General features: G+C 67.0%; 54 protein-coding genes, 1 rRNA gene and 3 pseudogenes (1 of these 58 only partly in view). 30 read left to right on the forward strand and 28 right to left on the reverse strand.

Annotated elements, in window-relative coordinates; translation table 11 throughout:
- The 3 genes from rrf (at position 1) to VD964_RS20205 (ending at position 2,629) form a co-directional block, all read left to right on the forward strand.
- Positions 1-115, forward strand: a 5S ribosomal RNA gene (gene rrf, locus VD964_RS20195).
- A 216-nt stretch (positions 116-331) separates the two neighbouring features.
- On the forward strand, positions 332-2,098 hold the full coding sequence (locus VD964_RS20200) for an SLC13 family permease (RefSeq protein ID WP_324870302.1): 1,767 nt from the start codon (positions 332-334) through the stop codon (positions 2,096-2,098).
- An 84-nt stretch (positions 2,099-2,182) separates the two neighbouring features.
- Complete coding sequence (locus VD964_RS20205; protein WP_324870303.1) at positions 2,183-2,629, forward strand: CBS domain-containing protein; 447 nt, start codon at positions 2,183-2,185, stop codon at positions 2,627-2,629.
- A 24-nt stretch (positions 2,630-2,653) separates the two neighbouring features.
- On the opposite strand, the gene VD964_RS20210 is transcribed toward VD964_RS20205, so the two are convergent.
- The 3 genes from VD964_RS20210 to VD964_RS20220 are packed head-to-tail and all read right to left on the reverse strand — an operon-like array spanning position 2,654 to position 7,423.
- Positions 2,654-3,250: a DUF533 domain-containing protein gene (locus tag VD964_RS20210; protein ID WP_324870304.1), complete on the reverse strand. Its 597-nt coding sequence runs from the start codon at positions 3,248-3,250 to the stop codon at positions 2,654-2,656.
- Positions 3,250-3,642: a response regulator gene (locus VD964_RS20215; RefSeq protein WP_324870305.1), complete on the reverse strand. Its 393-nt coding sequence runs from the start codon at positions 3,640-3,642 to the stop codon at positions 3,250-3,252. The genes VD964_RS20210 and VD964_RS20215 overlap by 1 nt, the downstream gene beginning before the upstream one ends.
- Positions 3,635-7,423: a PAS domain-containing protein gene (locus VD964_RS20220; protein ID WP_324870306.1), complete on the reverse strand. Its 3,789-nt coding sequence runs from the start codon at positions 7,421-7,423 to the stop codon at positions 3,635-3,637. The genes VD964_RS20215 and VD964_RS20220 overlap by 8 nt, the downstream gene beginning before the upstream one ends.
- Positions 7,424-7,707: 284 nt before the next feature.
- Between VD964_RS20220 and rpoZ the strand changes: the two genes are divergently transcribed.
- Both rpoZ and VD964_RS20230 read left to right on the forward strand, forming a co-directional pair.
- Positions 7,708-8,163 (forward strand): DNA-directed RNA polymerase subunit omega, encoded by a 456-nt coding sequence (gene rpoZ / locus VD964_RS20225; RefSeq protein ID WP_324870307.1) that lies wholly within the window; start codon positions 7,708-7,710, stop codon positions 8,161-8,163.
- Positions 8,164-8,211: 48 nt separating this feature from the next.
- Positions 8,212-8,949 (forward strand): hypothetical protein, encoded by a 738-nt coding sequence (locus VD964_RS20230; RefSeq protein ID WP_324870308.1) that lies wholly within the window; start codon positions 8,212-8,214, stop codon positions 8,947-8,949.
- A gap of 41 nt (positions 8,950-8,990) precedes the next feature.
- Here VD964_RS20230 and VD964_RS20235 read toward each other — a convergent pair whose 3' ends face one another.
- Genes VD964_RS20235 through hypA form a run of 3 tightly spaced genes read right to left on the reverse strand, consistent with a single transcriptional unit; the run spans position 8,991 to position 10,244 of the window.
- The gene (locus VD964_RS20235) at positions 8,991-9,536 is read right to left on the reverse strand and encodes a HupE/UreJ family protein (RefSeq protein WP_324870309.1); all 546 of its coding nucleotides are present in this window, start codon (positions 9,534-9,536) and stop codon (positions 8,991-8,993) included.
- A 60-nt stretch (positions 9,537-9,596) separates the two neighbouring features.
- Positions 9,597-9,878 (reverse strand): HypC/HybG/HupF family hydrogenase formation chaperone, encoded by a 282-nt coding sequence (locus VD964_RS20240; RefSeq protein ID WP_324870310.1) that lies wholly within the window; start codon positions 9,876-9,878, stop codon positions 9,597-9,599.
- Between the two features lie 24 nt (positions 9,879-9,902).
- Positions 9,903-10,244: a hydrogenase maturation nickel metallochaperone HypA gene (gene hypA, locus VD964_RS20245; RefSeq protein ID WP_324870311.1), complete on the reverse strand. Its 342-nt coding sequence runs from the start codon at positions 10,242-10,244 to the stop codon at positions 9,903-9,905.
- A 347-nt stretch (positions 10,245-10,591) separates the two neighbouring features.
- Between hypA and fdhD the strand changes: the two genes are divergently transcribed.
- Complete coding sequence (gene fdhD, locus VD964_RS20250; RefSeq protein ID WP_324870312.1) at positions 10,592-11,458, forward strand: formate dehydrogenase accessory sulfurtransferase FdhD; 867 nt, start codon at positions 10,592-10,594, stop codon at positions 11,456-11,458.
- A gap of 50 nt (positions 11,459-11,508) precedes the next feature.
- Here fdhD and VD964_RS20255 read toward each other — a convergent pair whose 3' ends face one another.
- From VD964_RS20255 to VD964_RS20310, 12 genes are all read right to left on the reverse strand, one after another.
- A complete protein-coding gene (locus VD964_RS20255) occupies positions 11,509-12,420 on the reverse strand; it encodes a formate/nitrite transporter family protein (RefSeq protein ID WP_324870313.1) in 912 nt (303 codons plus the stop codon).
- Positions 12,421-12,615: 195 nt separating this feature from the next.
- Complete coding sequence (gene hycI, locus VD964_RS20260) at positions 12,616-13,074, reverse strand: hydrogenase maturation peptidase HycI (RefSeq protein ID WP_324870314.1); 459 nt, start codon at positions 13,072-13,074, stop codon at positions 12,616-12,618.
- Positions 13,071-13,538 carry a formate hydrogenlyase maturation HycH family protein gene (locus VD964_RS20265; RefSeq protein WP_324870315.1) on the reverse strand — a complete coding sequence of 156 codons (468 nt, stop codon included), beginning with the start codon at positions 13,536-13,538 and terminating at the stop codon, positions 13,071-13,073. The genes hycI and VD964_RS20265 overlap by 4 nt, the downstream gene beginning before the upstream one ends.
- Positions 13,535-14,338: an NADH-quinone oxidoreductase subunit B family protein gene (locus VD964_RS20270; protein ID WP_324870316.1), complete on the reverse strand. Its 804-nt coding sequence runs from the start codon at positions 14,336-14,338 to the stop codon at positions 13,535-13,537. Before VD964_RS20270 ends, VD964_RS20265 begins: the two co-directional genes overlap by 4 nt.
- A complete protein-coding gene (locus VD964_RS20275) occupies positions 14,335-14,895 on the reverse strand; it encodes a formate hydrogenlyase complex iron-sulfur subunit (RefSeq protein WP_324870317.1) in 561 nt (186 codons plus the stop codon). Before VD964_RS20275 ends, VD964_RS20270 begins: the two co-directional genes overlap by 4 nt.
- Positions 14,896-14,907: 12 nt before the next feature.
- Positions 14,908-16,623 (reverse strand): hydrogenase large subunit, encoded by a 1,716-nt coding sequence (locus VD964_RS20280; RefSeq protein WP_324870318.1) that lies wholly within the window; start codon positions 16,621-16,623, stop codon positions 14,908-14,910.
- Entirely contained in the window at positions 16,620-18,245 is a 1,626-nt protein-coding gene (locus VD964_RS20285) for a hydrogenase 4 subunit F (protein WP_324870319.1), read from the reverse strand. The genes VD964_RS20280 and VD964_RS20285 overlap by 4 nt, the downstream gene beginning before the upstream one ends.
- A gap of 5 nt (positions 18,246-18,250) precedes the next feature.
- Complete coding sequence (gene hyfE / locus VD964_RS20290) at positions 18,251-18,904, reverse strand: hydrogenase 4 membrane subunit (protein WP_324870320.1); 654 nt, start codon at positions 18,902-18,904, stop codon at positions 18,251-18,253.
- 14 nt (positions 18,905-18,918) lie between these two features.
- Positions 18,919-20,382, reverse strand: coding sequence for a hydrogenase 4 subunit D (locus VD964_RS20295; RefSeq protein WP_324870321.1), 1,464 nt, complete (start codon positions 20,380-20,382; stop codon positions 18,919-18,921).
- A gap of 19 nt (positions 20,383-20,401) precedes the next feature.
- Positions 20,402-21,340, reverse strand: coding sequence for a respiratory chain complex I subunit 1 family protein (locus tag VD964_RS20300; protein WP_324870322.1), 939 nt, complete (start codon positions 21,338-21,340; stop codon positions 20,402-20,404).
- Positions 21,341-21,352: 12 nt separating this feature from the next.
- Positions 21,353-23,380: a hydrogenase 4 subunit B gene (hyfB, locus tag VD964_RS20305; protein WP_324870323.1), complete on the reverse strand. Its 2,028-nt coding sequence runs from the start codon at positions 23,378-23,380 to the stop codon at positions 21,353-21,355.
- Positions 23,377-23,970, reverse strand: coding sequence for a 4Fe-4S dicluster domain-containing protein (locus VD964_RS20310; RefSeq protein WP_108547630.1), 594 nt, complete (start codon positions 23,968-23,970; stop codon positions 23,377-23,379). The genes hyfB and VD964_RS20310 overlap by 4 nt, the downstream gene beginning before the upstream one ends.
- A gap of 546 nt (positions 23,971-24,516) precedes the next feature.
- Between VD964_RS20310 and VD964_RS20315 the strand changes: the two genes are divergently transcribed.
- The 6 genes from VD964_RS20315 to VD964_RS20340 all read left to right on the forward strand — a co-directional run bounded on the left by VD964_RS20315 (position 24,517) and on the right by VD964_RS20340 (position 30,138).
- Positions 24,517-25,059, forward strand: a complete 543-nt coding sequence (locus tag VD964_RS20315; RefSeq protein ID WP_324870324.1) for a 4Fe-4S dicluster domain-containing protein — start codon at positions 24,517-24,519, stop codon at positions 25,057-25,059.
- A gap of 59 nt (positions 25,060-25,118) precedes the next feature.
- Complete coding sequence (gene fdhF / locus VD964_RS20320) at positions 25,119-27,290, forward strand: formate dehydrogenase subunit alpha (protein WP_324870325.1); 2,172 nt, start codon at positions 25,119-25,121, stop codon at positions 27,288-27,290.
- Between the two features lie 225 nt (positions 27,291-27,515).
- The gene (locus VD964_RS20325) at positions 27,516-27,758 is read left to right on the forward strand and encodes a hydrogenase maturation nickel metallochaperone HypA (RefSeq protein ID WP_324870326.1); all 243 of its coding nucleotides are present in this window, start codon (positions 27,516-27,518) and stop codon (positions 27,756-27,758) included.
- Between the two features lie 183 nt (positions 27,759-27,941).
- Entirely contained in the window at positions 27,942-28,841 is a 900-nt protein-coding gene (locus VD964_RS20330; protein WP_324870327.1) for a LysR family transcriptional regulator, read from the forward strand.
- A gap of 142 nt (positions 28,842-28,983) precedes the next feature.
- A complete protein-coding gene (locus VD964_RS20335) occupies positions 28,984-29,418 on the forward strand; it encodes a hypothetical protein (RefSeq protein ID WP_324870328.1) in 435 nt (144 codons plus the stop codon).
- 183 nt (positions 29,419-29,601) lie between these two features.
- Positions 29,602-30,138, forward strand: coding sequence for an HD domain-containing protein (locus VD964_RS20340; RefSeq protein WP_324870329.1), 537 nt, complete (start codon positions 29,602-29,604; stop codon positions 30,136-30,138).
- A 15-nt stretch (positions 30,139-30,153) separates the two neighbouring features.
- On the opposite strand, the gene VD964_RS20345 is transcribed toward VD964_RS20340, so the two are convergent.
- The 8 genes from VD964_RS20345 to VD964_RS20380 form a co-directional block, all read right to left on the reverse strand.
- On the reverse strand, positions 30,154-31,509 hold the full coding sequence (locus VD964_RS20345; protein WP_324870330.1) for a sigma-54 dependent transcriptional regulator: 1,356 nt from the start codon (positions 31,507-31,509) through the stop codon (positions 30,154-30,156).
- Positions 31,482-33,335, reverse strand: coding sequence for a sensor histidine kinase (locus VD964_RS20350; RefSeq protein WP_324870331.1), 1,854 nt, complete (start codon positions 33,333-33,335; stop codon positions 31,482-31,484). Before VD964_RS20350 ends, VD964_RS20345 begins: the two co-directional genes overlap by 28 nt.
- Before the next feature lie 131 nt (positions 33,336-33,466).
- Positions 33,467-34,741, reverse strand: coding sequence for a dicarboxylate/amino acid:cation symporter (locus VD964_RS20355; RefSeq protein ID WP_324870332.1), 1,275 nt, complete (start codon positions 34,739-34,741; stop codon positions 33,467-33,469).
- Between the two features lie 631 nt (positions 34,742-35,372).
- Complete coding sequence (locus VD964_RS20360; RefSeq protein ID WP_324870333.1) at positions 35,373-35,498, reverse strand: hypothetical protein; 126 nt, start codon at positions 35,496-35,498, stop codon at positions 35,373-35,375.
- A 41-nt stretch (positions 35,499-35,539) separates the two neighbouring features.
- The gene (locus tag VD964_RS20365; RefSeq protein WP_324870334.1) at positions 35,540-35,779 is read right to left on the reverse strand and encodes a hypothetical protein; all 240 of its coding nucleotides are present in this window, start codon (positions 35,777-35,779) and stop codon (positions 35,540-35,542) included.
- Positions 35,780-35,876: 97 nt separating this feature from the next.
- Entirely contained in the window at positions 35,877-38,213 is a 2,337-nt protein-coding gene (locus VD964_RS20370) for an Orn/Lys/Arg decarboxylase N-terminal domain-containing protein (RefSeq protein WP_324870335.1), read from the reverse strand.
- A gap of 68 nt (positions 38,214-38,281) precedes the next feature.
- On the reverse strand, positions 38,282-38,902 hold the full coding sequence (locus VD964_RS20375; RefSeq protein WP_324870378.1) for a GNAT family N-acetyltransferase: 621 nt from the start codon (positions 38,900-38,902) through the stop codon (positions 38,282-38,284).
- Positions 38,903-39,011: 109 nt separating this feature from the next.
- Positions 39,012-39,701: an MOSC domain-containing protein gene (locus tag VD964_RS20380; protein ID WP_324870336.1), complete on the reverse strand. Its 690-nt coding sequence runs from the start codon at positions 39,699-39,701 to the stop codon at positions 39,012-39,014.
- Between the two features lie 487 nt (positions 39,702-40,188).
- Here VD964_RS20380 and VD964_RS20385 point away from each other — a divergent pair, with 487 nt between their 5' ends.
- The 9 genes from VD964_RS20385 to VD964_RS20425 all read left to right on the forward strand — a co-directional run bounded on the left by VD964_RS20385 (position 40,189) and on the right by VD964_RS20425 (position 48,320).
- A complete protein-coding gene (locus VD964_RS20385) occupies positions 40,189-40,548 on the forward strand; it encodes a MarR family winged helix-turn-helix transcriptional regulator (RefSeq protein ID WP_324870337.1) in 360 nt (119 codons plus the stop codon).
- Positions 40,549-40,635: 87 nt separating this feature from the next.
- Positions 40,636-41,553 (forward strand): HlyD family secretion protein, encoded by a 918-nt coding sequence (locus VD964_RS20390; RefSeq protein WP_324870338.1) that lies wholly within the window; start codon positions 40,636-40,638, stop codon positions 41,551-41,553.
- A gap of 10 nt (positions 41,554-41,563) precedes the next feature.
- The gene (locus VD964_RS20395; protein WP_324870339.1) at positions 41,564-43,663 is read left to right on the forward strand and encodes an FUSC family protein; all 2,100 of its coding nucleotides are present in this window, start codon (positions 41,564-41,566) and stop codon (positions 43,661-43,663) included.
- Positions 43,660-43,869 (forward strand): DUF1656 domain-containing protein, encoded by a 210-nt coding sequence (locus tag VD964_RS20400; protein ID WP_324870340.1) that lies wholly within the window; start codon positions 43,660-43,662, stop codon positions 43,867-43,869. The genes VD964_RS20395 and VD964_RS20400 overlap by 4 nt, the downstream gene beginning before the upstream one ends.
- A 55-nt stretch (positions 43,870-43,924) precedes the next feature.
- On the forward strand, positions 43,925-45,280 hold the full coding sequence (locus tag VD964_RS20405; protein ID WP_324870341.1) for a sensor histidine kinase: 1,356 nt from the start codon (positions 43,925-43,927) through the stop codon (positions 45,278-45,280).
- On the forward strand, positions 45,277-46,302 hold the full coding sequence (locus tag VD964_RS20410; protein ID WP_324870342.1) for a HupU protein: 1,026 nt from the start codon (positions 45,277-45,279) through the stop codon (positions 46,300-46,302). The genes VD964_RS20405 and VD964_RS20410 overlap by 4 nt, the downstream gene beginning before the upstream one ends.
- A gap of 34 nt (positions 46,303-46,336) precedes the next feature.
- Positions 46,337-47,770: a nickel-dependent hydrogenase large subunit gene (locus tag VD964_RS20415; protein WP_324870343.1), complete on the forward strand. Its 1,434-nt coding sequence runs from the start codon at positions 46,337-46,339 to the stop codon at positions 47,768-47,770.
- Positions 47,771-47,895: 125 nt separating this feature from the next.
- Positions 47,896-48,183 (forward strand): hypothetical protein, encoded by a 288-nt coding sequence (locus VD964_RS20420; RefSeq protein WP_324870344.1) that lies wholly within the window; start codon positions 47,896-47,898, stop codon positions 48,181-48,183.
- Positions 48,156-48,320 carry a hypothetical protein gene (locus VD964_RS20425; protein ID WP_324870345.1) on the forward strand — a complete coding sequence of 55 codons (165 nt, stop codon included), beginning with the start codon at positions 48,156-48,158 and terminating at the stop codon, positions 48,318-48,320. Before VD964_RS20420 ends, VD964_RS20425 begins: the two co-directional genes overlap by 28 nt.
- A 115-nt stretch (positions 48,321-48,435) precedes the next feature.
- Here the strand turns inward: VD964_RS20425 and VD964_RS20430 are convergent, their stop codons facing one another.
- Positions 48,436-48,900 (reverse strand): hypothetical protein, encoded by a 465-nt coding sequence (locus VD964_RS20430; protein WP_324870346.1) that lies wholly within the window; start codon positions 48,898-48,900, stop codon positions 48,436-48,438.
- A gap of 82 nt (positions 48,901-48,982) precedes the next feature.
- Here VD964_RS20430 and VD964_RS20435 point away from each other — a divergent pair.
- Positions 48,983-49,863: pseudogene (locus VD964_RS20435) on the forward strand (IS5 family transposase).
- Between the two features lie 258 nt (positions 49,864-50,121).
- On the opposite strand, the pseudogene VD964_RS20440 reads toward VD964_RS20435, so the two are convergent.
- Positions 50,122-51,225 (reverse strand): annotated as a pseudogene (locus tag VD964_RS20440) (recombinase family protein); the annotation flags it as partial.
- Positions 51,226-51,533: 308 nt separating this feature from the next.
- Between VD964_RS20440 and VD964_RS20445 the strand changes: the two are divergent.
- The 8 genes and pseudogenes from VD964_RS20445 to VD964_RS20480 all read left to right on the forward strand — a co-directional run.
- Positions 51,534-51,653, forward strand: a pseudogene (locus VD964_RS20445) (IS5/IS1182 family transposase); the annotation flags it as partial.
- A gap of 291 nt (positions 51,654-51,944) precedes the next feature.
- On the forward strand, positions 51,945-52,193 hold the full coding sequence (locus VD964_RS20450; protein ID WP_324870347.1) for an acyl carrier protein: 249 nt from the start codon (positions 51,945-51,947) through the stop codon (positions 52,191-52,193).
- Between the two features lie 115 nt (positions 52,194-52,308).
- Positions 52,309-52,536, forward strand: a complete 228-nt coding sequence (locus tag VD964_RS20455; RefSeq protein ID WP_324870348.1) for a hypothetical protein — start codon at positions 52,309-52,311, stop codon at positions 52,534-52,536.
- A 183-nt stretch (positions 52,537-52,719) separates the two neighbouring features.
- On the forward strand, positions 52,720-52,899 hold the full coding sequence (locus VD964_RS20460) for a hypothetical protein (RefSeq protein ID WP_324870349.1): 180 nt from the start codon (positions 52,720-52,722) through the stop codon (positions 52,897-52,899).
- 532 nt (positions 52,900-53,431) lie between these two features.
- Positions 53,432-54,082, forward strand: a complete 651-nt coding sequence (locus tag VD964_RS20465) for a HyaD/HybD family hydrogenase maturation endopeptidase (protein WP_324870350.1) — start codon at positions 53,432-53,434, stop codon at positions 54,080-54,082.
- A 16-nt stretch (positions 54,083-54,098) separates the two neighbouring features.
- Positions 54,099-54,422: a HypC/HybG/HupF family hydrogenase formation chaperone gene (locus VD964_RS20470; RefSeq protein ID WP_324870351.1), complete on the forward strand. Its 324-nt coding sequence runs from the start codon at positions 54,099-54,101 to the stop codon at positions 54,420-54,422.
- A gap of 4 nt (positions 54,423-54,426) precedes the next feature.
- A complete protein-coding gene (locus VD964_RS20475) occupies positions 54,427-54,855 on the forward strand; it encodes a hydrogenase (protein ID WP_324870352.1) in 429 nt (142 codons plus the stop codon).
- Positions 54,852-55,260, forward strand: partial view of a hydrogenase expression/formation protein gene (locus VD964_RS20480; RefSeq protein WP_324870353.1) — the 5' end (the start) only. The gene runs 461 nt beyond the window's last position; 409 of the gene's 870 nt are visible here — the first part of the coding sequence; the start codon lies at positions 54,852-54,854; the stop codon falls past the right edge of the window. Before VD964_RS20475 ends, VD964_RS20480 begins: the two co-directional genes overlap by 4 nt.

Raw genomic sequence — 55,260 nt, forward strand, 5'->3', positions numbered from 1 at the left:
CTGGTGGTCATGGCGAGGTGTCAAACACCCGATCCCATCCCGAACTCGGCCGTGAAAAGCCTCCGCGCCAATGGTACTGCGTCTTAAGACGTGGGAGAGTAGGTCGCCGCCAGGTCACTCAGGCTCAAGAGACGTCAAACCGAAGCATAAACGCTGGCATCTTCGCACACATCGGAAACGCCCCGGCTCACATCAGCCGGGGCGTTTTGCTGTTGGCGCTTTTTGCTGTTGGCTTACCGGCGTTGGCGCAACTGCCGTACCGCCAGCGCTTCGGGAACGCTGCCGGGTGTCGCTGGGTTACCTCGTGGCGACACCAACAGACGGACCTTCGATGACCCTGCAGCAGTTCATGGCCTTTGCGTTGGTGGGCATCGTGGTGGCGATGCTGGTCTGGAACAAGCTGCGCTTCGACGTGGTGGCGGTGCTGGCCCTGCTGGCCGGCGTATTCCTGGGACTGATCCCGGCGAAGGACGCCTTTTCCGGCTTTGCCGACGACATCGTCATCATCATCGCCTCCGCCCTCATCGTCAGCGCCGGGATCGCCCGGTCGGGCGTGATCGACGCGCTGGTCCGCCCGGTGGCAGCAAAGCTGAACACACCGACGCGCCAGATCGCCTTCCTGTCCGGATCGGTGGCCTTCATGTCGGCCCTGATGAAGAACATCGGCGCGCTTGCCATTTTCCTGCCGATCACCATGCAGTTGGCGCGGCGGCACCGCACCGGGGCGCATCGCGTGCTGATGCCGATGGCGTTCGCCTCTCTGATGGGTGGGCTGATGACGCTGGTCGGCACCTCGCCCAACATCATCGTGTCCCGCGTGCGCGAGGAAATCCTCGGCAAGCCCTTCGCCATGTTCGATTACCTGCCGGTCGGGCTTGGGATCACGTTGGCCGGTCTGGCCTTCCTGATGTTCGGCTGGCGCTTGCTGCCTCAGGACCGTAGCGGTGCGCGCTCCGCCGAAGAAACCTTCGCCATCGAGAATTACGCCAGCGAGATGAGGCTGCCGGCGGCGTCGGCCTTCGTCGGCCGCACCGTCCGCGACATCGAGGCCCTGGCGGAGGGTGAGGCGCAGGTGATCGGCCTGATCCGCGAACGCTTTCGCCGTTACGTGCCGGACAAGCACTGGGTCCTGCTGGCCGACGACATCCTGGTGCTGGAGGGCGACGCGCCGGCCCTGCAGCGTCTGGTCCAGGCCGCCTCGCTGGAACCGCTGGGCGTGCTGGAGGGAGTGGATGGCGAACTGCTGGCGGTCGAGGCGGTGGTGACGCCGGACTCGCCGCTTGCCGGCCATTCCGACCGCCGTCTCGACCTGCGGCGGCGTTTCGGCCTCAGCCTGCTGGCGGTGAGCCGCGCCGGCGAGCGGATTGCCCAGCGCCTGCACCATGTGGTGTTCCGGGAGGGTGACCTGCTGCTGCTCCAGGTGCCGGCGGAGCGCTATCCCGATGCGCTTGCCGACGCCAACCTGATTCCGCTTGCCGAGCGTCGCCTGCAGTTGGGTCGGCGCCGGCCGATGTGGGTGCCAGTCGGGATCGTCATCATCACCATGCTGGTCGTCGGCTTCCATCTGGCCCCGTTGGCGGTCACCTTCCTGGCGGCGGCAACGGCGATGATCGTCACCGGGGTGCTCAGCGTCGAGGATGCCTATCACGCGGTGGAGTGGCCCATTATCATCCTGCTGGCCGCGCTGATCCCGGTCAGCGGCACGCTGGAGAGCACAGGGGCGACCCAGGTGATCTCCACCCTGCTGGCCGATGCCGCGCGCGGCCTGCCGGCGGTGGCCTGCGTCACGCTGGTCATGGCGGCGGCGATGGCGGTCACGCCTTTCCTCAACAATGCGGCGACCGTGCTGGTCATGGCGCCGATCGGCGCCGGGGTGGCTCAGCAGCTGGGCCTCAGCCCCGATCCGTTCCTGATGGCGGTTGCCGTCGGTGCCGGCAGCGATTTCCTGACTCCCATCGGCCATCAGTGCAACACGCTGGTGATGGGCCCCGGCGGTTACCGGTTCAGCGACTATCCCCGGCTGGGGTTGCCCCTGTCACTGCTCATCCTGACGCTGGGCACCTGGCTGATCGTGATGGTCTGGCCGCTTGGGGGATGAGGGAGGAACAACGGTCCCCGGCCGGATGTTGCCCATCGCCGCCTCCCATCGCCGGCCCCCGACGCCAAGGGGCAGGCCCGACCAATGAGGAACACGACCGTGCTGGTTTCCGAGATCATGGCGAAAGCGCTGGAGTTCATCGCCCCCGACGCCACCGTACAGGAGGCTGCGACCCTGATGGGCGAGCTGGATGTCGGCGCGCTGCCGGTCGGGTCGGCCGAAGACCTGCTGGGCATCCTGACCGATCGCGACATCCTGTTCCGGGTGGTGGCGGAGGGCGGCGACAGCACGCGGGTGCGGGTGCGCGAGGTGATGTCCAGTTCCGTCTTCAGCTGCCGCGACACCGACACGCTGGCGACGGCGATGGACATCATGGGCGCCTACCATGTGCGGCGCCTGCCGGTGCTGGACGAGGCGAAGCAGGTCGTCGGCTGGCTGACGCTGAGCGACGTGTCGCGCCGGCTGCTGCTGGAAACCAACACGATCCGGAACGCACTGGGCGAACTCAGCGCCAGCGGCCAGGACGTTTGATGGCAGGACGTCTGATGGGGGCGGCTACAGCCGCAGCCCCATCTGCCGGTTCAGCCGCACCACCAGATCGGCGGGAAGGCCGAGGCGTTGGGCGAGGTAGCGCAGGTAGGAGCGGTTGATCGGCGCGTTCTTGTCGACCGCGGCCAGGGAGACCGCGTAGAAGCGGGCGGCCAGGCGCGGACTGTCGACCTGCCGGACCAGCTCTTCAAGGCACTGCGGTTCTTCCAACGAACTCTCAAGCGCGCGCTGGTCCTCCTCGTCGAGGGCACTGCTGCGCAGCTTGCCCCTGATCCGACCGAGTTCCATGCCGTCCAACTTGCCATTCGCGTGGGCCGCGGCGGCCATGGCGCGGACCAGCAGGCGCGCCTCATCCGGACTGGCGGATCCAAGATCCGCAGGCGCGCGGTCGTGCAGCTGGTGGCGGTTGCGCAGATGGGCGTCCAAGATCTGCCGGGCCAGCATCTCGTGCAGCACCGGTTGGTGGCCCAGGCGCGACCCCAGCGGGCTGGCGTCCGCTTCCGGCTCGCCGGTGGGAATGGCGGTGGGAATGGGGGCAGGTGGGGACTCCGGCGAGCCGCCGAACAGGCGCTTCAGCAGGCTGGGTTTCTGAAGTTCCGTCATCAGGGGGTTCCCCCGTTGGCCCCGGCCGGCCGCTGCATCGCACTGTCGATCTGCGTCAGCAGGCGGGAGAAGTCGACGGGCTTGGGATGGTAATCGTCGCAGCCCGCCTGCAGAGTCTTTTCGCGGTCGCCGGACATCGCGTGGGCGGTCAGGGCGATGATCGGGATCGCGGCCGTCTCTTCGCCCGCCTTCAGTTCCCGGGCGGCGGTCCAGCCGTCGATGACTGGCAGGTTCATGTCGAGCAGGATAACGTCCGGCCGCTCGCTGCGCGCCATCTCCACCCCCTGGCGCCCGTCGAAGGCGAGCACCACGTCGAACCCCCGCCGTTTCAGGCGACGTGACAGGAAATCCCAGATTTCCTCATGGTCCTCGACCAGCAACAGCTTAGCCATCGGTTCCTCCCATTCCTCCCGGCGCGTCGGCGGCATCCTCCACGTTTCCGGAGGCCGGCCGTAGGCGCGCGATCGCGTCCTTCAGCTCTTCGATCATTTCCGCCGATCCGTCCTCCGTCACCGGGATGATGTCGCGGACACGGCCGCGCAACTCCTCGGCCTCGTCGCGGCCGATCGCCTGGGGGGCGGCCATGACGATGACGGGGATGCCGCTCCAATCCGGATCGCGGCTCAGCGCCTTGAGGAAGGCGAGCCCGTCCATGCCGTCCATGAAGGGGTCCAGCAGGATCACGGTCGGCCGGACGGCGGCAAGCTGGCGGAACGCCTCCTCCTCCGTCTCGGCTTCCCGGACGTCCCAGCCGTCGCGGCCGAGCTCCGCCCCCAAAAGGGCGCGGGTCTCGTCCGCCTCCATCAGAACAAGCGCGGTGCCCGGAGCCTGTCCGCAGAGGCCGCTCAGCACGCGGTGCAGGCGCTGCCAGTCCACCGGCTTGGTGAAGTAGTCGGCGGCGCCCAACGACAGCGCCAGCCCCTTTTCCCGGCGGGAAGAGATGATGATGACGGGGATGTCGGCCAGATCGGGCTCCGCCTTCAGCAGCGACAGCACCGACCAGCCGTCGGTCCGCGGCATCATCACGTCGAGCAGGATGGCACGCGGCCGGATTTGCCGGGCGATCGACAGGCCGGTCTGGCCGTCCGCCGCCAGCGCCACGCCGAAGCCTTCGCGGTGCAGGAAGCGGGCGAGCAGCTCGCGCATCGCCTGTTCGTCGTCGATGATCAGGATCGTCTCGCGGGCGGAAGGCGCGGGTGTGGTCTGGTCAACCGTTACCGGTGAAGGATCGGAATGGCGGTGTGCCTGGCCGTGCCGCAGGTCGGCGGGCAGCCGCAGGATGAAGCTGGTGCCCTTGCCGGATGCGGTTTCGACCGCGATCTCTCCGCCCAGCATCTCCGCGAAGGCCTTGGTGATCGCCAGCCCCAGCCCGGTCCCGCCGAAGCGGCGCGTGGTGGAGCTGTCGGCCTGCATGAAGCGTTCGAACAGCCGGCGGACCTGCTCCGGCGACATGCCGATGCCGGTATCGGTGACGCGGAAGACCACCATGTCTCCCGCTGCCATGTCCCCCGCTGCCGCGCCGGCGTCTGCCGCGGTGTGCTCGACCGACAGGGTGACGGTGCCGTTCTCGGTGAATTTGGCGGCATTGCTCAGCAGGTTGAACAGGCACTGCCGAACCTTCACCACGTCGGTGTGCATGCGGCCCAGCCCGTCCGTCACCTGCACCTCCAGACGGTTACCCTTCTTCGACACCAGGGCCTCGACCGTTGCGGCGACCTCGCGGGTCAGTTCGGCGATGTCGGCGTCCTCGCCATGCACCTCCATCTTGCCGGCTTCGATCTTCGAGATGTCGAGGACGCCGTTGATCAGGTTCAGCAGGTGACGGGCGTTGGCCTCGATCTTCTCCAGGTCGGGCAGCATGCTGTCGACGCCGAGATCGGCCAACTCCTCCTCCAGCATCTCGGTGTAGCCGATGACGGCGCTCAAGGGTGTGCGCAGCTCGTGGCTCATGTTGGCGATGAACAGGCTCTTGGCCCGGTTGGCCTCCTCCGCGGCGAGGCGGGCGGCCTCCAGCTCCTCCTCCGCCCGCTTGCGGGTGCTGATGTCCTGCATCGCGCCGATCATGCGCAGCGGCTGTCCGATGGCGTTGCGCAGGACGAAGCCGCGGTCGAGGATGCTGGCATAGCTGCCGTCGGCACGGCGGAATCGGTATTCGTCGTTCCAGCGGGTGCCGCCGCCGTCGATCACAGCATGGATGCCGGTCACCACATGGTCCTGGTCGTCGGGGTGGATGTGGTCCATCCACCAGGCGGCGGCGGTCTCCGTGGCATCCTCGCCATAGCCGAAGAGGGTGCGCACCGCCTCGTTCCAGTGGATGCGGTCCGATGACAGGTTCCAGTCCCAGATGGCGTCGTTGGTCGCCCGCGCCGCAAGCCGGTAACGCTCCTCCGTCTCGCGCAACGCCTCCTCGGCGCGGCGGCGGGTGGTGATGTCGGTGTGGACGCCGACCCATTCCTGCACGGCGCCGTTGCCGTCCAGAAGCGGGACAGCGCGGACCAGCATGTCGCGGTAGACGCCGTCGTGACGGCGCAGCCGGTGTTCGGCCTTGTAGATCGTCCGTCCCGTCCGCGCCGCGCGCCAGGCCTCCGCCGTGTGGGGGCGGTCGTCAGGGTGGATGGCGTCGGTCCAGCCGGTGCCCTTCAACTCTTCGAAATTTTGGCCGGTGAAGGCGCTCCAGCTCGGCTGCGGAGCGGTGAAGCGCCCGGTTTCCGACGTGCTCCAGACGATGGCGGCGGTCGCCTCCACCAGCGAGCGGAACCTCTCCTCGCTGACGCGCAGCCGGTCTTCAGCCCGCTTGCGGTCGGTGGTGTCCCAGGTGACGCCGATCAGGCTCAGGCTGCGTTCGGGTGTGCTGTCGGTCACGATGCCGCGCGCCACCGCCCAGCGGACCTCGCCCGACGGCAGGAGGATGCGGAACTCGGCGTCATATTCGCCGCGTTCCCGCCGGGCGGTCTCGATGATCTGCCGGATGTGGGGCTGGTCGTCGGGGTGCACGCGTCCGGTCACGTCCGATCCGCAGAGCGGGCGGTCGGGCGGGAACTCCGCCGTGAAGTCGAAGATCTCGCGCAGGCGGGCGTCGGCCTCGATGCGGTCCTCGTCCAGGTTCCACGACCATGCGCCGATCCGTGCGGCGTTGAGCGCCAGTTGCAGCCGCCGCTCCGCCTCCACCACGCGGGCTTCGGCCCGGCGCTGCTCGGTCACGTCGGTGTTGGTGCCAAGCCAGCGAAGGATTCGCCCATCGGGACCGCGGACCGGCACGGCACGGGACAGGAACCAGCGGTATTCGCCGTCGTGCCTGCGCAGGGGGAAGGTGTCTTCCCACGGCTCCTCCGCCCGGATGGCACGGAAGAAGCCGTCGGAGGCGCGGTCGACATGGTCGGGATGGTGGACGATGCGCCAGTTCCAGCCCTCCGTCTCCCCCGGCTTGGTGCCGGTGAAGTCGTACCAGCGCCGGTTGTACCAGTAGATCGCGCCACCGGCGTCGGCCATCCAGGTCAGCTGCGGGATCAGGTCGGCGAGGCTGCGGAACTGCTCCTCGTTCTCGCGCAGCAGAGCTTCCGTCCGGTGGCGCTCCGCCGCGTCGCGGGCGCGGTCGATGGCTCCGCCGAGCAGGTTGGCGAAGCCCTGGAGGAAGGCGGCGTCGGCGGCGTCGAAGCGCCCCACCTGCCGGCTGTCGACCTCCAGCACGCCGAAGGGTTCGCCTTCGCCGCGGATGATCACGTTGATGGCGCTCTTCACCCCATGCTCGGACAGGAGAGCCGGGCGTCGGAAGCGAGGTTCGGTGCCGAGATCGTTGGATATGACGGGCTCGCCGGTCTTCAGGGCGTATCCGGCGGGGGATGCAAGGTCGGCACCGACCGTCCGGCTTCCGACGACGCCGGGGTTCCAGCCGACGCCCGCGCGGACGAGCAGGCGGTCTTCGACCGTCCCGTCGCCGTCACTGTCCCGCACCCATTCCAGGGCCTTGCACAGCTCCGTTCCCAGCCCTTCGGCACACAGGCGCGTTGCCTCCTGCAGCAGCGTGCCGATGTCCGTGCTCTTCAGGGCGGCCATGCCGAAGCGGGCCAGCAGATCGTGCTGCCTTTCCCTGCGGGTCAGATCTTCGGCGAGCCGGCCGGCATCGGATGTGTGGTGCAGGGAGGTGTCGGTGAGGGAGATCGGAGCGGAGGGCATGAACCGTGGCGGCCGGGGAAGGGTACGCAGACAAGAACAGTGCTCGGCACCATTCGTTCGCAACGGCGTGATGGGTACCGCTCCCGCCCCGGGATGGGGACGGCGGCCGATGTCCCGATGGAACGGACCGGTACTCTCCCTTTGCGATACGACCAGTGAACGGATGCGCAATCGGCGAAAGAGACTGTTGAGGAATGGGGCCGGCCTCTCTTGGCCCCGTCATCACCGATCTTCCAAGCCCGTCACCTGTTCTGGCCCGTCACCTGCTCCGGAGTGTTCATCGAATGGCCCGTGTCACCGTCGAGGATTGCGTCCTTCTGGTCCCCAACCGTTTCGATCTGGTCATGGTGGCGGCTCAGCGGGCCCGTCAGCTCGCCAGCGGAGCGCCGCTGGCGATCGACCGGGACAACGACAAGAACCCGGTGGTCGCCCTGCGCGAAATCGCGGAGGAGAGGCTGTCGCTGCCCGAGTTGCGCGAGACCCTGATCCGCGGCCACCAGAAGTCGGTCGAGGCCGACGAACCGGAAGAGGAGATCGCCGAACTGATGGCGGATGAGAACAACTGGATGCACACCACCGACAACTCGCTCGCCGACGAGGATTCCATGAGCGACGCGGAGGAGGACATCACCGAGGACGACGACATCGCCTCCGAAATGGACCGCAATCCGGGCGCCGCCTTCGACATGACCGAGGATGACGCGGTCGGCAACGATGCCGACGGCGATGTCGGGCCATAAGCGCGGGGCGCGAGCCATGACGGTGTCCATTCAGGGAGAGGTGACCGGATGAGGAGGATTTTCACCACCGGCCTGTCCGCGATGGCCCTGTCCGCCGTCGCATTGTCAGCTGTGGCGGTCGGCGCCGGAGTCGTGGGGAAGCGGAGAAGGCATCAGGCGGCGAGCCGGGCATATCCCGCATCGCCCGCTCCCCCCGCCGAGTCGCTGGACCGGGCGATGCGGGATGTCGTCGCTTATGGTCTCCTGCCGGCGGGGGCGCTTGCCGGGCTCGCGGACTGGCTGGTCCACCGCAGGATGGACATCCAGCATACGGCCGGGGCCAAGGAATCGCTGATGCACATCGTGATGTCCGGACAGGCGGCGATGCCCGGCCTGGCGCTGCTTCTGCTGGAGACCAACCCGCGCAGCCTGGCACTGATGGCCGCCGGCCTGCTGTCGCACGAGGCGACCATGATGGCGGATCTGCGCTACGCCATCGCGCGCCGGCCGGTCCCCCCGGTCGAGCAGAAGATGCACGGCATTCAGAACATGGTCCCCGCCGTTCCGCTCGCCATGGCCGCCGCCAGCTACCTCGCGCGACGCCGCGAGGGGATGGAGCCGGAGCCGGCGCTCCGCTTCCGCCGCGACATTCCTCCCGCCCATCTTGCCGTCATCGCCGCCGCCATGCTGGTGGACGGCGCTGCCTATGCGGTGGAACTCGCCGAAGGGCTGCGGGAGAATGGCGGACGGCTGGTGCCGGACCGGCGGGGGAAGCCGGTCAGGGTGGCTGCGGCTCAGGATTTGTGAGCCCTCTCCCCGGCTTTCCATGCCGTTTCATCCGGGCCGTCTTACCGGCTGGCACGCACCGCCGACAGCAGGCGCGGAATGTGGCGGGAGAGCCCGATGGCGATGCCGGCACCGTGGAGCATTGCCGTCGACAGCAGGAAGCCCAGGCTGTAGAGGACCGGATCGGCCGCCTGAGGCATCTCGGCGCCGTGGGCATGGCCGTGCAGGACGGCGAAGGCACCGACCAGCAGCATTCCGGCCACCACCGGCACCCGCTTGTTCAGCAGCACGAGCAGGCCCAACACCGTGACGGAGGCGGCGATCCCGGCCTCCACCGCCGGCAATCCGATACCGGACATGCCGAGAAGGGCTCCCCCCGCCAGCATGGCGATGAAGGACGCCGGCAGCAGCCAGATCGCCCGGCCGCCATTCTGCGCCGCCCAGATGCCGACGGCGACCATCGCCAGCAGATGGTCGATGCCGTTCAGCGGGTGGAGCAGCCCTTCCTGGAACATCGCGTGTCCGGCGTGGCCGGTGTGGGCAAGTGCCGGAAGGGCGAGCGCCACCGCAAGAAGGCCGGCGAGGCCGGCGGAAAGCAACCTGTTCATTGCTAACGATCTCCTGTGAATGCCAGCTGTGCTCTTTGCCGACTGTGCTCATTGCCGGGATCAGCCGATCAGGGAGGCCTTCAGATGGCCCCGTCCGTCCTCCGCCTCGTCCAACTGGCGAAGCATGTCGAGGGTTGTCAGCGCGTCGGCCTCCGTGATCCGGGACAGGGCGAAGCCGAGATGGACGAGCACCCAGTCGCCGATCCAGGCGGCCGGCGGCTCATCCGGGCCGGCGAGGCAGGAGAGGTTCACCTCCCGCTCCTCGCCCAGCATCTCGGCCAGGACGGTCATTCGTCCGGCATCGGCGACGGCGAGGATGCGGGCCGGGACACCAAGGCACATGGCGGGGCTCCTTCGTCGCGGCGGTCAGGCCACTTCCAGTTCGACAAGGGTCAGGTCGTCACCGCCGCGCGGGCTGAGGCGCTGACCGCCGCAGGTCGGACAGGGGGCGAGCCGTGACGGCACCTCCCGCTCGCAAGCGCAGTCGTCGCACCAGACGAGACCCGGCGGCTGGACGATGTCGACCGCCGCCCCATCGGCCAGCGTGTCGCGACGGACTACATCGAAGGCGAAGCGCAGAGCCTCCGGATCGACGCAGGCGAATTGACCGACCGCCAGCCGGATGCGGGTTACGCGCCGGAAGGCGTGCCGACAGGATTCCTCCTGCAGCAAGTCAAGCAGCCGTTCGCACAATGATAGCTCATGCATCTTCCGTCTCCGCCTCGTGGAAGATATCACCACAGGCGAAGTGTGGCAAATCGTAAAACAGAAGATATACAGGAAAATCCGTAATCACTTCTGAATGATAAGTATATTCGATCACCCGATAAGCCGATTTTATTTTGAGATAGTTCGGTAAATATTGGCAGTGAGCCGTAATGCCGCATGTCGTTCCGCCGCGCGCCGGTGCAAGATCGTGGGGCGAGCGCCGGTCTGATCATGGCGCCGGGACCAATGCTCCAGCTTCGGCGTTATAACGGTACGCTGTGGCGGACCGTTCGGCCGGCGCTCGTCCTCACCCCGCCTTTCATCGCAGCCAGGGGCTCTGCCACATCATGGATCACGCCACCGCCTGCGCGGCCCCGACCTCCGCGCCGCTTTCCCTGGCGCAGCCGCTGTCGCGTCATGGCATCCGGATGGTGCCGGCGACCGTCTGCACCGGATCGGACACCGACGACCGCGAAGAGAAGATCATCGACGAGGTGCCGGTCGGCCTGGTCTATGCCGGCGACCTCTTCGCCGTCATGCTGGCGACCCCGACCGACCTGGAGGATTTCGCCACCGGCTTCTCGCTCAGCGAGGGGATCGTCGGCAGTGCCGACGAACTGGCGATCACCGCAATCGACGAGCTGACGGACGGCGTGCGCCTCCGCATGGAACTGCCGGTGGAAAGGCTTGCGGCACTGCTGCGGCGCAAGCGCAACCTGATGGGCGGGTCCGGCTGCGGCCGTTGTGGCACCGACAGCTTTGCGGAGACGCTGCGGCCTCTCGATCCCGTCCGCTCCACCGCTCGCATCGCGCCCGACGCCATCCGCCGTGCCGTGGCGGCCCTGCCGTCGGGGCAGACCCTGAACCGGCAGACCGGGGCCGTCCATGCCGCCGGCTTCGCCCTTCCCGACGGGCAGCTGGTCGCCGTTCGCGAGGATGTCGGCCGGCACAATGCGCTCGACAAGCTGATCGGCGCGCTGGCCCGCGCCGGCATCGACCCGACCGGCGGTTTCGTCGTGGTGTCGAGCCGCTGTTCCTTCGAGATGGTCCACAAGACCGCCGCCGCCGGCATCCCGCTGATCGCGGCCATTTCCGCCCCGACATCGCTCTGCGTCGGTTTTGCCGAGACGGTCGGAGTGGGGGTGGTCGCCTATGTGCGCGACGGCCGATTCACCGTCTACGCCGTGCCCTCCCGCGTCGCTATGCTCGCATGAGCGCAAAATCCCATGGGCCGGTTCATCGCCGGCCCGCGGGATTCCATTGCTCAGTGCGTCGCGGCAGGCCGCCCCATCACCGGCATCGCCTTGCGCGACGGCAGCGGGGTCAGGCCGCCCAGACCCTTGCGGTAGATCAGCCAATACACGCCGCCGACGAACACCGACCCGCCGACGATGTTGCCCAGCGTGGCGAACAGCAGGTTGTGCAGGATGCCGCCCGCCGTGATCATCGACACGTCCATTCCGGCCGGCACATGGCCGGTGATCTTCAGGACATAGGCCAGCGGCAGGAAATACAGGTTGGCGATGCAGTGCTCGAACCCGGCGGCGACGAAGGCGGCGACGGGCAGCGTCAGCGCCACGATCTTGTCGGTCACCGTGCGGCCGGCATAGGCGAGCCACACCGCCAGACAGACCAGCAGGTTGCACATGATGCCCTTGAAGAAGATCGTCACCGCGTCGGGCGCGATCTTGCCGATGGCGAGCTTCAGGACGGCCCCGCCGACCGCGCCGTTGTTCATCTCGGCGTGGTGCGACATGAAGATTAGGAAGACAAGGCCCAGCGCGCCGACCGCGTTGCCGATCCAGATCGTCGCCCAATTGCGCAATACCTGCGCCGTGCTGATCTGGCCGTTCGCCCGCGCCATCACGATCAGGCAGTTGCCGGTGAACAGCTCCGCCCCGCCCACCATGACGAGAGACAGGCCGAGCGAGAAGACCAGCCCGCCCAGCAGCCGCTGGATCGCGAAGCTGAGGGCGGGATCGGCCAGCACGATGACGAAGAACATGCCGCCCAGCCCGATGCCGCCGCCGGCGACCACCGCCAGCATGAAGCTGGGCAGAAAGGGCATCGTCGCCTTCTTCACGCCGAGCTTTTCCACCTTGTCCTGAATCTCGGCAGGCGAATAGGCGTCCATGCCGAGCACCATCGAGTCTTTAGATGCAGGATCCGTTGCCATGACGGGGTCCTCCGCTTGTGTGGAGTTGTTCCGGACACGGTCTGTCCCGGCACCCGCCGACGGATGTGCAACGGTTCGTCGGCCAGGGGGAGGGGCGACCGGCAATTCAGCGCCGATCGGTGACGCCGTCGGCGTCTTCGTTGATGCCCGGAGCGCTGCGAAAAAGGACGCGGCAGACGCTCCGGGGTACTGGTTTCAGCCCACCGTCTCGTAGGCTTGGAAACCCTCGCCGCGGACGAGCCGGTCGTGCACGGCCTCCACGGAGTGGCGGACGGTGCTGGTCACGGGTGCGAAGAAGCTGGTGTCCTGCGGCTGGATGCCCAGGAACAGGATCTCGGGCACGGTTTCCCGCAGGCTGTCGATCAGGAAGTTCAGCGGGATGGCGTGGGTGGTGACCATGAACTGCTCGGCGACGCTGTCCTGCCCGATCAGGCGGACCTCGCCCGGCGGCAGTTCCATGTCGGCGGCGTCGACGATCAGCACCCGCTGCGGCGCCAGAGAGCGGATGTGGTGGGTGTGGTTCTCCGGGACATCCTCGCCGTCCACCACGGTCCAGCCGGGGGCGGGCTGCTCGTCGAGCAACTGGGCCAGCAGCGGGCCGGCCCCGTCGTCGCCGCGCAGGACATTCCCAACCGTGAATACGACATCGGTCATGACAGCCGTCTCCCCATCAGATAGATCGCGGGTTCGCGCCGGATGGCGTCCAGCGCCGTGCGCAGCCGGTCCAGCCATGCCGCCACGTCGGGCGGCGCGGTCGGCAGCACCGCCTCGATCGCCGCAATCAGCGGCCGGGTGTGGGTGCTGTCCACGGTGATCTCGCCGAAGCGCAGCAGGCCCGACAGCTTGCGGTGCGCCTCCTCATTGTCCTTCAGCGTTTCCAGAACGCGGTCGAACACCGCGGTGGTGCAGCGGAAGGCCGGCTTGAAGCAGTCGAACACGCCGATGTGATGCCCGATGGCCAGCGAATAATAGACCACCTGCCTGGCATCCTCCGGGATGTCCTCCTTCCGCTCCAGAACCTTGGCGTTCAGCTGGTAGAACACCACCTCGGGCGCCAAGCCGCGGCCGGCGCGCAGGCCGGGAATGGAGCCGGGATCGGCCTGTGCGGGGGTGCTCATGCCGCCTCTCCCCGGATCGCCTGCTGCACGACATCGACCAGCCGGCCGATGATCTCGGCGCGGCGCGGGTCGCGCTCCTCGGCAATCGCCTCCATCATGCATTCGGACAGGGTGAAGGATCCCGGCATGTGCGCATGCCCCTCCAGCAGTGCCATGAACTCCTCCGCGATGGCGCGACCCTGGCGGTAGCCGGCCATCCGCCGCGCCTCGCGTTCCAGCCGGACCCGCAAGGCATAGGGGATGTCGGGGTGGGGCAGGGCGGCCGTCTCCCCGGCGGCCTCGACATGGGTCTCGGCCTTCAGCTTCTGCTCCAGCAGGCCCAGCGCCACGGCGAAGCCGTGGATGGTCGCGGCCGGCGTCGGCGGGCAGCCGGGGATGTAGACATCCACCGGCACGATGTTGTCGGTGCCGCCCCAGACGCAGTAAAGGTCGTGGAAGATGCCGCCGGTGCAGCCGCAAGCGCCGTAGGACACGACGATCTTCGGATCGGGGGCGGCCTCATAGGCACGCAGCGCCGGCATCCGCATGGCACGGGTAACCGCCCCGGTGAACAGCAGGATGTCGGCATGGCGGGGCGAGGCCACCACCTTGATGCCGAAGCGCTCCGCGTCGAACACGGGGGTGATGGACGAGAAGATCTCGATCTCGCAGCCGTTGCAGCCGCCGCAATCGACACGATAGACATAGGCGGAGCGCTGGATGTTCTTCAGCAGCGCCTTCTTCATCGTGGCGATCTGTTCGCTGGTGGAGACCGGCGGCATCTCCGCCACCAGGGTCTTGGGGTTCACCGGGACGTTCATGGCGTGGTCTCCAGTTCCTTATTCATCTGCCGGCCGATCCCCATGCGGGCGATCTGGTGGACGTCCTGGGCGCGCTTGCAGGCCGGGCAGGTCGAGACGGTCAGGCGCAGCCGGTCCGCTTCCTCGGCGCTGCGGGCCGACTGGCTCAGCAGGCGGGCGACGTAATCGACCTCCTTGGCCGGGGCGAAGGCCTTGCCGCAGCAGGCGCACTCGGCCAGCGAGAACACCGCCTTGCGCGTCAGGTCGGCCTTGCTGCCGACTGCCAGCTCGAAATCGTCGGACAGGCGGATGGCGGCCGTCGGGCAGGACTCCTCGCAGCGGCCGCAGAAGACGCAGCGCCCGTAGTTGATCGACCAGGTGCGGGTGCCGGCCGCGGTGTCGGTCTCCATCTGGATGGCATTGGCCGGGCAGGCGACGGTGCAGGCCGCGCAGGCGATGCAGTCCTCCGCCCTGTGTTCCGGCTTGCCGCGGAAGTCCTTGCAGACCGGCATGGGAGCGAAGGGGTACTTGACCGTCGCCTCGCCCGTGCGGAAGATTTCCTTGAGTAGCTTGAGCATCGGTCGCCCCCGTTACTTCAGCGGTGAATCCGTGCGTTCGCGGCAGTAGCGCTCCATCTCCTTGTAGGCGATGGTCTTGGAGCGCTTCTTGCGAACGTCGACGACGGTCACGCGGTCGGTGCAGGAATAGCAGGGGTCGATGCTGCCCACGATCAGCGGGGCATCCGACACCGTATTGCCGCGCAGCATGTAGCGCAGCACCGGCCAGTTGTTGTAGGTCGAGGCGCGGCAGCGCCAGCGGTAGAGCTTCTGGTTGTCGCCGGTCATCGACCAGTGGATGTCCTCGCCGCGCGGCGCCTCGGTGAAGCCCAGCGCGAATTTGTGCGGGACATAGGTGAAGTCCTCGGTCAGCACCGGGCCGGCGGGCGCCTTGTCCAGCAGCTGTTCGATGATCCACAGGCTGTCGAAGAACTCCGCCACCCGCACCAGCGTGCGGGACAGCACGTCGCAGCCCTGCTCCACATGAACCGGCATGTCGAGCAGCTTGTAGCCGCCGAAGGCATGGTCGGCGCGGGTGTCGCGGCGATGGCCGCTGCCGCGCACCACCGGCCCGACCGGGCTGTAGTCGCGGGCGATCTGCGGGTCGAGCCTGCCGACGCCCTTGACGCGACCGCTGACGTTGGCGGTGGACAGCAGCACATCGACCAGCCGGGTCACGTCGTCGCGCAGCTCGGCGACCAGTTCGCGGGTCCTGGCCTGCTGGTCGCCCAGGATGTCGCGGCGGACGCCGCCGATCAGGTTCAGCGCATAGGTCTTGCGGGCGCCGGTCAGCAGCTCCGCCAGCGTCATCGCCTTCTCGCGCACGCGGAAGAACTGCATGAAGCCGGTGTCGAAGCCGATGAAATGGCAGACGAGGCCGAGGTTCAGCAGATGGCTGTGCATCCGCTCCGTCTCCAGCAGGATGGAGCGGATGGCCTGCGCCCGCGGCGGCACCTTGATGCCCAGCGCATTCTCCACCGAGTTCGCATATGCGACGCTGTGGGCGTAGCCGCAGATGCCGCAGACGCGGTCGGCCAGGAAGGTCACGTCATTGTAGCCCATCCGCGTCTCGGCCACCTTTTCCATGCCGCGGTGGACGTAGAACATGCGGTAATCGGCGTCGATGATGTCCTCGCCGTCGACGAACAGGCGGAAATGGCCGGGCTCGTCGGAGGTGATGTGCAGCGGCCCCAGCGGGACGACGCGGGTCTCCTGCTTGGCCTCGTTGATGAACTGATAGGTCTCGTCGTCGCTGGTCGGGGCCGGGCGCAGCCGGTAGTCCATCGAGTCCTTGCGCAGCGGATAGAGTTCGTCGGGCCAGTCGTCGGGCAGGACGAGGCGGCGTTCGTCCGGCAGCCCGACCGGGCGCAGGCCGAACATGTCGCGCACCTCGCGCTCTCCCCAGACGCAGGCAGGCACCCGCGGGGTGACGGAGGGGTATTCCAGCGTATCGGCCGGCACCTCGCAGCGCACCACCACATGGCACTTGTCGCCGCCCTCCATGGACAGGACATAGTAGACGGCGTAGGCGCCGTTCAGCGGCCGTTCGTCGTTGCCGACGACCACCGACAGCCAGCCGCCATGGTCGTAATAGAGGCTGGCGACCACATCGGGCAGCGATTGCGTCTTGACCGTGATGGTGACCTGGGCCTCGGTCTGCCAGGATTCATCCAGGATCGCATGGGGCAGGCTCTCGCGCAGGGAGGCGATATAGCCGCTCCCGACCCGTTCCGGAGTAATGAGGTTCATTTGGAAATCTCCGTCTGCGAGAGGCTGCCGGTCACCACCGGCCCAGCGGCGCGGACCGTGTCGTATTTTTGCCAGGGGGCGGCGACCACCGGGCGGCTGTCGCCGTTCATCACCACCGCGGTTGCCTGCTGGACGAGGTTGGACAGCGGCTGGGGCACGGCGAAGCCCAGCGTCAGCACCAGCACGGCCAGCACACCCAGCGGGGCCAGAGCCTTCCAGCCGACATCACCCTTGGCCATCGTCTCCGGGCTCTTGCCCAGCACGCTGTCGGCGACGATCTTCACCAGACCGGCGATGGTGATGCACAGGAACAGCGCGCACAGCGCCATCACCCAGCCATAGCCTTCGTTCAGCCCGGCCATGAAGACCATGAATTCGCTGACGAAGATGTTGAAGGGCGGGAAGCCGGCCAGCGCCAGGGCGCAGCCCATCATCAGCAGGCCGGTGGCCGGCGCCACCCGCAGCACGCCCTTCACCGCCCGCAGGTCGCGGGTGCCGTACTTCATCAGGACATTGCCGGCGCTGCAGAAGAACAGGGCCTTGGTGACGCTGTGGTTGATGGCGTGCAGCAGCGCGGCTGCGATGCCCAGCGGCCCGCCGACGCCGAGCGCCACGACGATAAGCCCGACATTCTCGATGCTGGAATAGGCCAGCTTGCGCTTCAGATCCTGCTGCACGAAGAACAGCAGCGACGAGACGCCGACCGACAGGACGCCCAGCGTCAGCAGCAGCATCTGCGGGAAGCCGACGCCGACCGTGCCGACGGTGATGACGTAGAAGCGGATGACGATCAGCAGCGCGCATTTCAGCAGCACGCCCGACAGCAGGCCCGACACCGGGCTCGGCGCCTCGGAATGGGCGTCGGGCAGCCAGGCATGCATCGGGAAGATGCCGGCCTTGGTGCCGAAGCCGATCAGGGCGAAGACGAAGGCCAGCTTGACCAGCATCGGGTCCAGCTCGGCGGCATGGCCTACCAGGGCCGTCCACAGCACCGCCTGATGCGGGTCGGCCAGCACGTCGGCGGCGTTGGAGAAGACCAGCACCGTGCCGTAGAGGCCGAAGGCGACGCCGACCGTGCAGATGATGACGTATTTCCAGGCGGCTTCCAGCGAGGATTTCTGGCCGTACAGCCCGACGAGGAAGGCGGAGCCGAGCGTCGTGGCCTCGATTGCCGCCCACATCATGATGATGTTGTTGGCGGTGACCGCCAGCAGCATGGTGAACAGGAACAGGCTGAAGAAGCCGTAATAGATGCGAACCTTGCCGGCGTCGATCATGCCGGCTTCGAGGTCGTGCCGGATATAGGCGATGGAATAGAGCCCGGTCAGCAGCCCGACCACGCCGATCAGCATCATGAAGACGGCGCCGAGCGCATCGACGAACAGCCAGTCGCCGAAGGCGGCGATGGCGCCGCTCGACAGCACTTGGATCAGCGCCGCGACGCTCAGCAGGAAGACGTAGGCGATGGAGCCCAGATGGATGCGCTCCAGCAGCGCCACGCTGCCCTGGTCGGTCGCCAACGCCTCGGGTAGCGACTCCTGGAACCGGGGCAGGGTCAGCAGGAACAGCGCCACCGCCAGCGGACCGATCAGCAGAAGTGGGGGAAGGATCGAGGGTACCATGGCGGTCATCCCTTCAGGCTCGTGAGCTGGCGCGCGTCGAGCGTGTGCAGCGTGTCGAAGATCCGCGATCCCAGCGCCGCCATCACCACCACCGCGAAGATGGCGTCGGTGGCGATGCCGATCTCCACCAGTTCAGGGGCGTTGGGGGCCAGCAGGGCCAGGGTCAGGTGCGACCCGTTCTCCATCAGGCAATAGCCGAACACCTGCTTCAGGATGTTCCGCTGCGCCACGATGCAGGCGAGCCCGATGAAGAACAGGGCGAGCGACACCGCCAGCGCCGGCTTGATCGCGTCGGCCGCCGGCAGCGTCACCTTGGACGCCACGCCGAAGCACAGGATGACCACGGCCGCAGCCCCGACGATGGACAGCGCCGTCGGCATCACCGCACCCGATCCGATGGCCGGGTCGCTGAGCTTGCGGAAGGCGCGGTACATGATGGCCGGGACCAGGATCACCTTGGTCAGCAGCGCGGTGAAGGACCAGAGATACAGCTCGCCCGACCCGGTGGTCCCCGCCAGCGCCACGAACAGCATCACCAGGATGAAGCTCTGCAGCGCGTAGAAGCGGGCGGAGTTGGCCGGATTGCCGGCGAGCGTGACCAGAAGGGAGCTGACGATCAGCAGGCCCGACAGGCCGTTGACGATGAGAAATCCGTTCATGACCGTTCCCTCCCTCAGCCGAGCCACGAGGCGGCGATGGAGCTTGAGACCACCGTCATCGCCACCAGGGCCACCAGCACGAACTTCATGCCGGCCGGCAGCGGTGCCGCCGCGGCCATGGTGGTGGACGGCTTGCCGGGCACCGAATGGCCCAGCCATTTCAGGAACCAGGCGAAGGAGCCGACCGACTCCGCCAGCGCGATGACGACCAGCAGCATCAGCGCCCAATGCTGCGCCCCGACTTCGAACCCGCCGGCGAAGATGGCGAACTTGCTGAAGAAGCCGTTGAAGGGCGGCACGCCGGTGATCGCCAGGGCGGCGCAGACGAAGGCGACGCCCAGCAGCGGCGATTTGGTGACGATGCCGCGCAGCGACGGCAGCAGCCGGGTGCCTGCGGTGTAGCTGAGCGCACCGGCGACCAGGAAGAACAGCGTCTTGGCGAAGGCGTGGTTGAAGATGTGCGCGATGGCGCCCTTGAAGGCGAGGTCGGAACCGAAGACCGACAGCGACAGCGCCAGCAGGATGTAGGCGAGCTGCGTGATGGTCGAATAGGCCAGCAGGCGCTTCAGGTCGACCTGCGGCAGATACATGAAGAAGCCGTAGACCAGCGTCAGCACCGCCATGATCGACCCGACCCAGCCGACGATCTCCGGCGCGCCCCCCGACGACATCAGCCCGCGGGCGAAGATGTAGACGCCGACCTTTACCATGGACGCCGCATGCAGGTAGGCGCTGACCGGGGTCGGGGCCTCCATGGCGTCGGGCAGCCACATGTGGAAGGGCAGCTGGGCCGACTTGCCCCAGGCCGCGAACAGGATCGCCAGCAGCACGACCGCCTTCATCCCCGGCGCCAGATCGGCGATGGCGGTGAGCGCGAAGGTGCCGGTCGACAGGAACAGCAGCGCCGCCGCGACATAGAGGCCGAGCGAAGCGACATGGGTGACCAGCAGCGCCTTGGCCGCCGACCGCAGCGCCTTGGGCGACTCGTAGTAGCCGATCAGCGCCCAGGAGCAGGCGCCCGTCAACTCGAAGAAGGCGAGCTGACCGACGACGGTGGAGCTGAAGACCAGACCGGTCATGGCGCCGATGAACACCAGCAGGAAGGCGTAGAAGCGCCGCCGGCCGATGTCGGGATGCTCGCGGTTGCCGGCGTTCAGGTAGGCGGCGGAATAGACCGCCACCAGCAGGCCGATGGAGATCACCGCCAGCGCGATCAGCACGCTGACGCTGTCCACCACCAGCCCGAGGATCGAGACCGATCCGAAGGAAATCAGCTCATAGGTGCCGCCGATCCTGCCGTCGCCGAGCAGCGACATGGCGAGGATGGCGATCACCGCGACGGTGGCGGCGGCGAAGCCCTGGCACAGCCATTTGGCCGATGCCCGTTCCGATGCCGCGATCGCCGCCGCACCGCCGAAGGGGACGAGGATGGCGGCCAGCGCCAACAGCCCGAGCGGTTCCGTGGGGAGTGTTATCATGATGCTGCCCCTCGCCGGCTCACAGGCCGACCAGATAGAAGACGAAGGCGAGCGAGGCGGCGCCGACCCCGACCCAGCTGTGCTGGGGGGTCAGGCGGAAGCGGACGCGCGCGACGCTGTTCTCGACCACGCCGACGGCGGCGAAGATCAGGACCAGCTTGATGGCGAAGGCGACCAGCCCGAACAGCAGCCCGAAGAAAGTCATCTCGGGCGCGCTGCCGAAGGGCAGGAAGACGCCGATGAACCAGGCGACGACGACCGCCTGCTTCAGCGACATCGCCCACTTGATCAGCGCCAGCGACGGGCCGGAATATTCGGTCAGCGGGCCTTCCTGCAGTTCCTGCTCCGCTTCCGCCATGTCGTAGGGCAGCTTGCCCAGCTCGATGTAGATGGCGTAGGCGAAGGACAGGGCGGCCACGATGGTCGCGGTGACCGACTGGACATGGCCGTCGGCGATGGCGGTGCCGATGGCGCCGAGGTTGGTCGAACCGGCCAGCAGCGCCGCGACGAACAGCGACAGCATCATCACCGGCTCCACCAGCACGCCCATGGTCAGCTCGCGGCTGCCGCCGATGCCGGAGAAGGAGCTGCCGCTGTCGATGCCGGACAGCGAGAAGAAGAAGCGGGCCAGTGCGAACAGGTAGATGACCGTGATCAGGTCGCCGATGGGTGCCACCGGCGTGAAGCGGGTCAGCATCGGGATGCCCATGGCGATGACCAGCACCGTCGTCAGCATCACCGCCGGCATTGCGCGGAAGGCGAAGCCGCTGTTGGGCGGGGTCAGGTCCTGGCGGGTCAGCAGCTTGGCGATGTCGCGATAGTCCTGCAGCAGCCCCGGCCCGTGGCGGGTGTGCAGCTTCGCCCGGACCATGCGCGACAGGCCGGAAATCAGGGGGGCCGCGGCCAGCAGGAGGAGCGCCTGGAACAGTGCCAGGATCAGGTGTGAGAAGGTCAGCATGGCGTCCTCCCGTCAGACGGCCAGCGCCAGCAGCGCGATCAGCGCCGCGACGATGTAGAGGCAGTAGATCCGGAAATCGCCGGCTTGGATGACCTGCAGCCACTTGCCGCTGGCATCGACCGCACCGGTGATCGGGGCGATGACGCTCCGGTCTGCCAGCGGTTCGGTGCGCCGTGCCAGCGTGACCACCCGCTCGAAGCCATGGGCGACGCCGATCCAGCGTCCGGAGATCGAGCGGCGCATGGTGTAGAGCGGGGCGAAGAACATGCGGATCGGCTGGGCGAAGCTGCCGGCGGTGGCGGGCATGTGATGGTCCGGCAGATAGCCGGCCGCCCAGGGGGCCGCCACCTTGCGGTCGCCGCCGCGCTTGGCCGCAAAGGCAGCCTTCAGCGCGATCGGCAGGAAGGCCATGGCGATCAGCAGGATGGCGATCAGCGGGGTGGACAGCGTCGCCTGCTGAGCGTCGCCCGGCAGCAGGGTGGTGCCGACCGCCAGCGTCACCGGAGCGGTGCCGATGGTCGCCGCCGCGATGCGGCCCATCACCGGCGCCACCAGCGGAGCCAGCAGGCCGAGCGCCACGCAGGCGACGGCCAACACCGCCATGCCGGCGATCATCGCGGCCGGCGCCTCGCGCGCCTCCTCCGCATGGTGGCTGCGCGGCGCGCCGGCGAACATGATGCCGTAGGCCTTGACGAAGCACATCACCGCCAGCGCGCCGGTCAGCGCCAGCATGACGGCGGCGATGGGGGCGGCGAACTTCACCAGCGGGGTGCCGTCCAGCGCCGCAGCGAACAGCGCCTGATAGGTGTACCATTCCGACACGAAGCCGTTCAGCGGCGGGATCGCCGAGATGGCCAGGGCGCCGACCAGGAAGGACAGGGCGGTCCAGGGCATGTTGCGAGCCAGCCCGCCCATCTCCTCCATATCCTTGGTATGCATGCGGAAGATGGCGGAGCCGGCGCCCAGGAACAGCAGCCCCTTGAACACAGCGTGATTCAGCAGGTGATAGAGCCCGGCCATCAGCCCCAGCACCGCCAGCACCGGCTGGTGCAGCGCCATGCCGATCATGCCGGTGCCGACGCCGAGCAGGATGATCCCGATATTCTCGACCGAGTGGTAGGCGAGCAGCTTTTTGATGTCGTGCTCGGCCAGGGCATAGACGACGCCCAGCACCGAGGACACGGCGCCGAAGGCGAGCACCAGCAGGCCCCAGCCCAGCATCGCCGGCCCGGCGCTGGCGCCCAGCAGGTCGATGCCGACCTTGACGATGCCGAAGACGCCGATCTTGATCATCACGCCCGACATCAGCGCCGAGGCGTGCGACGGGGCGGCCGGATGGGCGCGCGGCAGCCAGATGTGCAGCGGGATCATGCCGGCCTTGGCGCCGAAGCCGATGAAGGCCAGCAGGAAGGCGACGCTGTCCAGCGGGGCCGGCAGCGGATGGGCGCGGAAGGCGGCAAAATCGAAGCTGCCGGCCTGGTTCGCCATCAGGAAGAAGGCGGCCATGATCAGCACCGAACCGCCATGGGCGACCAGGAAATAGAGGAAGCCGGCGCCCACCGCCTCGTCGTCCTGGTCGAAGATGACCAGGAAATAGGAGGCCAGCGACATCATCTCGAAGAAGATGAGGAACCAGAAGGCGTTGTCGGCCGCCACCACCAGCATCATCGACGCGATGAAGGCGTTCATGAAGAAGCCCATCGCCCCGATGCCGCGCCCGGCATACTCGCGCACATAGGCGAAGCCGTAGATCCAGGCGACCAGCGACAGCAGCGAGATGACCGCGATCATCAGGCCGGCCAGCGGGTCGAGCCGCAGGACGAAATGAGCGAAGGGGTAGGGGCCGGCGGCGTCGAGCACGGCCGGTTGCCCGGCGGCGATGGCCGTCAGCCCAGCGCCGAGCCCGGCCAGCGCCGCGGCGATGCCGACGCCGCTGCCGCCAAGACGGATGTCCCCCTCCCGATGCTTCAGGAGGAGGCAGAGGATGGCGCCGCCGCAGGACAGCAGCAGCGACATGATGAGCAGGGAGAGTGGAATCATGGGTCCAGCCCCTCCAGCGAGGCGAGCGGCGTTTCAGGACTGACCGGTGCCGCTGCGGCCAGCGTGCGCTTGACGGCGGCAGCCTGGCGGGTGGCGTCGGCGTCTGCCGCGTAAAGGGCGGCGGTCGGGCACACGCGCACGCAGGCCGGCCCGTCGCCGGAAAAGGCGCAGAGGTCGCATTTCACCGCTACGCTGCGCACGCCGATGTCCCAGGCCAGCAGTGGATCGAGAGCCGCCGAATGGCTGGGCGTTGCGGTGGCGATGCCGGCGACCCCGGCGATGCCGGTACCGCTGGGCGTGATGGCGCCGAACGGACAGGCCAGCGCGCACATCTTGCAGCCGATGCAGGCCTGCTCATCCAGCAGGATGGCGTCGGCGGCATGGGTGATGGCGTTGACCGGACAGACGCGGGCGCAGGGCGCGTCCTCGCACTGGTGGCAGAGGACGGGGCCGGTGTCGTCGCCGATCCGCATGACGGTCAGCCGGGGATGCGCCTGCAGCCCCTGTTTTTTATGTGCCTCGGTGCAGGCCGCCATGCAGGTGTTGCACCCGATGCATTTTCTCGGTTCCGCGATAACGAAGCGATTCATGTTCAGACCTCCGGCTTCCCGGGCGGGTGCGTCGACTCGGCCTGATCGGGATTGGGAAGACTCCCGATAAAAAATCCTGATCGGCCAATAAGAGGACAGTATTGGCTCGCGCACGCCCCCGCGGCCGCCTGTTTTCACATGCGGTGCGGCAGAAGGAGAGCCAGCTGTTGCGAATCTTTGTCAAATGACTGTCTCAGCGGGGACCGTCATCGACTTCGCTACGCTATTCCCCTCAGTTGCGCGATGTCAACTAGACACATAAAAAAAGTGGGTATAAGGTGCGCGTCACGAAGACAGGAAGTCATTAGGCAATTTAACTGCCGAAGGCCTCCCCGGAAACTCCGATAAGAAAGAGAAGATACTCGATAGGATCGGCTTATCGGCATCGATTACTTTTAAAGATCGGGCGATAAGCGATTTCGATCGGACGTGAAGCCACCGGTGCCCATCGGGGTGAACCGGCGCGTAAACGCCAGGGAACAGTGAAGCGATGCCGGGGCGGAGCCGTCCGACGGCCCCCTCCGGCTGCAAACAAGGACGACGGGAATGAACAGATTCGTCACTGCCAACCCAAGCAAGTGCATCGGTTGCCGCACATGCGAGGTCGCCTGTGCGCTTGCCCATTCCGATGGTGCCGGCGTCGAAGGGCTGGCGCCGGAGACCTTCAAGCCGCGCATCCGCATGGTGAAGACGGCCGACGTCAGCACCGCCGTGATGTGCCGCCACTGCGAAGACGCGCCCTGCGTCAACGCCTGCCCCAACAACGCCATCGTCTATCGCCAGCACAGCGTGCAGGTGGAGCAGGAGCGCTGCCTGGGCTGCAAGAACTGCGTGCTGGCCTGCCCCTTCGGCGCCATGGACGTGGTGACCATCCCGGCGGTCCGGCAGTTCGCCGGCATGACGCTCAGCCTGGGCGTCAAGGCGCAGGCGCACAAATGCGACCTGTGCGTCGACCGCGCCGCCGGCCCGGCCTGCGTGTCGGTCTGCCCCACCAGCGCCCTGACGCTGATGGACCGGAACGCGATGGACGAGACCCTGCGCCGCCGGCGCGAGCGCGCCGCACTGGAAGCCGCCGAAGTCGCGGCCTGACCCTCCCATCACTGCGGCTGATGCACAGCCGGCACAATCGAGCGAATATCGAGGTCGAGATGGAAAAGCATATGGCGGTCTGCCCCTACTGCGGTACGGGCTGCAAACTGAATCTGCTGGTCGAGGGCGGGAAGGTCGTCGGTGCCGAACCCTTGAACGGCGTCACCAATGAAGGAGAACTCTGCCTCAAGGGCTATTTCGGCTACGACTTCATCAACGACACCAAGATCCTGACGCCGCGCCTGCGCAACCCGATGCTGCGCCGCAGCCGCGATGCGGCCTTCGAGGCGGTGTCGTGGGACGAGGCGATCCAGTATGCCGCGACCAAGCTGGGCGAGATCAAGGCCAAGTACGGTCCCGACGCGATCATGACCACCGGCTCGTCGCGCGGCACCGGCAACGAGACCAACTATGTGATGCAGAAATTCACCCGCGCGGTTCTCGGCACCAACAACGTCGACAACTGCGCGCGCGTCTGCCACGGCCCGTCGGTCGCGGGATTGCAGGTGACGCTGGGCAACGGCGCCATGAGCAATTCGATTCCCGAGATCGAGCACACCAAATGCGTCCTCGTCTTCGGCTACAACGTCGCCGACAGCCATCCGGTGATCGCCAAGCGCATCATCAAGGCCAAGGAACGTGGCGCCAAGATCATCGTCTGCGATCCGCGCAAGATCGAGACGGCACGCCTTGCCGATCTGTGGCTGCCGCTGAACAACGGTTCCAACATGGCGCTGGTCAATGCCTTCGCCAACGTCCTGATCAATGAAGGGCTCTACAACAAGGAGTATGTCGCCAACTACACCGAGGGCTTCGACGAGTACAAGAAGATCGTCGACAAATACACCCCCGAATACGCCGAGGCGATCACCGGCCTGCGCGCCGCCGACATCCGCGAGGCGATGCGCATCTACGCCGCGGCACCCTCCGCCACGATCCTCTGGGGCATGGGCGTCACCCAGTGGGGCCAGGGCGTCGATGTGGTGAAGGGGCTGTCGGGGCTGGCGCTGCTGACCGGAAATCTCGGCCGCCCGAATGTCGGCGTCGGCCCGGTGCGCGGTCAGAACAACGTGCAGGGCAGCTGCGACATGGGCGTGCTGCCGACCGAGTTCCCCGGCTACCAGAAGGTCACCGATCCGGAAATCCGCGCCAAGTTCGCCAAGGCCTGGGGTGTCGAGTCGCTGCCCGACCAGATCGGCTGCCGACTGACCGACGTGCCGCATCTGGCGGAGACCGGCAAGCTGAAGGCCATGTACATCATGGGCGAGGACCCGGCCCAGACCGAGCCGGACCTGACCCAGGTGCGCAAGGGCTTCGAGGCGATGGAGTTCGTCATCGTCCAGGACATCTTCATGACGAAGACGGCGATGTTCGCCGACCTGATCCTGCCGGCCACCTCCTGGGGCGAGCATGAGGGCGTGTTCAGCGCCGCCGACCGCAGCTTCCAGCGCTTCACCAAGGCGGTGGACGCCAAGGGCGACGTCAAGCACGACTGGGAGATCATCAGCCTGCTCGCCACGGCGATGGGCTATCCCATGCACTACAACAACACCAAGGAGATCTGGGACGAACTGCGCGAGCTTTGCCCGATCTTCTACGGCGTCACCTATGAGAAGATGGAAGGGCTGGGCGCCGTGCCATGGCCGTGCCGCGACCTCGATTCGCCCGGTTCCAAGTATCTCTATGAGGGCAACGTCTTCCAGCGGCCGGGCGGCAAGGGCCTGCTGTTCGCCACCGAATGGCGTCCGCCGCAGGACCAGCTGACCGAGGAGTTCCCGTTGATCCTCTGCACGGTGCGTGAGGTCGGCCATTACTCCTGCCGTTCGATGACCGGCAATTGCGCCGCCCTGCAGACGCTGGCCGACGAGCCCGGCTATGTCACCATCAACCCGAAGGACGCCAAGGCCCTGGGCATCCGCGACCAGGAACTGGTCTGGGTGTCGTCGCGCCGCGGCAAGGTGATCAGCCGCGCCAGCGTGACCGACCGCACCAACAAGGGGGCCGTCTACATGACCTACCAGTGGTGGATCGGCGCCTGCAACGAGCTGACCATCCACGCCGTCGATCCTATCGCCAAGACGCCGGAATACAAATATGCCGCCGTCCGGGTGGAGGCGATCGCCGATCAGGTCTGGGCCGAGAACCACGTCCAGCAGGAATACGCGAAGCTGAAGGGCGGCCTCAGCAACGCGGTGACCCGTGCGGCGAAGAAGGCCCCGGCCTACGCGTGATGTTTCATGACGCGCACCTCACTCCCTCTCCCCCGCTCCCGCGCAAACGAAGTTTGCGCTGACGCGACAGGCGGACCATAGGTCCGCCGAAAGCGGGGAGAGGGGCGGGGTGAGGGGGATGCACGGGGTGGATTCTTGGCAAGGCGCCGCCACGTCACCCCCTCACCCTAACCCTCTCCCCGGGGGGGAGAGGGGAACTATCGCGTATCCACAGGACCCAATCCCATGCATGAGATCGCACTCTGCCAATCCCTGCTGGAACAGGCGATGAGGGCGCGGGATGCCAATCCCTTCGACCGGGTGGTCCGCGTCAGCCTGTCCGTCGGCCGGACCAGCCGGGTGCAGCCGGACGCCCTGCGCCATGCATTCGACCTGCTCAGCCGCGACACCTTCCTGGAGGGCGCGGAGCTGCGGATCGACCAGCCGCCCGGCGATGGATTCGGGCTGCTGGAGATGGAGGTGTCGTGACCGTGAACCCTTCGTGCGCCAACGATGCGTCCCTTTGCCGCTGCGGCAGGCCGCGCCGCGACAAAAAACCGTGACTCGCATCAATGATATTGCCCGGGTCGTGATCGATAAGTTCCCGCGTGCAGTGCGCCCTGGCAGCGGGCACCCGATTTACGCTGCGCCCGATGTGGGAGGAGCCCCGGCATGCAGGAAAAGCTGGAATTTCTGATCGCGCTGGCCACTGAAAAGCATTTCGGCCGCGCGGCGCAGGTCTGCGGCGTTTCGCAGCCGAACCTGTCCGCGGCGATCAAGCAGCTGGAATCGACCATGGGCGTGCCCCTGGTCGACCGCGGCGCCCGCTTCATCGGCTTCACCCCGGAGGGGGAGCGGGTGCTGGAATGGGCGCGGCGCATCGTCGGCGACTACAAGGCGATGCGCGCCGATGTGGAGACGATGAAGCAGGGGCTGACCGGCACGCTGCGCCTGGTGGTGGTGCCGACGGCGCTGCCCATGGTCCAGCGGCTGACCGCCACCGTCTGGTCGATGCATCCCGGCATCAAGATCACCATCGCCTCCCACAGCTCCACCGAAATCCTGTCGCGGCTGGAGAATCTGGAGGCGGAGGCCGGCATCACCTATCTCGACAACGAACCGCTCGGCAATGTCGACGAGGTGCCGCTCTATCACGAGCGCTATCATCTGATCACCTCGGTGGACGGCCCGTTCGGCACGCGCGACAGCGTCACCTGGGAGGAGGCGGCGACCGTGCCGCTCTGCCTGCTGAACGCCAACATGCAGAACCGCCGCATCATCGACCGCGCCTTTGCCGAGGCGGGGGTGCATGCCGAACCGATGCTGGAATCCAACTCCATCGTCGTGCTGACCAACCACCTCTGCACCGGCATGTGGTCGACGATCATGCCGCGGATCATGGCGGATTCGCTGCTGCTGCCGTCGGCCATCCGAGCGATTCCCATCGTGGCGCCGGAGCTGTCCACCCTGATCGGCCTCGTGGTCGCCCGCCGGGATCCTCAGCCGCCGCTGACCGCGGCGCTGATCGCAGACGCGCGCCGGCTCGCCCCGGAACTGGCGATGGCGGCCTGATCACAGGGCAGCCTTGCCAAGTGGTCATACCACTTGACGATTTGTCGCGCCCCTGTGCTGCGATGCAGCATGGTAAGGAAACGGACGGGAGACGCGCCGGGATCGGCCCGTCCACGCCTCCCCCCGAGGAGTGCATTTTCCAATGAACACCGATAGTTCGTCGCACCGCTGGTCGGTCGCCCCGGCCCAGCGCGCGCTCGACCACGAGCCGCTGGGTGCCGATGTCCATGCCGCCTTCGCCCAGGTGGTCGCCCGCCTGCGCAGCGAAACGGACGCGCTTGCACGGCGCATGGCCGATGTGGGGACCGTCGAGCTGGTGGAGCGTGACGGCGGGGCGCAACTGCTCTACCGCGCGCATCATGGCGAAGACGAGGGCGAGGGGCTGCACCGGCTGGTTGGCAGTTTCGACCTGCATCTGACCCATGACGGCAAGGCCGCCATCCACATGCGGATCCGCGGCGATCTGCCGCCGGCCGAGGTTCTGGACTTCGACCGCGCCACGGCCGACCATCTTCGGACCCGGCTGCACGCGTTCGAGATGGGCTGCCGCCGCCTGCCGATGGCACGCGCCGCCTGATGCGTGTCGGTGGCACGCGTTGCCAGATGCGTGCCGGTGGCACGCGCGCCTGATCGGACCGCAAGAGACCCTGCAGCCGCCTCTCCCCGCAGCGAAGCCCCCGCGGCGGGATATCGGCGCACTGTAGCCGCCAGGGCGGATCACGGCGATTTCGCCGCCCGCCCGCGGCACGGAGGAGACCAGATGTCTGAAAACCATGAACTGATCACCGCGGCGCTGCGCCATGCGGCAGCCCTGCACGAGGGCACCTTCCGCCCCGACCGGGCGCGCACGCCCTTCGTCTCGCACCTATCGGAGACCGCCGAACTGGTGGCGCAGGCCGGCGGCACTCCGGCGGAAATTGCCGCCGCTTGGCTCCATGATGCGGTCGAGGACGGGCTGACCACCATCGCCGAACTTGCGGACCGCTTCGGTCCGGAGGTCGCCGACCTCGTGGCGGCAGTCAGCGATGCGCCGGAGGATGTCGGCCGGGCGATCGCCGAGCGCAAGGCGATCCAGGCCGCCCGTCTCGCCGCGGCGCCCGATGGGGCCAAACGCATCAAGCTGGCCGAGCAGATCTCGATCCTCAAGGCGCTGGCGGTGGAACGCCCGCTGTCCTGGAGCGTCGAGCGCGCGGACGCCTATGTCGAAGGCTCCCGCCTCGTCGCGGAGGCATGCGCCGCCGCCAGCCCGCTGCTGGCCGAACGCTACGCCACCGCCCTGGCAGGCGCCTCCCGCTGACCGGGGCCCGGTCGGTCAGGACAGCCCGTATTTCCTGATCTTGTCGTGCAGCGTGGTCTTTGCGATCTGCAACTCCTCCGCTGCACGGGCAAGGCTGTGGCCGGTGCGGCGCAGCGTGTCGGCGATCAGCGCGCGTTCGAAGGCCTCGACCGTCTCGGCCAGCGGCCGGGCGGTCGCCGGATGGGCGGTGGCGAATGGCGGGAAGCCCTGTTCGATGCCCAGCACGCAGCGGTCGGCGACGTTGTGCAACTCGCGCACATTGCCGGGCCAGTCATAGGCCATCAGCCGGCGCATCCGCTCCGCATCCGGCGGCGGCACCGGGCGGCCGTGGCGGGCTGCCGCCTGCAGGATGAACTGCTCGAACAGCAGGGGGATGTCCTCGCGCCGTTCGCGCAACGGCGGCAGCGGCAGGTTGGCGACGTTCAGCCGGTAATAGAGGTCGGCGCGGAACTGCCCGCGGTCGGCCAACTCGCGCAAATCCACCTTGGTGGCGGCGATCACCCGGCAGTCGACATGGACCGGCGTGTTGGAGCCCAGCCGTTCCAGCGTGCGTTCCTGAAGGACGCGCAGGAACTTGATCTGCACCGGCATCGGCATGCTTTCGATCTCGTCGAGGAACAGCGTGCCGCCGTTGGCATGCTCCACCTTGCCGATCCGGCGTTTGCCGGCCCCGGTGAAGGCCCCGGCCTCATGCCCGAAGATCTCGCTGTCGATCAGGCTTTCCGGCAGGCCGCCGCAATTGATCGCGACGAAGTTGCCGGCGCGGCGCTGGCTGGCTTCGTGCAGGCAGCGCGCCGCCAGTTCCTTGCCGGACCCCGTCTCGCCATGGATCAGCACGTCGGCGGCGGAGTTCGCCAGCTCGCCGATCAGCCGGCGCACCCGCTCCATCTGCGGTGATCCGCCGACCAGCCGCGCTTCGATGCTGTCGCGGTTCTGCAGCCGGGCGCGCAGGTCGCGCACCTCCAGCGTCAGCCGCCGCTTCTCCAGCGCGCGCCGCACCACCTCGACCAGATAGTCGGGTGAAAAGGGTTTCTCGATGAAGTCGTGGGCGCCCAGCTTCATCGCCTGCACCGCCATCGACACGTCGCCGTGGCCGGTCATCAGCACCACCGGAAGGTCGGGATCGGCGGTGAGCAGAGCCGATAGCAGTTCCATCCCGTCCATGCCCGGCAGGCGGATGTCGGTGACGACCACGCCGGGAAAGCCGTCCGCCACCAGCCGCCGCGCCTTCTCCGCGCTGTCCACCGCCTCGGTCGGGATATCCTCCAGCTCCAGGGCCTGCTGGCAACCCAGGCTGACGTTCGGATCGTCCTCGACGATCAGGACCTTCAGGGGCGGAACCGTCAGGGCGGCGGAGGCAGAGTCGGGCATACGAGGTCTCCGGCCTGGAAGGCGGTCGGGTCGTTGGACAGGTCGGCGGCGGGAAGATCGATGGTGAAGACTGCTCCGCCATCGGCACCGTTCGCCCCGGTCAGGGCGCCGCCGAAGTCACGCACGATCCCGGCGGAGATGGCAAGCCCCAAGCCGAGTCCGCCGCTGCCCTCCCTGCTCCCATCCTTCGCCGCCTCCTTGGTGGTAAAGAAGGGCTCGAACAGGCGGGGCAGGACCTCCTCGGACAGGCCGGGGCCATTGTCCGCCACCTGGATGCGCGTCCGGCCGTCCTCCGTCCGCGCGGTGAGGATCAGTTTGGCGTCCGTCCGCCCGGCAAGCGCATCGAGGCCGTTGGCGACCAGGTTGACCACCACCTGCTCCAGCCGGTTGGGATCGCACAGCGCCGCCACGTCCTCCGGCACATCGACCGTCACGGCGACGCCGGAGCGTCGCAGCCGCTGCTCCAGCAGGAACAGCGCGTTGTCGATCGGCCGCCGCACCGCCACCGGGCGGGGGGCGCCCGAGGATTTGCGGGCGAAGGATTTCAGCTGGCTGGTCAGGGCGCCCATGGTGTCAACCAGTTGGGCGATACGTTCCAGATTGCCCCGGGCCGCGTCCAGGTTGCCGCGCTGGAGGAACTTGACCGTGTTGCCGGACAGGGTGCGCAAGGCAGCCAGCGGCTGGTTCAGCTCATGCGCCAGCTCGGCGGACAGCTGGCCGATCACGGCCAGCTTGCCGGCATGGACAAGCTCGTCCTGGGCGGCGCGCAGGCTGCGCGTGCGCTCCTCCACCTTGCGTTCCAGCTCGCGCAGATGGCCGCGGCGCTGCACCCACATCAGCAGCAGGATGCCGAGGAAGGCGCTGCCGACCGCCGCCAGCGCCGCGCGGGTCCAGGCCATGCCGGTGATGTCCGAGGCCGGCGACAGCACGGTCATCGTCCATCCCGTGCCGTGCAGCGGCGCCGTCTGCGCCAGGAAGCTGCCGCTGAGCGGGAAAACCGCCGGTTCCGCCTCCCCATCCGCCGGGCGGGCGAGCTGGACCAATTCCGCATCCCGGTCGAACCGGTTCAGCGACGACAGGCCCAGCGGCGGCAGCGGACGGGCATTGTATTGCAGGGTCCGGTCGAAATGCCGGCGCGTCGGCTCGTCCATCGCCCGCAGGGTGGTGAATTTCCAGGAGGGGACCGAGGCCAGGATGACCACGCCGTTCTCGTCGCTGACCAGGACCGGTGCCTCCACCGTCGACCAGGACTGTTCCAGCTGCTCCAGGCTGACCTTCACCACCGCGACGCCGACGATGGCGCCGTCCTCCGCCAGCGGAGAGGACAGGTAATAGCCGGCCTCCCCCCGCGTGGTGCCGACACCGAAGAGGCGGCCCTGGCGGCCGGCAGCGGCCTCGATGAAATAGGGGCGGTAGGACAGATCCTCGCCGATGAAGCTGTCGGGGCGGTTCCAGTTGCTGGCGGCCACCACCCGGCCCTGGCGGTTCAGCACATAGATCGACAGGGTGCCCGCCCGCTCGTTCAGCCGCTCCAGATAGCGATTCAGGCCCCAGGCCAGCGGCGCCCGTCCGGTCACGAGGTCGAGGACGTCGCGCTCCAGCCCGAGCGTGGCCGGGAAATAGGCGTATTTGTCGATCTCCCGCTCCAGGCTCTCGGCATAGAGGTCGAGCCGGTGGCGTCCGGTCTCCTGCAGGGCGGCCAGCCCCATCCCCTCGCTGATGCGGAACCCCGCCAGCCCGGCGAGCAGGGCCAGCCCGGCCATGACCGGCAGGAGAAGACCGATGGTGCGGAGGCGGCGTGCGCCGTACAGGAAGAAGGCGGGCATGAAAAAGGCGGGCAGGGGCGGGGGCGGGAATGGCGACCGCCGTATCATAGCAGAAGCCCCCCGCCCATTGCCCGCCCGCCTTCGTGGACTGCCCGCCTTCGTGGACCGCCCCCTGTGGATCGACGTCCCGCTTATTCCGCCGCGGCTGGGGCGGGCAGGGGCGCGTCGGCCTCCTCCTCGTCCTCGTCGCCGATGGCGTCCTCCCACTTGGCGACGACCGTGGTGGCGATGGCGTTGCCCAGCACGTTGGTGGCGGTGCGGCCCATGTCGAGGAAGTGGTCGATGCCCATGATCAGCAGCACGCCGGCCTCCGGCAGGTTGAACATCGGCAGCACGGCGGCGACGACGACCAGCGAGGACCGCGGCACGCCGGCGATGCCCTTGCTCGACACCATCAGAACCAGCAGCATGACGATCTGCTGTTCCAGCGTCAGCGGGATGCCATAGGCCTGGGCGATGAACAGCGACGCGAAGGTCGTGTAGATCATCGAGCCGTCGAGGTTGAAGGAATAGCCGAGCGGCAGGACGAAGCCGGTCACCCGCTCCTTCACGCCGAACTCCTTCAGCCCTTCCATCACGCGCGGATAGGCGGACTCGCTCGAGGCGGTGGAGAAGCCCAGCAGCATCGGCTGGCGCATGGTCTTCACCAGACGGAACACGTCGCCCTTCAGCACGACGAAGCCGGCGAAGATCAGCGTCGCCCACAGCACTGCCAGCGTCAGGTAGAAGCTGCCCATGAACTTGCCGTAGACCGCCAGCACGCCCAGCCCCTGGGTCGTCACCACGTTGGCGACGGCGGCGAAGACGCCGATGGGGGCGAAGCGCATGACATAGTCGGTGACCTTCAGCATCACCGGCACGACCTCTTCGATCGAGCGGGCGAGCAGGCCGGCCTTGGTGTCGCGCAGCTGGCCGATGGCGAGGCCGACGAAGATCGAGAAGATCAGGATCTGCAGGATCTCGTTGTTCGCCATCGCCTCGAAGAAGTTGCGCGGGAAGACGTGGGTCAGGAAATCCTTCAGGTTCAGGGCCGAGGTCTTCAGCCCGGCGCTGGCCGCCGCATCGGGCAGCGGCACGCCGACATTGGCGCCCGGCTGCAGCAGGTTGGCGAAGACCAGCCCGATGAACAGCGAGGCGAAGGAGGCCATCAGGAACCAGCCGACCGCCTTGCCGCCGATGCGCCCGACGGTGCGGGCGTCGCTCATGCCGGCCAGGCCCGCGACCAGGGTGGAGAAGATGAGGGGCGCGATGATCATCTTGATCAGGCGCAGGAAGATGTCCGTCACCATCGCGAAATAGCTGGCGATGTTCTTGGCGGCGGCCGGGTCGAACATGCTGTTGCAGACATAGCCTGTGGCGATGCCCAGCAGCATGGCGACGATGATCAGCGTCGTCTGTTTGTTCATGGTCCTACTACCTCACCTTTCCCGCCCGCCTCACGCGCCGGCCGGGGTAACGGTCGATTGGGTACCGGCTTCCCAAGCCCCTCGCGGGACCGGAATGGGGGCCGGGTGGCGGAACGGTCAGCCGGTGATGATCGGAAAATTCTCGCCAGCGCGCGGAGTTCGGCCGCCATGACAGGCGTCGGCCGGAGCCTCGCGGTCGCCCGGCAGGTCGTGTTCGGTGCGCGTCGTGGCAGGCATCGGACGCTTCGCTCCCCTGATCTGATGAGTCCGCCCCGCCTGCGCGGGACGCGACCCGTAAGGAGCAACCGGCGTGCCACTGGGGAGCAGCGGCAAGCAGCCGGCTAAGCTGTTGGAACTATGAGGTTCCGTCGTTGGTCAGAGCCGCGGCCGTTCGGATTTCCGAACGCAGTCTGCATTTGGCGTTCGGAAATCCGGATGGGGTGGGCCTGAACAATGTCCGTAGCGGCTTCCCAGATCAGTCCGGCGTTCGCAGCACGCCATCCGGCGGAACCGCGCTGTGCAGCACGCGGATTATCCGCAGACCGTCAGGGGGCTGACGGCGGTAATAGACAATGTAGTTTTCAAATCCATAAACGGGCCAAGCACGGATACCGCGTAGGGCGGGATTGCGTCACAACCTGGTGGAGCCGATGTCGGGGCAATCGGCGATCCGGCGCACAGGCTGGTCCACACCGGCGAGAAACCGTTCGGCCGCCCCCTCATTCAGCAAGCCGATACGGGTGAAGTGGTTGATCACGTCCTGCCTCGCACGTGCGCTCTGGATCACGCGCAAAGCTGTCAAACGCCTCTGGCGGCCTTGAGCGATGCCAAGCAATCAGCCCGCATCGCTTCCGGATTCCACTCCTCGCCCTCGTCTTCCAACCCTTCCAACAGAGCGCTTTCCAGGGAGTTGTCGGCAGCGTCACGGGCATCGGCAGCGACCAGATGCGCCACATAGTCGGCAGCATCCCGATAACCGCCCTCGGCGGCACGGCGAGCAGCCATCCGTTCGATGTCCGGCGGCAGAATCAAGCTCATGTCCATGCTCCATGTCGCTTTCGGACGATAACAGGTCGGCAGCCGGGGCGGCAATGTCCAGGACGAAGGAAACAAAGCATCCCGCTCCCTCACTTCCTCACTCCCTCACCACATAGGTGAAGTAGCGAATCACGCCGTTGGCGTCGGTCTCCCGGTACAGGCCCTGGATTTCGTTGTCGAAGCCGGGGAAGCGGTTGGCGCTCTCCTGGAAGACCTTCAGATAGTCGATCATCGGCTTGGCCCGCGCATCCAGCCGTTCGCCGGGGACGATGGTGGCGATGCCCGGCGGGTAGACGACCCACAGCGTGGTGGCGATGCGGCCGGCGATCTCGTCGATGGGCAGGTAATCCACGTCGTTGCGCACCAGATGGCGCGTCGCCTCGCGCGGCGGCATCGCCATGGTCGGCAGATGCTCCGGCCGGAAGATGGCGCGCTGCAGGGCGCTGGTGTTCTTCTCGCGGTAGAAGGCGTGCATCTCCGCGCAGAGGTCGCGCAGGCGCCGGCCCAGGTAATGGCTGCGTCGCTTGGCGACGAATTCGGGGATGACCTCCTCCAGCGGGGCATTGTCGTCGTGCAGCCGCTTGAAGGCGACCAGACCGCTCAGCAGCGTGCCGGCCTTGCTCGATTCCACCCCAGGCGTCAGCAGGAACAGCAGGGAGTTGAGGTCGTTCTTCTCCGGCACGATGCGGTTCTCGCGCAGATACTGCGCCACCACCGGGGCCGGAATGCCGTGGTCGCCATACGCACCGCTGTGGCGGTCGAAGCCGGGAGTCAGCAGGGTCAGCTTGTTGGGGTCGGTCATGGCATAGCCCGGCTCCACATGCTGGAAGCCGTGCCAGTGGGCGCCGGGGGCGAATTCCCAATGCCGCACGTCGGTCGCCAGTTCGTCGGTCGGCACCTCCTCCCACGCGGTCTCGACGCCGTTGCGGCTGACGCGGTCGGGCACGAAGGGATCGAAGAACCAGCGCTTGGCCGGATCGCTCTCGCGCTCTTCGAACTCGCGGCGGATGGCGCGGATCTTCTTGCGCAGCTCGATGCCCAGCCGGATCGTGTCGTCCCACAGGATCTCGCCCGACCGTCCCTTCATCATCTGCGCGCCGACGTCCAGCGAGGCGAACAGCGGGTAGAAGGGCGAGGTGGAGGCGTGCAGCAGGAAGGTCTCGTTGAAGCGGCGATGCTCCACCCGGCGGCGCTGGCCCTTGATGTGGTTGTCCTTCACATGGATCTGCGAGGCCTGCGAGAAGCTGGCCAGCTGCTTGTGGGTGGACTGGGTGGCGATGATGCCGGGATGGCCGTCATGCAGCCCTTCCAGCCCCATGGCGAAATGGCCCTTGAACAGCGGGTGGAACTTCAGGAATCCGGCCCAGGCCTCGTCGAACAGGATGTAGTCGCAGAGCTTGCCGATCCGCTCCAGCATCATCTGGGCGTTGTAGATGGTGCCGTCGTAACTGCACTGCTGGATCACCGCGGCGCGGAAGGGGCGTTCACGCTTCCAGGCGTCGGGATCCTTGACCAGCGGGTTGCGGCGGATGCGCTCGCGGATCACCTCCTCGTCCAGCGCCTGCGGGTCGATCGGGCCGATCAGGCCGTGGGCGTTGCGCTCCGTCTCCAGGAAGATCGGGATGCCGCCGCCCAGGAACAGGCTGCCGTGATGGGCCGCCTTGTGGTTGTTGCGGTCGAACAGCACGAGGTCGTCCTCGGCAACCAGCGCCGACAGCACGATCTTGTTCGATGCCGAGGTGCCGTTCAGCACGAAATAGGTGCGCTCCGCCCCGAAGATGCGGGCGGCCTCCTTCTGCGCCTGCAGCGCCGGGCCTTCATGGACCAGCAGGTCGCCCATCTCCAGAACAGAATTGTCGATGTCGTCGCGGAAGACCGCCTCGCCCAGATGTTCGACGAAGATGCGGCCGATCGGGCTGCGGCTGTAGAAGATGCCGCCATTGTGGCCGGGACAGGTCCAGAGCTGGTTGCCCTCTTCCGCGTAATCGACCAGCGCACCGAAGAAGGGGGTCTTCAGCGTGTCGGCATATTGCTTCAGCCGGCTGACCAGATTCTTCGCGATGAATTCCGGCGTCTCTTCCGCCAGGAAGATGTATCCGTCGACTTGGTTCAGCACGTCGACCGGGATGTTCTCCAGCCGCTGGCGGCGGACCAGCAGGATGATGGGCATTTCCAGCCCGCGCTGGCGGGCGAAGGCGATCAGCGAGGCCTGCTTGCCGTCGGCGCCGCGCTTGCCCCAGTCGACGATCATGCAGCCGATGGCGGCGTCGGTCCGGATGGCGAGTTCGGCATCCTCGACCCGGCGGGCGCGGACCACCTCGAAGCCCATCCGCTCCACTTCCGACAGGATCTGCTGAAGCCGCATTCCCTCCAACTCGTCCACCTCGAAGGCGGGGGCGCAGACCAGGAAGTTGAAACGGCGGAAGAAATCCATGCGACGGGTCTCCGGAAGGGCAGGGAGGAGAATGAAAGGAAATGCGGAGGTGGGGCCGGCGAGGGCGATTATTCGGCGGCCGCCCAGGTGCCGCGATGGTCATGCGGCGGCTCGCCGTCGGCGGCCCCCAGGGCGCGCTGAAGGAAGACGCTGTCGGTCCAGCGTCCGAACTTGAAGCCGACGTTGCGCAGGATGCCGGCCTGGACGAAGCCGCAGGCCTCATGCAACCGTAGCGACGGCACATTGGCGCTGTCGACCACGGCGATCATCTGGCGGCAGCCGGATGCGGTGCAGGCCTCGATCAGCGCCGGCAGCAGAAGCCGGCCGATGCCGCGCCCCTGATGGTCCTTGTGAACGTAGATCGAGTGTTCAACGGTGTAGCGGTAGGCCGGCCGCTTGCGGAAGGGGGCGGCATAGGCATAGCCGACGACCAGCCCGTTAACATCCGCGACCAGATGCGGCAGCCGGCGCTTCAGCATCGCCTTGCGGCGGCGCTTCAGTTCTTCCGGATGCGGGGGCTCGATATCGTAGGGCCCGAGCCCCCGCTGGATATGGTAGCTGTAGATGTCCAGCATCGCCGGCACATCCGTTTCCGCCGAATTGCGGATGCGCACCGGCATTGCGCCGGGTGCCGCGATGGGGAAGGTTGCGGACTGATCGGTCGCCGGATTGGCGTTCGGAGTGGACATGTCGTACACGGGAGCTTCCCCTGGCAAGCAGCGTCGGCACGACCCCGCGCCCGCGCGCAACGCTACAGCAGCTCCATGACAGGCGTATGACGTCCGGCGGTTTGACCGCCTACTCTCCCAAACGCGGTCTCCAGTCCTCGACCCGGCCGCTCTCCACCCGCCGCCGGGCCAGATCGCGCCAGCCGGGGGCGAGCGGCTCCAGCTCCGCGATGCCCGCCAGAGTCCGGACGTCGCCGGTGTCGTGGTAGAAGGCACGCAGGATGCGGCTCAGCGGCCAGTGGGGCAGGGGGCGCTCGACCAGTGCGACGCTGTCACCGGCGGCGGCAACGCCGGGCTCCAGCACCCGATAATACCAGCCGGTCCGGCCAGTGGCCTGCACCCGGCGGGCCATGTCCGTCACGCCGAAGCGGTGGTTCAGCTTCCAGCAGGGCTGGCGGCCCTGACTGACCTGCAGCATCGCCGTCCCGATGCGGAACACGTCGCCGACGCAGACCTCATCCTCGGTCAGTCCCAGCGTCGACAGATTCTCGCCGAAGGCTCCGACTGAGTCCAGCAGGGGAGCGGGAGAGGGCAGGTCGGTGCGCCACGCTGCGTAATGATCGAACGGGTAATGGTGCACGGCCTTGTCCGGGCCGCCGTGATTGCGGAGATCGGCCTGCTCGTCTCCGGCAAAGCCAGCCTGTCCGATGGCTAGGGCGGCGTCGACCGGTTGCTTGCCGATGGCGCTGAGCGCTCCCGGCTTGCCGAACGGGACCGCCTTGCCGATCAAAACGGCATTCAGCGTTGCGGGCGCGGTCATTCGCCGGCCCTCGCGGGATAAGGATAGGGGGCGGTCGCGGCATTGATCGTCACGGGCGTCTCCGGTCTCATCGTCTCGCCGTTCCGGCGCTGTGCAGTCTCTTCCTTATCAGCTTCGGGATTCGAGCGTGAAGGCGGCCGTGCGGCGCCGGAGGTCATGGCTCGTCTGCATCGGCGGCAGGGAGCGGAGTCCCGCTGCCGTCGAAATGGAACCCGACACTTCTATGTTGCGCTGGACTGACATTTTAGCTTTGCGCCTACAAAGCTGAAGCGCATAACTATGGTTATGGAAATCATTTCGCCGGACACTGCCTCAAACCAGCCATGCAGCCTCTGTGGCTTTCGCGACGCCAAGGCCACTTGCCGGATTTAGATAGCAAACCTATTAAATAGTCATGCTACAAGATAAGCCTCTGCGCCTTCCCCTCAATTTCGGCCTCCACCTGTTCCGCGCCTCCCATTTGTGGCGGCGGGCGGCGAACAGGGTGTTGGCGGACAGCGGGTTCTCAAGCTCGGCGATCACGCCGCTGATGCTGCTGGCCGAACTCGGCGACGGGTTGCGCCAGCGGGAACTGGCGGAGGAGATGGCGGTCGAAGGACCATCGCTCGTCCGGCTGCTCGACGGGCTGGAGGCCGCCGGACTGGTGGAGCGGCGGGAGGATGCCTGCGACCGGCGGGCAAAAACCCTGCACATGACCGACGCCGGCCGTCAGCTGTTGGCGCAGGTGAACGAGGCATTGAACGACGTTCGCCAGCGCCTGATGGCGAACGTGACGGAGGCCGACGTGGAGGCCTGCTATCGCGTGCTCGCCACCATCGAAGCCAACGCCAAGCGTGAACAAACCTGACCGCGGCGCGATCCCGGCGGCGCGGCGGCGCTCTTGCTCGCGCCGTGCCTCCGGTCCGATCCGTGCGGTGATTGAGGAACCAAGACCGTGACTTACCTGCCTTCTTTCCGGACCGTGGCCCGGATCGCCGTGACCCTGCTGATCACCGTGGCGGCGGTCGGCGGCGGCCTGTGGCTGTGGGATTATTACATGAACGAGCCCTGGACCCGCGACGGGCGCGTCCGTGCCGACATCGTGCAGGTGTCGCCCGACGTCGCCGGGCTGGTCACCGATGTGCGGGTGTCCGACAACCAGCTGATCCACAAGGAAGACGTGCTGTTCGTCGTCGATCCCGGCCGTTACCGGCTGGCGGTGGAGCAGGCCCAGGCGAATCTCGACAGCGCGAGGGCGGAGCAGTCCTACCGTAGTGCGGAGGCCCATCGTTACGAGCAACTGGGCAACAACGTCGTCTCCACCGCCCAGCGGCAGGAGGTGATGTCGGCGTTGGCCAAGGCCGCCGCCGCCGCCAAGCAGGCCGAAGCCGCCCTCGACCTCGCCCGCTTCAACCTGGAGCGGACGGAGGTGAAGGCGACGGTCGACGGGTATGTCACCAACCTTCAGCTGAAGACCGGCAACTACGTCGCCGCCGGGCAGGCGGTGGTTGCGCTGATCGACCGGCATTCCTTCTACGTCATGGGCTATTTCGAGGAAACGAAGCTGCCGCGCATCCACGCCGGGGCGCCCGTGTCCGTGCGGATCATGGGGACGGACGCCGAACTGCGTGGGCGGGTCGACAGCATCACCCGCGCCATCGTCGACCGCGACCGGGCGGAAGGAACCGGGCTGGTCGCCAACGTCAACCCGACCTTCAACTGGGTGCGGCTGGCCCAGCGAATTCCCGTGCGCATCGTGCTGGACGAGGTGCCGGACTCGCTGCAGCTGGTGGCCGGACGCACCGCGACGGTGTCGGTCATCGGCGCTCCGGACCGCGCGCCCAAGGTCGCCGGGCTGCCGGCCGGGCGGTGAGCGCATCGCGATGCAAAAGTCCCCTGCCCTTTCCCTGCCACCGGCGCCGACCTTCAACGAACTGGTCTTCTCGCTGAAGTCCTTCGCGGCCTCCATGCTGGCGCTCTACATCGCTTTCGGCATGGGGTTGCCGCGTCCCTTCTGGGCGATGCTGACCGCCTATGTGGTGTCGAGCCCGCTGTCGGGGACCGTGCGGTCCAAGGCGGTGTACCGCGTCGTCGGCACGGTGATCGGCAGCATCGCCTCCATCGTCCTGACGGTGGAGCTGATCAACGCGCCGGAACTGCTGTCGCTGGGCGTCGGGCTGTGGGTCGGCGGCTGCCTGTTCGTCTCGCTGCTGGACCGTACCCCGCGCAGCTACGTCTTCATGCTGGCCGGCTACACCGCCGGGCTGATCGTCTTTCCCGGCGTCGCCAATCCCGAGGCGATCTTCGACACCGGTCTTGCGCGGGTGGAGGAGATCATCCTGGGCATCGTCTGCGCCACGGTGATCCACAGCGTGGTGCTGCCGCGCGGCATGGGGCCGGTTCTGCTCGGCAAGCTCGACGCGGCGCTGCGCGATGCGGAGCGCTGGACGCTCGACGCGCTGGACGGGGCGGAGATCGACGCCCGCCTGCGCGACCGCCACAAGATGGCGAGCGACGTGACCGAGTTGCGGGTGATGACCACCCACCTGCCCTACGACACCTCCGATCTGCGCTGGATGACACGGCCGATGCGGGCCCTGCAGGACCGGATGGTGTATCTGCTGCCGGTGCTGACCGCCGTGCAGGACCGGCTGATCGCGCTGCGCCGGTCGGACGGCACGCTGCCGCCGGACGTGGCCCCCGTGCTGACCGCCGTGCGCGACTGGATCGCGGCAGGGGCCGGCGCCGATCCGGTGGAAGCCGACCGGCTGACCGGCTGGCTCGACCGGCTGGCGGCGGAGGAGTCCGCGGGCTCGGCCGGCGATTGGGAGGCGGCGACCCGCTTCAGCTTCATCCGGCGCCTGCGGTCGCTGGTGGAAATCCACCGCGATTGCCGAGACCTGCGGGCGCACATCGCGTCCGGCGACCATGCCCTGCCCGACCATCTGGACCCGCTGGCGCGCAAGCGGTCGCGCGGCGTTTTCCACCTCGACCATGGCATGGCCCTGTGGTCGGCGGCCGCGGCGCTGCTGGGGATCACCGTCATCTGCGCCTTCTGGATCCTGACCGGCTGGTCGTCCGGCTCGGTGGCGGCGATGATGGTGGCGGTCTTCACCTGTTTCTTCGCGTCCTTCGACGATCCGGTGCCGGGCATCCGCCTGTTCCTGGTCTATACGCTGGCCTCCATGCCGCTGTCGGCCTTCTACCTGCTGGTGGTGCTGCCGTCCTTCGACAGCTTTCCCATCCTCGCGCTCTGTCTGGCGCCCACCCTGGTGACGCTTGGCGTGTTCGTCGCCCGGCCGGCGACGATGGGCAAGGCGATGGCGCTGATCTTCGGCGTCGGCGGCTCGCTCAGCCTGCTCGACACCGGGACCGGCGATTTCGCCTCCTTCCTGAACAGCAGCGCCGGGCAGATCGTCGGCATCGTCACCGCCATGCTGGTCACCCGCCTGTGCCGGTCGGTCGGCGCCGCCTGGAGCGCCCGTCGTCTTTTGCATGTCGGCTGGCGCGAGATCGCCGACCTGGCCGGGCGCAGGACCGCTCCGTCGGCGGACGGCTTCGAAAGCCGCATGCTGGACCGCGTCGGGCTGCTGTCGGCCCGGCTGGCGCAGGCCGGCGGATCGGTGGATGTGGACGCCATCGACGCGGTGCGCGACCTGCGGGTCGGGCTGAACGTGGTGGAGCTTCAACGGGTCAGGCCGGTGCTGGGCGTTGCGGCCGGGCCGGTGCTGGATCGGCTTCTGCGCGGCGTGGCCGACCATTTCCGCGCGCTGTCGGCCAAGCGTCCCGATCCGGCGCCGGCCGAACTGCTGGGCAGCATGGACGCGTTGCTGTCGGCGATCGGCACAGCTCCGAGGAGCCCGGAACGCGACCGGGCGGTGGTGGCGCTGGCGTCCCTGCGGCGCAGCCTGTTCCCCGATGCCGCTTTCGGTGCCCCACGGCCGGCGGGCGAGATGCATATTCATGAAAGGGCACGCGCATGATCGGCGAGGTCGACATCTACGGCCTGTTCCTTCCCCCGCTTCTGGTGCTGGCCGTCCTGGCCTGGGCGGTGTCGGCGCTGCTGCGCCGGGGGTTGCGCGCGGTCGGCGCCTATGGCTGGGTCTGGCATCCGCCGCTGTTCGACTTCGCGCTCTATGTGCTGGTGCTGAGCGGCTTGGCCGGGCTGTGGTCGGTCTGGGCCTCCTGAAGCCGGGCGAAATCCTCCACACCCAAGGCGGGCGGAGCATGTTAGGCTGCGCCCCATGACCGCCCCCCTGTCGCAGCCCTTTTCCATCCCCGGCATGCTGCCCGATGCCGACGCCGAGAGCGCCTGGATCGAGGTGATCCGGAAGATGGACGAGACTTACGCCAATCTGGTGTCGCAGCAGGTCGAACTCGAGCGCAAGAATGCCGAGTTGGAGGAGGCGCAAGCCTTCATCGCCAGCGTCCTCGGCTCGATGACCGACGTGCTGATCGCTTGCGACCGCGACGGCCGGATCGAGCAGACCAATCCGGCCGCCGAGCGGGCGCTCGGCTGCACCGGGCGGGAGCTGACCGGCCGGCTGCTGCGCGACTTCCTCGACCCCGCCTCCCACCCCGCCTTCGCCCGGCTGTGCAGCGCCGCCCTCCAGCGTGAAGGCGGCAGCGACGTGGAACTGTCCCTGCGTGGGCCGACCGGTCCATTCCCCGTCGCGGTCAACAGCACGGTGCGCTACGACCAGCGCGGCCATGCCATCGGGCTGGTGCTGGTCGGCCGGCCGATCGGAGAATTGCGCCGTGCCTACCGCGACCTCGCTTCCGCCCATGAGGGGCTGAAGCAGACGCAGCAGCAGCTGGTCCATTCGGAAAAAATGGCGTCACTCGGCCGGCTGGTCGCCGGCGTGGCGCATGAACTGAACAACCCGATCTCCTTCGTCTACGGCAACGCCCATGCCATGCGCCGTTATGTCGACCGGATGACCGCCTATCTCGACCGCGTGCATGAGGGTGCCGGCGCCGCCGAACTGGCGGCGCTGCGCAAGGAACTGCGCATCGACCGCGCCCGTGCGGACGCGGCGGCGACGCTGGACGGCATGCTGGAGGGGACTGAGCGGGTGCGCGACATCGTGGCGGAGCTTCGCCGCTTCTCGTCGGAACAGAAGCACGCCTCGGAACGCTTTGATTTGACGGCACTTCTTCGGTCCGCAGTGACCTGGGTGGCGAAGGCGCAGATGCCGGACCTGACCGTCGTCTTCGACCTGCCGGAGACGCTGGAGATCGCCGGCCATCCCGGCCACCTGCATCAGGTCGCCATGAACCTCGTCCAGAACGCCATCGACGCCATGGCCGGCGCCGGGGTCAAGCGGCTGGAACTGCATGGCCGGGAGGAGGCCGGGGAGGTCGTCGTCACCATCCGCGACACCGGCCACGGCATTCCCGAGGCGATCCTGGGCCGGGTCTTCGACCCCTTCTTCACCACCAAGCCGGTCGGCAAGGGCACCGGGCTCGGCCTGTCGATCAGCTATCAGCTGGTGCGCGACCATGGCGGTGCGCTGGCCGCGGCCAACCATCCCGACGGCGGGGCGCTGTTCACCCTGACCCTGCCGGCGGCCGGGCACAAGGAAGGGTCCGCGCGATGACCGGTCAGGTTGGAAGAGAGCGTCCGCTGTCGGTGCTGTGGCTGCAATCGGGGGGCTGCGGCGGCTGCACCATGTCGCTGCTCTGTGCCGAATCCCCCGATCTGATGGCGCTGTTCGAGACGGCCGGCATCCGCCTGCTCTGGCATCCCAGCCTGTCCGAGGAAACCGGGGCGGAGGCGCTGGATCTGTTCGAGCGCATCCTGTCCGGGGCGGAGCCGCTGGACGTGCTGTGCGTTGAGGGGTCGCTGCTGCGCGGCCCCAACGGCACCGGACGATTCCATGTGCTGGCAGGAACCGGCCGGCCGACCATCGATTGGGCGCGAGAACTGGCCGCCGTCGCCGGCACCGTGCTGGCCGTCGGCACCTGTGCGGCCTATGGCGGCATCACCGCGGGCGGCGAGAACATCGCCGATGCCTGCGGCCTGCAGTATGAGGGGACGCAACGCGGCGGGGCGCTGGGCGGGGAGTTCCGCGCGCGCGGCGGCCTTCCGGTGGTGAATGTCGCCGGCTGCCCGACCCACCCCAACTGGGTGACCGAGACGCTGATGCTGCTGGGCGAGAATGCCCTGGGAGCCGACGATCTGGACGTCTACCAGCGCCCGCGCTTCTACGCCGACCATCTGGTCCACCATGGTTGCTCGCGCAACGAGTATTACGAATACAAGGCCAGCGCGGAGAAGCCGTCGGACCTCGGCTGCCTGATGGAGCATCTCGGCTGCCTGGGCACACAGGCGCATGCCGACTGCAACACCCGCCTGTGGAACGGCGAGGGCTCCTGCACCCGCGGCGGGTCGGCCTGCATCAACTGCACGGCGCCGGGGTTCGAAGAGCCGGGGCATCCGTTCCAGCAGACCCCGAAATTCGCCGGCATCCCCATCGGCTTGCCGACCGACATGCCGAAGGCGTGGTTCGTGGCGCTGGCCTCCCTCGCCAAGGCGGCGACGCCGGAACGGGTGCGCCGCAATGCCGCCGCCGACCGCATCGTCGTGCCGCCCACCGTCCGCCCCACCCGGAAAGGCTGAACCGGTGAGCGAAGAAGCGAAACGACGCCTGATCGTGGGTCCTTTCAATCGTGTAGAGGGCGATCTTGAGGTAAGGCTTGAAATCGACGGCGGACGTGTTTCCGCCGCCTATGTGAACTCGCCCCTGTTCCGTGGCTTCGAGCGCATCATGGAGGGGCGCGACCCGATGGATGCACTGGTGGTGGCGCCACGCATCTGCGGCATCTGCTCCGTCTCGCAGAGTCACGCGGCGGCGTTGGCTCTGGGGGGAGCCATGGGGGTGGAGGCGCCGCGCAATGGCGTTCTGGCGACCAACCTGATGACGGCGACGGAGAATGCCGCCGATCACCTGACCCATTTCCACCTGTTCTTCATGCCCGACTTCGCCCGCCCCGCCTACGAAGGCCGCCCCTGGTTCGAGCGGGCGGAGGCGCGCTTCAAGGCGGCGCAGGGCAGCGCCGTGCGTGGCGCCACCGCGGCGCGGGCGGAGCTGTTCCATGTGCTGGGCATCCTAGGCGGCAAGTGGCCGCACACGCTGACGCTCCAGCCCGGCGGCGTGACCCGTGCGGCGGACGCCCGCGACCGGGTGCGGCTGCTCGCCACCGTCGGCGCCTTCCGCCGCTTCCTGGAGGACAGCCTGTTCGGCGCTCCGCTGGACCGCGTTCTGGAGCTTGCAACGCCGGAGGATCTGGAACGCTGGCGGCTGTCCGGTCCGGCCGGTGATTTCCGCCTGTTCCTGGAAATTGCGGAGGATCTGGATCTCGCCCATTACGGCCGTGCCTATGGCCGGTTTCTCAGCCACGGCGCCTATCCGGAGGCGGATGGCGGGCATCTCTACCGTCGTGGCATCTTCGCCGACGGTCGGGACGCCGCCTTCGACCCCGATCAGGTGGCCGAGCATCACCGGTTCAGCCGCATGGCCGGGCAGGACCGCCCCCACCCTCCCTTCGCCGGCTCGACCGTGCCCGATGGGGCGGACGAGGAGGGATACAGCTGGTGCAAGGCGCCGCGGCTGGCCGGCTTGCCCTATGAGACCGGGGCCATCGCGCGGCAACTGGTGGACGGCCATCCGCTGATCCGGGCATTGGTGGCGCAGGATGGCGGATCGGTGCGCAGCCGGGTGGTCGCCCGCCTGTTGGAACTGGCCCGCACCACCCGCGCCATGGAAGGCTGGCTGCGTGCCATTGAGCCCAACGGCCCCTGGTGTGCGACGGCCGAGATGCCCGACAGTGCCGAGGCGGTGGGCCTGACCGAGGCGGCCCGCGGCGCGCTCGGCCACTGGATGCGGGTGGAGCGCGGGCGCATCGCCGGTTATCAGATCATCGCGCCCACGACCTGGAACTTCTCTCCCCGCGACCTCGACGGCGTCCCCGGCCCATTGGAGCAGGCTCTGGTCGGTGCTGCGGTGCAGGAGGGAGAACGCACGCCGCTGTCGGTGCAGCACATCGTCCGCTCCTTCGACCCATGCATGGTCTGCACGGTTCATTGAAAAATATTGTTTTAAATCAACACGATAAGCTAGAGCGTCCGAAACTTTTCCGAAATTCATTCGGCAGCGCGTTGACATCCGCGTCCCCTCCTTGTTCTCATCCATGCGAACGCATGGAGAACAGAATGCGCGACGATCCTCAAGCGAAGCCGCCCTCCCCTTGGTCGAAGGAGGGACAACCGGTACCGGACGACCATCTGATCCTTGCCGCCTCCGTGGTGCTGACGAAGCACAGCGGCAACCCCACCACCCGCCGGGCCGATGCGACCATGCGCGAAATCATCGCTCGCGACTGGGTTGCCCAGCTGCGCCGCTGTGGCTACGAGATCACGTTCGGATCGGGGGCACCTGACCACGGCAGGATGACGGACCCATTGGAGGCACCATGTTGCCCGATCATCATCTCTTCGTGATTGAGCACGCGGCCAGCCGCCTCGCCATCTCGGCAGCAGACGCCGGCCGGACGCGGAACATCGCGGCCATGATGCTCTTCGGCAACCCGCACGCGCCCCAACGGGATGCGATAATGGTGCGGGAGTTATTGTTTTGAACAGTGCCCGAAACATAATAGTAGGTAATACTACATAGAAGGATTTGATTTCCCGCAATCCCGTAGAGAGAACAAGTTAATTTATGAATATCATCTATTCAAATACCACCGACGTTCAATTGATATGCATAGACAGCGCAAGCGCAATTATCGACAATAATGATAAGATTAACGGGGACACAATATTGACAAGAATCTGCATTTTTTGAATCATTTCTAGCTTAGATATCGGCGCTAAAGCATGCTCGACAATATCAGAAAGCCTATCAATTTCTGCACCGTTGGATTTCAATATTTCAAGCTCAGCCTCCCACTTTTCGTGATCCAGTTGGAATTCATCATAAGTGGCGAATGGCTTCGAATTTATTTGGTCGAGGATAGTAGACAATCTCTCGGTATCGGCCGCCCTGTCACAAAGCAATTTACGTACGTTCAACACTAGCTCGAACAATTGCTGTGCGTGCAGCAACCGAAGTGCTTCCCATCGACGCCGATCAGTAAGGGAAATAATAGCAAAGCTAATCGAAGAATAGGCTGTAACAACACATAGACCGGCTGGAAAAATCCAGGCGGTTTTCATAGAAAGGCTAGGGTCCGGACCCATAAAGAGCCTTTCCGCCAGGGAGCCGTTGTGATTCAACGCCCTGGAAAGGGGCTATGCGATGAGCGACGGTCAGTTCTGGTTGACGGTGGAGCAGTTCGGACGGCTTGAGCCGCACCTTCCGCGCGACACCCGCGGCAAGCCGCGCGTGGATGATCGTCGTGTGATCAGCGGAATCGTCCATGTGCTGAAGTCGGGTGGGCGCTGGGTGGATGCTCCACCGGTCTACGGCCCCCGCAAGACGCTCTACAACCGCTTCGTCCGCTGGGCGGCCAAGGGCGTGTGGGAAGACATCTTCCATGCGTTGGCAGCGGCAGGTGGCCCACCGGCCCAGGTGATGATCGACTCCACGGCGGTCCGCGCCCATCGTTCGGCAAGCGGCGGCAAAGGGGGGAGCGCGCTCAGGCCATCGGACGGTCCCGTGGCGGACGAACCACCAAAATCCACGCCCTGAGCGATCCACGCGGTCGGCCGCTCGCCTTCTTGTTGACCGGCGGTCAGGTTGCCGACTGCACCGCCGCCGATCGTCTGCTCGACCGGATGCCCGCCACCGATCTCCTGCACGGCGACAAGGGCTACGACAGTGCCGCTGTTCGCCGGAAGATCGAAGAGGCGGGAGCCGCGCCCAACATCCCGCCACGCGCCAACAAGCGCTGGAAAAACTGCTTCTCTCCCTACCTCTACCGGAACCGCAACGTCATCGAAATAGTCCTTCCGCAAATGACAAAAACGCCCTCGCTCGCCGTCGGGGCTGAGCGGGATGACGTAGCGGATTTCCACCTCACCTCCGGTAACGACGATGCGATCGATCAGCAACTCCACGAGTTGGCGCCGCCGCGCGAAGTCAGCGTCAGCCAAGCCGGACTGCATCCGCTGGCAGAAATCAGCTGCCGAAGCGGCCCAGCCAGCGAGCTTCATGTGCCGGCCGGCCTGAGCATCTAACTGTTCTGCTTGGGTGCGCAAACCTTGCATCCGCTCATCCGCCACCTGACGCCGGCGTTGATATTCCGGCAGAGGGATCACGCCGAGCAGATACGCGTCCGTCAGGCGCTCCATCTGCTGCTCAAGCCCACACTGACCTTTCCGTAGCTGTTCGCGTCGGGCTTGCAGCTCCTGGGGCAGCCAGCCTCCGCCATGCGCCCGGCTGAGGGCTTGGGCAATCTGCTCAGGGGCGGTAAGGAGTGCACAGAGATCCTTCCAAACCAAATCATCAAGCTGCTGAGCCGGAGCGTAGCGTGCTGAACAAGAGGTTTCTCGCCGGCTGGTAATCGCATCGCCTTTGCCGCGGCAGACATAGTAATTGTATCCTGGGTGAACGGTGCGGCACACACACCCTGACTGACAGACGCCACAGCTTACCAACGCTCGCAGCAGATACTCATGTCGGGTGTTATGGCGCCGTGCAAACGCTTGATTTTGATCAAGTTTTTCCCGCGCCAGCTTGAACTGTTCCTCACTGATCAAAGCCGGGATGTTCGCCACTGGCATCCACTGTTCTGCTGGCGTCGGGATCGACGAATCCGACGGGCGACCGATGGGGTGAGTGGCCGACCGACGGCTGCGGGGTGGACGGCTGCGCCACCGCCCGGCGAAGACTTGGCCGGTGTAGCTGGGGTTGGTCAGAATGCCGCGCAGGGTGGTTGGGGACCAATGCGGCCGGCCAGTCGGCGAAGCGATGCCCAGGGCGCGCAAGTACTTGGCCAAGCTGAACAAGCTGCTGTGGTCCTCAATGAAACGGGCGAACACCTCACGGATGACGGCCGCCTCCGCCGGATCGACCGTAACACCGACCGGATCGCGCGGACGATCCGGGTCCAGGCGGTAGCCGTAAGGAGCTCTGGTCCAGGGCAACAGACATCCGGCGCGCAGCTTCATCTGGCGTCCCCGTCGCATGCGTTCGGCAATCAAGGTGCGCTCGTACTCCGCCACGGCGCCCCGGATCTGCAACAGAAGCTGATCCTGTGGATCGCGTCCCATTGGCCGGTCTAGAAACTCGACCTGGCAGCCATGGTGCTCCAGTTCCTCCAACAAAACCATCAGTTGCACGTAGTTACGGGCCAGACGGTCGGGGTCCGTCACCAACACCCGCCCGACCGCACCCGCCCGTACCGCATCGCGCAACCGATCCAAGCCCGGCCGGTTCAGCGTCGCCCCGCTATAGCCGTCATCGCGGAAGATGGTGTCGCTGACGATGTCCTCGCCTTGCTCCTGCATATGGGTGCGAAGGCGATCGAGTTGCTGCTCGATGGTCTGGGCTTGGGCTTGCCGTGAGGTCGAAACCCGCACATAGATCGCCGTCCTCATGGTTCCCCTCCTGTGCTGGTGGGGAGGGGTCGACCACTTCCGGTGAAGCCGGCGAGACGGCCTGAAGGGTCATCTCCAGGATGAGCATGTATGCCCGATCCCATCGCCGGGCCCCATCCGTCGTCGCCTGCATCTGGCGGCGAACCTGCCAATGGCGCTTCATCGGTACCTCCCCGATCTGCGTTCAGATCGGGAACCGTGCTCACGCCCATTTGCGTGCAATCCCGTAGACGCAAAGCAAGCCGCCACCAACTCAGGGAAAGCCGCCCTGAGCGTGACAGGCAGAATTTGTCATTTGCGATCAGCCCATTGAGCGCATGTTCGGACGCCTCAAGGACTTCCTGCGCATCGCCACCCGTTACGACCGCTCCGCAACCAACTTCATGGCCGCCGTCCACATCGTGGCGACCGTCGCATACTGGTTATGAGTCCGGGCCCTAATCCAACGCCGCCCAACGTGTTTGCGCACTGCATTTTCCAACGGACTCCCCCAAGTGGGATGACGCGGCACCTCCGATCAATGGCAGTGACGTGCACCGGCCCGACACCAGAGCCAGCAGAGCGCCAATCACGAAACGCAGCATCGCCACCTCCTGAGATAACCGAAGCGCGAACGCTCGCCGTTCAGCGCAACCGGATTATCGCAGCGTGTGCCGCGCACCGCATTTACGTTTATCGCGTAAGTCTACGCTTGGCCAGAATTACGTTTAACACGTAAAATGCCCTCACGCTCCACCCACCTCCGGACCCTGCTTGCCGACATCCTCGGCACAGAGACTGAGCCCACGCCCATCGAACCGCACGCCCAACTGATCGACGACCTCGGCGCCGACAGCCTGGATGCCTACGAACTCCAGATCGCCATCGAGGAGGAGTTCGGCGTCGCGATCGAAGACGACGAACTCCCCCGCCTCATCACCGTCGGCGATCTGGTGAAGCGCATCGACAACGCCCAGCCACCCACCTGAGTTTCGCGGCTCGCCGCGTCCACCTGCCCTGCGCCCGGCAGCGCATGGCGTTTCCTCCACCTCACTCCCGCCGGGGCTTTCCCCGATGTCCCGGCGGTCTTTTCCGGATCCTTCCATGTCCGCTTCCCGCCTCATCGTCACCGACACCCTGACCGCCGACGGCTTGGCTGGCGTCGACCAGCACCTCGGCTTTGCCCAGCCGTCCGCCGACGAAGCCGCGACCGAGGGCGACGAGCGCGAGGCGAGTTTCTGGCGGCAGATCGCCGACCGCTGGCACGGCAAGCGCCTGGACCTGACAGCGCGGGTGACGCTCCGCCCCCCTGGTACCGGCCGGCATGGGTGACCCCAGCCGGCTTGAGCCCGTGAGAGGCCCGGCAACGCATCCCCCCAAACTCAGCGTGACCTCCCCCGGTCATGGGAACCATCATTCCGATATAAATGAGCCCAGCCCGGAAAGGTGGGGGGCAAGCGGGGATGAAGCAGTCCCAAACCTGTTGGGATTGGATCACCAAGCCGGGAGAGCGTAATGAGCGACAAACCCACCGAAGACCAACCCACAGAGGGCGAGCGCAACAGGCAGGCGCCGGAGACGCCGTCGATCGGCCAAAGCGAGGAGCCGACTGGAAACGCCCCGAAGAAGCCCGGTTCGGAAAAGGCGAGCGACCGCGAAGGCCAGACGCGGGAGCCGGGATATGACGAAGCCTAGACCCTTGCACATGCTTTCAGGAGCTTCGTTCGCCAATCTGGCTCTTTGGTGAATCGGCCTTTGTATCAGCCGTTTGAATGAAGAAGTTGAAGTGCCATCACATGTTGGCACTCACGAGACGATGAACGCCGCGTAGGACATGACGCCGACGAACATCAGAAGAGAAACCAGTCTTGCCATTTCGACCTCCATTGGGCGGAGCATCCGGCGGAGATGTCCGCCCTGATGGACAAGATCTAAATCCGCGAGGTGCCAGGATAAACGCCCGGATCCTGGTTTCACCGTTCGGCTGCGGCGAACAATCGGACCGCACACCCTGCGGCAACCTTCCAGCCAGACCGGCAAGTTGGTTGCCACTTTCCATGCATGCTGTAATGTTGATGTCCACAATCGCTGCCCTGACGAGCGATGGGTGGGGAAATATGCTGTCCGATCAAGGAGATGGCCTTATGGCCGGTCCTGGCATGGAACTTGTACGAACAAGCCTCGGCGGCAGTACGCCGCAAAATGGGACAGATGCCGGGGCATGGGAATGGACGGAACGGGGGATGGTGACGGTCGCGGGGCGGCGCGAATCCTGGTGTTGGGCATCGGCAACATCCTGTGGGCCGACGAGGGCTTCGGTGTCCGCACCGTGGAGCGTCTCGCCGCCGATTGGCGGTTTCCCGACACCGTCACGCTGATGGATGGCGGAACCCAGGGGCTGTATCTGCTGCCGCATCTGGAGACTGCCGACGCGCTGATCGTGGTCGACGCCATCGACTATGGCCTGCCGCCGGGCACCCGCCGGGTCTTCCATGGCGACGACGTACCGGCTTTCCTGGGCGCCAAGAAGATGAGCCTGCACCAGACCGGGTTTCAGGAGGTGCTGGCCAGCGCCATGTTTCTCGGCCGCTGCCCGGAAAAGCTGATCCTGGTCGGGGTCCAGCCGGAATGCCTGGAGGATTACGGCGGCGGCTTGACCGATACCGTCGCGGCCCAGGTCGCCCCCACCATCGACGTCATTCTGCAACTGCTGCACGGCGAATTCGGCGTGGAGGGCGTACGCCGGGATGCCGCTGCAGACATTGCGGCGCCGGCCATCGCCCGCGACGCCTATGAGGGCGGCCGGCCCAGCGCCGAGGATGCCTGCCGCATCGGCGATCACCGCATTCTGGCGGCGCTGTCCGCCACGGCATCCTGAGGGGAGCGACGCCAGCATGTGCATCGGCATTCCCCTGCGCCTGACCGCGGTCGACGGTATCGTCGGCCGGGCGGAGGACGGCTCCGCCATCGACCTGTCGCTGATCCCGGAGGCCGGTCCCGGCGACTGGGTGCTCGGCTTCCTGGGCGCTGCCCGCCGGTTGCTGGAGCCCGAGGAGGCATCGCAGATCCTCGATGCGCTGGCGGCGATGGCCGCGGCGATGGCCGCGGCGCTGGACGGGGAACGGCTGGACAGCGCCTTCGCCGACCTGACCGGCCGCGAACCGACCCTTCCCCCCCACCTGGAGGCGGCCCGTGCGGCCGGCCTGACGGAGGCCTGACGCCATGACCGACCTTGCACCCCCGCTCGTCAAACCGCGCCTGCCCTTGCCGCCGCTGGTCGATCTGCTGACCGACGTCCATGGATACATGCGGCTCGACCATGCCGACGACCGCCCGTGGCTGGACGATCCGGCCAAGGATTGGGTGGTCTTCCTGCCCGGCCACGGCAAGGGCAATGCGGAGACCGCCGACGTGGCCGTTATCCTGCCGGAATTGGTCCGCGCCCTGCACCCGCGCCTGAGCCCGGCGGTGGCGGGCGAGGCGGCGGAGCGCGCGATCCTGGCGCTGACCGGCATGATGAGCCTGCCGGCCCTGGTCTTCCTGCGTGGCGACCGGTTGCTGGGCAGCATTCCCCGCGTGCGCGACTGGGACGATTATCTCCAGCGGATTGGCGAGATTCTGGACGGCGGCTCGGAAGGCGGTGCGGCATGAGTTCCCTGTTCGGCATGACCCATCCGCCGGTCGGCTTCGGCCCCGGCAGCCAGCCCGATGCGACTGAGGAAGGGTTGGAGTATCTGCCGATGCCGTCGGGCATGCGCGTCTATGAACCGCACCTGCCGGAGGTCGCGGATCCCGCCCGCGCCGCCGCGGCGCGCGCGGTGCTGGTCCGCATTCATCAGGCGCTGGCCGGCTGGTCGGCGGGCGAGGAAATCCGCATTCCGGCCGACGATCTCGACGCCCCGGTGCTGGCCCTGGTGGACGAGGCGTTGGGCGAAGGCGAGGTTGCAGTCAAGGTGGAGCGGGCCGGCGACCGGCTGGAGATTCAGGAGGCGTCGCTGGCCGGCGTCTGGCGCGTGCGTGGGTTCGGTGATGGGACCGTGCGCGAAAGCCTGCTGA

The organism is Azospirillum sp. (assembly GCF_035628975.1).
Taxonomy (GTDB): domain Bacteria; phylum Pseudomonadota; class Alphaproteobacteria; order Azospirillales; family Azospirillaceae; genus Azospirillum.

Excerpts from the sequence above, each read along its gene's own strand:
- VD964_RS20375 (WP_324870378.1), bottom strand. The coding sequence starts at position 38,902 with ATGTCCACTCCGAACGCCAATCCGGCGACCGATCAGTCCGCAACCTTC.
- VD964_RS20350 (WP_324870331.1), bottom strand. The coding sequence starts at position 33,335 with ATGCCCGCCTTCTTCCTGTACGGCGCACGCCGCCTCCGCACCATCGGT.
- VD964_RS20365 (WP_324870334.1), bottom strand. The coding sequence starts at position 35,779 with ATGAGCTTGATTCTGCCGCCGGACATCGAACGGATGGCTGCTCGCCGT.
- VD964_RS20220 (WP_324870306.1), bottom strand. The coding sequence starts at position 7,423 with ATGCCCTCCGCTCCGATCTCCCTCACCGACACCTCCCTGCACCACACA.
- VD964_RS20310 (WP_108547630.1), bottom strand. The coding sequence starts at position 23,970 with ATGAATCGCTTCGTTATCGCGGAACCGAGAAAATGCATCGGGTGCAAC.
- VD964_RS20275 (WP_324870317.1), bottom strand. The coding sequence starts at position 14,895 with ATGCTCAAGCTACTCAAGGAAATCTTCCGCACGGGCGAGGCGACGGTC.
- VD964_RS20235 (WP_324870309.1), bottom strand. The coding sequence starts at position 9,536 with ATGAACAGGTTGCTTTCCGCCGGCCTCGCCGGCCTTCTTGCGGTGGCG.
- fdhF (WP_324870325.1), top strand. The coding sequence starts at position 25,119 with ATGGAAAAGCATATGGCGGTCTGCCCCTACTGCGGTACGGGCTGCAAA.
- VD964_RS20270 (WP_324870316.1), bottom strand. The coding sequence starts at position 14,338 with ATGAACGTCCCGGTGAACCCCAAGACCCTGGTGGCGGAGATGCCGCCG.
- VD964_RS20230 (WP_324870308.1), top strand. The coding sequence starts at position 8,212 with ATGAGGAGGATTTTCACCACCGGCCTGTCCGCGATGGCCCTGTCCGCC.
- VD964_RS20395 (WP_324870339.1), top strand. The coding sequence starts at position 41,564 with ATGCAAAAGTCCCCTGCCCTTTCCCTGCCACCGGCGCCGACCTTCAAC.
- VD964_RS20210 (WP_324870304.1), bottom strand. The coding sequence starts at position 3,250 with ATGACGGAACTTCAGAAACCCAGCCTGCTGAAGCGCCTGTTCGGCGGC.
- VD964_RS20475 (WP_324870352.1), top strand. The coding sequence starts at position 54,427 with ATGACCGACCTTGCACCCCCGCTCGTCAAACCGCGCCTGCCCTTGCCG.
- fdhD (WP_324870312.1), top strand. The coding sequence starts at position 10,592 with ATGGATCACGCCACCGCCTGCGCGGCCCCGACCTCCGCGCCGCTTTCC.
- VD964_RS20285 (WP_324870319.1), bottom strand. The coding sequence starts at position 18,245 with ATGGTACCCTCGATCCTTCCCCCACTTCTGCTGATCGGTCCGCTGGCG.
- VD964_RS20330 (WP_324870327.1), top strand. The coding sequence starts at position 27,942 with ATGCAGGAAAAGCTGGAATTTCTGATCGCGCTGGCCACTGAAAAGCAT.
- VD964_RS20340 (WP_324870329.1), top strand. The coding sequence starts at position 29,602 with ATGTCTGAAAACCATGAACTGATCACCGCGGCGCTGCGCCATGCGGCA.
- VD964_RS20295 (WP_324870321.1), bottom strand. The coding sequence starts at position 20,382 with ATGATAACACTCCCCACGGAACCGCTCGGGCTGTTGGCGCTGGCCGCC.
- VD964_RS20265 (WP_324870315.1), bottom strand. The coding sequence starts at position 13,538 with ATGAGCACCCCCGCACAGGCCGATCCCGGCTCCATTCCCGGCCTGCGC.
- VD964_RS20325 (WP_324870326.1), top strand. The coding sequence starts at position 27,516 with ATGCATGAGATCGCACTCTGCCAATCCCTGCTGGAACAGGCGATGAGG.
- VD964_RS20300 (WP_324870322.1), bottom strand. The coding sequence starts at position 21,340 with ATGCTGACCTTCTCACACCTGATCCTGGCACTGTTCCAGGCGCTCCTC.
- VD964_RS20370 (WP_324870335.1), bottom strand. The coding sequence starts at position 38,213 with ATGGATTTCTTCCGCCGTTTCAACTTCCTGGTCTGCGCCCCCGCCTTC.
- VD964_RS20410 (WP_324870342.1), top strand. The coding sequence starts at position 45,277 with ATGACCGGTCAGGTTGGAAGAGAGCGTCCGCTGTCGGTGCTGTGGCTG.
- VD964_RS20205 (WP_324870303.1), top strand. The coding sequence starts at position 2,183 with ATGAGGAACACGACCGTGCTGGTTTCCGAGATCATGGCGAAAGCGCTG.
- VD964_RS20315 (WP_324870324.1), top strand. The coding sequence starts at position 24,517 with ATGAACAGATTCGTCACTGCCAACCCAAGCAAGTGCATCGGTTGCCGC.
- VD964_RS20470 (WP_324870351.1), top strand. The coding sequence starts at position 54,099 with ATGTGCATCGGCATTCCCCTGCGCCTGACCGCGGTCGACGGTATCGTC.
- hyfE (WP_324870320.1), bottom strand. The coding sequence starts at position 18,904 with ATGAACGGATTTCTCATCGTCAACGGCCTGTCGGGCCTGCTGATCGTC.
- VD964_RS20455 (WP_324870348.1), top strand. The coding sequence starts at position 52,309 with ATGTCCGCTTCCCGCCTCATCGTCACCGACACCCTGACCGCCGACGGC.
- VD964_RS20460 (WP_324870349.1), top strand. The coding sequence starts at position 52,720 with ATGAGCGACAAACCCACCGAAGACCAACCCACAGAGGGCGAGCGCAAC.
- VD964_RS20255 (WP_324870313.1), bottom strand. The coding sequence starts at position 12,420 with ATGGCAACGGATCCTGCATCTAAAGACTCGATGGTGCTCGGCATGGAC.
- hypA (WP_324870311.1), bottom strand. The coding sequence starts at position 10,244 with ATGCATGAGCTATCATTGTGCGAACGGCTGCTTGACTTGCTGCAGGAG.
- hycI (WP_324870314.1), bottom strand. The coding sequence starts at position 13,074 with ATGACCGATGTCGTATTCACGGTTGGGAATGTCCTGCGCGGCGACGAC.
- VD964_RS20200 (WP_324870302.1), top strand. The coding sequence starts at position 332 with ATGACCCTGCAGCAGTTCATGGCCTTTGCGTTGGTGGGCATCGTGGTG.
- VD964_RS20420 (WP_324870344.1), top strand. The coding sequence starts at position 47,896 with ATGCGCGACGATCCTCAAGCGAAGCCGCCCTCCCCTTGGTCGAAGGAG.
- VD964_RS20215 (WP_324870305.1), bottom strand. The coding sequence starts at position 3,642 with ATGGCTAAGCTGTTGCTGGTCGAGGACCATGAGGAAATCTGGGATTTC.
- VD964_RS20240 (WP_324870310.1), bottom strand. The coding sequence starts at position 9,878 with ATGTGCCTTGGTGTCCCGGCCCGCATCCTCGCCGTCGCCGATGCCGGA.
- VD964_RS20280 (WP_324870318.1), bottom strand. The coding sequence starts at position 16,623 with ATGAACCTCATTACTCCGGAACGGGTCGGGAGCGGCTATATCGCCTCC.
- VD964_RS20380 (WP_324870336.1), bottom strand. The coding sequence starts at position 39,701 with ATGACCGCGCCCGCAACGCTGAATGCCGTTTTGATCGGCAAGGCGGTC.
- hyfB (WP_324870323.1), bottom strand. The coding sequence starts at position 23,380 with ATGATTCCACTCTCCCTGCTCATCATGTCGCTGCTGCTGTCCTGCGGC.
- VD964_RS20450 (WP_324870347.1), top strand. The coding sequence starts at position 51,945 with ATGCCCTCACGCTCCACCCACCTCCGGACCCTGCTTGCCGACATCCTC.
- VD964_RS20355 (WP_324870332.1), bottom strand. The coding sequence starts at position 34,741 with ATGAACAAACAGACGACGCTGATCATCGTCGCCATGCTGCTGGGCATC.
- VD964_RS20465 (WP_324870350.1), top strand. The coding sequence starts at position 53,432 with ATGGACGGAACGGGGGATGGTGACGGTCGCGGGGCGGCGCGAATCCTG.
- VD964_RS20400 (WP_324870340.1), top strand. The coding sequence starts at position 43,660 with ATGATCGGCGAGGTCGACATCTACGGCCTGTTCCTTCCCCCGCTTCTG.
- VD964_RS20425 (WP_324870345.1), top strand. The coding sequence starts at position 48,156 with ATGTTGCCCGATCATCATCTCTTCGTGATTGAGCACGCGGCCAGCCGC.
- VD964_RS20345 (WP_324870330.1), bottom strand. The coding sequence starts at position 31,509 with ATGCCCGACTCTGCCTCCGCCGCCCTGACGGTTCCGCCCCTGAAGGTC.
- VD964_RS20405 (WP_324870341.1), top strand. The coding sequence starts at position 43,925 with ATGACCGCCCCCCTGTCGCAGCCCTTTTCCATCCCCGGCATGCTGCCC.
- rpoZ (WP_324870307.1), top strand. The coding sequence starts at position 7,708 with ATGGCCCGTGTCACCGTCGAGGATTGCGTCCTTCTGGTCCCCAACCGT.
- VD964_RS20335 (WP_324870328.1), top strand. The coding sequence starts at position 28,984 with ATGAACACCGATAGTTCGTCGCACCGCTGGTCGGTCGCCCCGGCCCAG.
- VD964_RS20430 (WP_324870346.1), bottom strand. The coding sequence starts at position 48,900 with ATGAAAACCGCCTGGATTTTTCCAGCCGGTCTATGTGTTGTTACAGCC.